Source organism: Streptomyces sp. NPDC023723, from assembly GCF_040639815.1.
In the GTDB taxonomy this organism is placed as follows: domain Bacteria; phylum Actinomycetota; class Actinomycetes; order Streptomycetales; family Streptomycetaceae; genus Streptomyces.
The window spans coordinates 1-57,671 of the sequence record NZ_JBFAAP010000017.1; the positions used below are offsets into that span (position 1 = coordinate 1).

Sequence of the window (57,671 nt, forward strand, 5' to 3'; positions counted from 1 at the left end):
CCGGTGAACGCGCCGAAGACACCGTCCTGCACGATCTGCGACCAGTCGAAGCCGTCCGGCCGGCGCCCCTTGGGCGCCCCCAGCATCATCGCCAGACGCACCGCGAACGTCATGAACGCCTCTTCGATCGCCTCCGTGAGCGTCGGCAGCAGATGCGTGCGCTTCATCAGCCAGTCCAGCAGCGTCAGGATCGCCACCCGGCTGCGCGCCTTGGCCACCGCCGCCTGGCTGGCCGCCGACCCGCCGGTGAAGATGGACAGCGCCATGATGATGGCCAGCTCGACCAGCAGCCGGATCAGCTCGGCGATGATCTGCCACTTCGCCTCCATGATGTCCATGGAGGACTGCGTGCGGGCCTTCTCCAGGTCATCGAGCTGGTCGGAGAAGTCCTTCAGGTAGTTCGAGCCGCCGTTGTCCAGGAACAGGTGCATGGCCCGCACATACTGGTTGCCGACCTGCGGCGGCAGCGAGCGCCCGACCCCGCCCGCGGTCTGCTCGATCAGGTCCGACAGGTCCCGCACCCGCCGCGACAGCCGCCCGTAGGGCTTGCCGTTGGCGAACGCCTTGTCCTCGTCGGCCTGCAGCATCTTCTCGCCGATCAGCACGAACAACAGATTGTTCAGCTGCGGCGAGACCTGAATGCTCATCGGGCGCTGTCCGGTCCGTCAGTGCCTGCCGCCGCCGGTGCCACCGGTGGTGTTGCTGGTGTCGATGTGGGAGTCGTTGATGGCTTCGAGGTTGCCGTTCTGGGTGCCCACGATGTTCTTCAGGTTGGCGAGGGTGCCGTCGCCCACGCCGACGATGGCCTCCGTCAGCGCCTTGCCGGTCGACGTCGCGCCCTCCCGCTGCTTCTTCTCCTGCGGGATCATCTGCTTGGCGTAACTGTCGTCGTCGCCGCACCAGTCGGCGGTGGCCGACACGTCCGAGACGAACTCGTTGATCATCTCGACGGCGAAGTTGCTGATGGCCTGGATCTGCCGGGTACCGGACGCCAGGGCGGCGGGGTTGGCGAAGTACGCGTTGTCCGTCATCGTCCCTCAGTCCTCCGGGTCTTCGCTGATCTCGTCACGGAGCCGGCCGGCACCGCGGCGCCGGTCACCCTTCGGGCCGTCCAGCACACCGGCTCCGAAGATCTTGTGCCAGTCCACGTCGAAGCCGTTCAGCTCGGGCGCCTGTGGGTTCGCCTTCGTGAAAGGCTCGAAGGTCGACATGACTCTCCGGGCCATCCGGGCCCGCGCCTCCTGCACCGCGTCCAGCACGCTGGCGGCCAGCTGACCTGCGGGCATCGTACGGTACTTGTCGTCCAGAAAGGTCAGAGCGGTCAGATCACCCTGTGCGGAGACGGTCACCTCGACCGCCCGGTCCGCCGAGCGGACCGTTGCCTCCGCGTGCGCCAGTTCGCCCTCGGCACGCGCCACCGCGGCCTCGGTCGCCTCCAGTTCGGCCATCGCCTTGGCCAGCCGCTCCTCGATCGACTCGCTGTTCACCGCGTCATCAACCCCTTCTCCCGCTCCCGCTCGTTCACCGGCTCAGCGCCCGATGACCGCGGGCGCGCCGCCGTCGTCGGTGCCCCAGACGTCGTCGTCCTCGGCGAGCCACGCCTCCCGGGCCCGGTCGCCGCTCTCCGTCGAGGTGCCGCCCTGGCCGGAACCACCGGGACCGCCCACCGGGTAGGGCGAGCTGGAGGTGGTGGGCCGGGTGTACACGATGTCCTCGTCCTCGTCGACGGATGCCGCCCGTGCCCCGCGGCCGCCCCGGGCGCTGCCGCCGGCCGGGTCGGTGAGGACGGCGCGGGTGCGCTCGCTGTTGCCGCCCTGGCCACCGCCGCCACCGCCCATGCCGGGCATGCCGCCGCCCATCCCGCCCATGCCGCCCATGCCCATCGGGTTGAGCGGCGTACCGCTCGCCGCCTGCTGGGTGGTGCCGGCCAGCGAGGCGAGGGTGCCGCTGCTGCCCGAGCGCAGCGAGCCGCCGTCGTACGGGGTGCTGTCGTAGTCCTCGTAGTAGTCGTCGAGGGAGGAGTCCACGCCGCCCGACGAGGTCAGCGCGCTCAGCCCGCCGCTGTTGAGGCCGGCCGTACTGGCCGACGTCGACGGCGAGTCGAGGCTCGTTCCGGTCAGGTCGCTGCTGGTGCTGTCACCGGTGTCCAGGCCGCTGGTGTCGAGACCGTCGATGTCCAGACCGCTGGTGTCGATCGAGGACGCCGACAGGCCGTCGCCGTTGAGGTCGGTCGTGGTGGTGTGCCCGGCGGCGTCGGTGGTGGTGAGCTGGCCGGTGTCGGGGTTGAGGGTCTGGGTGGAGCCGTCGGGGAAATCGGTGGTGAGGGTGCCGTCGTCGTTGAGGGTGGTGGTCGAGCCGTCCGGGTTGGTGAACGATTCGCCCGGGTTGAGTTGTTCGGTGGTGATGTTGCCGGACGGGTCGGTGACGGTGATCTGGCCGGTGTCCGGGTTCAGTGAGGTCTCGGAGCCGTCCGCGAAGAGGGTGTGCACGGTGCCGTCGGAGTCGAGCTGCGCCGTGCTGCCGTCCGGCGTGGTGAACGTGCCCGAGTCCGGGTTGAGGTCGCTGGTGGTGACGTTTCCGGCGGCGTCGGTGGTGGTGAGCTGGCCGGTGTCGGGGTTGAGGGTCTGGGTGGAGCCGTCGGGGAAATCGGTGGTGAGGGTGCCGTCGTCGTTGAGGGTGGTGGTCGAGCCGTCCGGGTTGGTGAACGATTCGCCGGGGTTGAGCTGTTCGGTGGTGATGTTGCCGGACGGGTCGGTGACGGTGATCTGGCCGGTGTCCGGGTTCAGGACCTCCGTCGAACCGTCCGGGAAGGTGGTGGAGACGGTGCCGTCGGAGTTGAGCTGCGAGGTGCCGCCGTCCGGTGTGGTGAAGGTGTCCGCGGCCGGGTTGAGGTCGCTGGTGGTGACGTTTCCGGCGGCGTCGGTGGTGGTGAGCTGGCCGGTGTCGGGGTTGAGGGTCTGGGTGGAGCCGTCGGGGAATTCGGTGGTGAGGGTGCCGTCGTCGTTGAGGGTGGTGGTCGAGCCGTCGGGGTTGGTGAACGATTCGCCGGGGTTGAGCTGTTCGGTGGTGATGTTGCCGGACGGGTCGGTGACGGTGATCTGGCCGGTGTCCGGGTTCAGGACCTCCGTCGATCCGTCCGGGAAGGTGGTCGTCACTGTCCCGTCGCCGTTGAGCTGCGCGGTGGAGCCGTCCGGCGTGGTGAAGGAGCCGTCGGACGGGTTCAGCGTCGACTCCGTCAGGGTGCCGTCCGGGTTCAGGGTGCTGACCTGGCCCGTCGCCGGGTCGAGCGTCTGCTCCGTGCCGTCCGGGAAGGTGGTGGTCAGCGTGCCGTCGTCGTTGAGGGTGGTGGTCGAGCCGTCCGGGTTGAGCAGGCTGGTCCCCGGGTTGAGCGACGAGGTGGAGGTGACGCCGTCCGGCGAGGTGGTGGTGACCAGGCCGGTGTTCGGGTCGATGGTCTGGGTGGAGCCGTCGGAGAACGTGGTGGTGAGGGTGCCGTCGTCGTTGAGCTGAGTACTGCCGCCGGTGGGGGAGTTCAGCAGCGACGAGCCGGTCTTCGTGTCGTCGTCCGAAGTCGTCGTCGGCAGCCCGGTGCCCGTGGTCGGCGCGTTCAGCGCGGACAAGAGGCTCGCCGTCTCGGGACCGGTGCTCCCGTTCAGCGTCTCGTCGGTGATCGGGTTGCCGTTGCTGTCGAGCCCGAGGTTGTTGAGGTTGTCGGTGCCGCTGCCCAGGTCGCCCAGGCCGTCACCGAGGTCGCTCAGGCTGTCGTTCAGACCGTCGTTGAGGTTGGTGAACCCGTCCCCGAGGTCGTTGAGGCTGTCGTTCAGCCCGTCGTTGAGATCGGTGAGGTTGTCGTTCAGCCCGTCGTTGAGATCCTCGAACCCGTCCCCGAGGTCGTTCAGACTGTCGTTCAGTCCGTCGTTGAGATCCTCGAACCCGTCCCCGAGGTCGTTCAGACTGTCGTTCAGTCCGTCGTTGAGGTCGTTGAAGTCGTCGCCGAGGGTGTTGATGTTGTCGTTGAGATCGTCGAGGTAGTCGTTGAGCTCGTCGCTGTTCGCGTTCGCCTCGTCCTCGGCGAGGTCGGCCTCCTCCTCCGCGAGGACCTCGGCGAGCGTCTCGGAGTTCTTGTTGGTGACTTCCTTGTCGAAGGCGTCCTGCACGTCGGCCCAGGCGTTCTTCACGTTGCTGAGCGCGTCGATGGCGGGCTGCTTCAGCATGTCGTCCGCGTGGGTCGACCAGCTCTCGACGGCGGCGTCGGCGATCTTCGTCCAGGTGGTCTGCTGGGTGAGGTCGCCGTACTCGGAGGTCTGCTTGAACTCCGCGGTGGTCGAGTAACTCTTGTACGTGCCCCCGCCGCTCGGGCTCGAGTAGCTGTTCGTCTCGACCTGGACGTGGGGGACGTTGTTGTCGACCACCCACTCGGCGACCTTGTCGAGGATCTGCTTGACGTGGTAATGCGGGTCGTGCTTGCCGTCCTTGGCCCAGTTGGTCCACGCGGTCTGGAGGTCGCCGATCGCCTCCTTCAACGCGTTCTGCGCGGCCGCCAGCGCGTCGCTCAGCTCCGACTTCGGCACATAGCCGCCCAGCGTGCTGTTCTTGGCGGCGTAGTCCCGGCCGCCCAACTGGGAGACGTAGCCGTCGTAGTTGGTCTTCAGCTCGTCCAGCAGATGCCAGAAGAGGCTGGCCGCCTTGCCCTTCCACGCGGCCTGGTCCTCGCCCAGCGAGGTCATCCACTGGTTGACGACGTCCGAGCGGGCCTGGAAGAAGCTCATCACCCGGTCGAAGGACTGCCCGGTGTCCTCGAAGGACTTCAGCTCCACGGCGTTGTCGTCGATGACCGACAGGCCGCTGTAGCTCCAGCCCTTCGTCGAGTAGTCCGGGCCCGTCAGCAGATGGTCCAGGGCCAGCTTGCTGCCGGAGATGTACTGCGCCATCGGCCCGGAGTCCCACTGCACATGCGAGTACGAGCCCTCGAACGCGCCACCGCTGGTGATCTGCCCGTCCCCCCACAGGGTGGCCCGGCCGTCGGAGTCGACGGACACGCCGATCATCACGATCCGGGCCTTCTTCAGGCTCACGCTGTTGTGCGCGCCGTCCCCGCCGGCGTCGTAGAAGGCGAGGTCGTAGTCCTCACCGTTGTTGAGCTGGTAGCCGCCGATGGCGGAGTAGTCCTCCGGCTGGACCGCCCGCATGGTCTCGCCCTTGATGTCCATCCGGAACAGCTTCAGGTCGGAGAAGTCGTCCCCGCTGTCACTGCTCAGGCTGTCGAACAGGGAGGACCGGGGCGGAATCGTGTAACCGGTGAAGTTGGTGACGGCCTGGGCGAAGTAGTCGTCGGGGTCGTACGTAGGGGTACCGGAGGTGCTGGTGCCGTCGGCCATGGGGCTGAGCTCCGCTGCTGAGGGGGGAGGGAAGGGACGGGGGGAGGGCCGGGCGCGGGCCGGGCGGCCGGCGGGAGCCGCCGCGGCCCCGCGTCAGTCTTCGCTGCCGGTGCCGCTCATGTCGTCGTCGACGGTGTCGAAGATGTCCATCAGCTTCTCGCCGTCGATCGAGGTGAGACTGTCACCCTGCGTCTTGAGCAGCGTGGTGATCGTCTCCCCCAGCGCGTCGTCGATGTCGTCGAACAGGGTCTTCTGGCTGGTGAAGATGTCGTCCAGGCTGGTGGCCTGCGTCTTCAAGGCCGTGACCAGCGCGCCGCCGCCGGTCGGGTCCTCGGTGTCGCCGCCGCCCATCAGTCCGATCCGCAGGATCTTGGCGGCGCCCGACGCCGAGCCCGTGCCGGTCTCCGCGACCAGGTTCTTCAGCGACCGGACGCCGGCCTTGTCCTTGCGGATCTCCAGCAGGGCGTCGATGAAGTCCGCGACATCGTTGTTCCTGAAATTCTTGAGCGCCTCTGAGTCCAGATGGGTCAGGTCTGCCATGAAGTGCCTCCGCTGGCGGAATGCGCCGGACCGGGCGTTGCGGCCCGGCGCCAGTACGGGGAGATACCGGTACCGCGCCGACCGGAGAGGAGCCGGTCGGCGCGGTGGGGACGCGGGCCGGCTCAGCGGCCGATGGTCACCTCGGACCACATCTGGCTGAGCGAGTTCTCGCTGTACTTGTAGTTGCCGGAGATGTCGTTCAGCAGCGCCGCGTGCGACGTGAGCAGCGTCTCCATGTTCTGCACCGCGGCGTCCCACGCGGCCTGCTTCTGGCGGTAGGTGTCGGCGTCGTTTCCGTACCAGGTCTTGGACAGCTCGCTCAGCTCTGCCTCAAGATTGGACAGGGTCTGGGCGATCGCCTTGGTCTGCATCACCATGTCGTCCGCCGCGTTCGACATGTGGTTGTAGCTGACGTAGATGTAACCGTCGCTCAGGTTGTCTGCCACGGTCTGCCTCTTTCACACGATGCGGAGGGTGGGGGGAGGCCGGTCCGGCGGTCAGCCGGCCAGCTGGTCGAAGGCCGACTGCGAGGCGTTGTACGCCTGGTTGATCGCGTCGTTCGACGAACCCTGGGTCTTGTTGTGCTCGACGAGGCTCTGGTTCAGCCGGTCGATGACGTCCTCGAGGTTCTTGAGGATGACGTTGCACTGGCCGTCCCACTGCGCGAGGAGCTGGCCGTACTGGCCGCCGTCGCTGCCCTGGTAGCCGGAGCCCAGGGCGGACTTGGTGCCGTCGACATCCTGGCGGATCTTCATGATGCCGCTGAAGGCCGACTCAAGGGCCTGGATGCCGTTCCGGGTTGATGATTCGCTTGACTGCTGGCCGTCTCCCGCCATCGTCCCACCTTTCATAAGCCGGATCTTGTTCGAGCAACGTGAGCCTAAAGTGGTGCTTGTTGCAAACACAACAAGCTGAGGAAGATCTGAGGTCGAAGAATCAGAGCTTCGTGGACGCTTAACCGGCGGGAAACCTGGCCGGAACCCGACCAGGTCACCCCCGCCGGCAAGTCAGTTGCCCGTCACGGCCCTTGACGTCCCGGCCGCCGCCGGACCCGCGGGCCCGGCCCCCTTCGCGGCCCCCGCCGCGGCGCCCTTCCCGGCGTCGCCCCCAGGACCCTCCTCGGCACCGGCGTCGGCGCACTGGCCGGCCGCCGCCGCGCCGACCGCCGCACCCGCCCCCGCCGCACCCGCCGCCTCGGACTGTGCCGCCGCGGCCGTGTCCAGGTCGGGGCCGGTGGGCAGCAGCGACAGCAGGGTGGACGGCACCCGCACCGCCGACGCGTCGTCGTAGCCGAGCGCGGCCAGCGCCTCCGCGTCCGTGATGCGGTACTTCACCCCGTCGTCGCCCACCAGGAACGTGGTGTCGCCGACCGCCGCGCCGGCCGCGCCGAGCACCCGCACCAGCGTGCCGTGCCCGGGGCGCGTCACCACCTGGTCCACCGCCACGCAGGCCGGCGTCACCGCCGCCGGATCGGCCTGGGCGACCGGCGCCAGCGCCGTCTGCTCGACCCGCACCGACGTCACCCGCACCGTGTCGCCGTCGGGGTCCACCTGCGTGCACGCCGCCTGCTCGGCGGGCAGCCGCACCGCGCTCGGCGGCGCGTCCGGCAGCCCGGCCACCGCCGGGTCGGTGCCCGCCGTGCCCGGCGCCTGATGCGCCCGCAGATCGGAGACGCCGATCGGGACGGCCGTCGGCGACACCCCGCCGTAGGCGTCCTCGCGGGTGTCCGGGTCGCCCAGCAGCAGCACCGACTGGGTGGCCGTCACGGCGTGCAGCCCGTCCTTCTGGAGCACGTAGTCCTGGCTGCCGGAGCCCGCCGCCACCCGGAACACCTGCCCGACCTTCGTCTCGCGCCCGGCCAGCTCCGGCCCCGCCGCACCCCGGCCGGCGACCTCGACGGTGGCCAGTTCCGGACCACTCACCAGGGCGTCCAGGAACGCCGCCGACACCGGGCGCGGGGTCACCGCGCCGTAGCCCAGCGACTCCGCCGCGCCCGAGTCCTCGTCCAGTTCCAGCCGGCTGCCCTGCCACACCAGATACGTCCGCTCGTCCGGACCCCGCACCACCAGCCCCGAACCCGCGCCGATCGTGCGGGTCGCCACCGGCGCCCCCGGCACCACCGTGGTCGCCTCGCCGGTGCCGGTCGAGCACACCTGCCAGGCCGAGGTCTCCAGGTCGCCGCTGCCCGGCACCGCGTCCGGGGCGCCGTCGATGCCCACCGGCGTGCCCACCGGGACGCCCTCCAGGGACGCGGTGCGCACCGAGGTGGTCTCCAGGGCGGCGCCGCCGATCAGCATCGCCGACGCGTAGTTGCGCACCGGCCGCAGCCGGCCGTCGGTGTACAGGTAGCGGGCGCCGGTGTCCTCGTTGACGATCAGCGTGTCGCCGCTGCGCCACGCGTCGTTGCCGCCCGGCCGCAGCAGCCCGTAGACGAAGGCGCCGGCCGCGACCAGGATGGCGACGATGATGCCGATCAGGGCGCCGCGGGTGGTGCGGCCCAGCGGGCTCTCCGGGGCGTCGGGGTCGGCCAGCAGCATCCCCGAGGTCAGCCGCCCCATCATGAACGTGTGCGCTTGCACCTGGTCGCGCTTGGACCGCACGGTTGCCTCCTGGCGGGTGAGTGGTTCGTGGTCGTCGCGGGGCCGGTCAGCCGTTCCAGCCGCGCAGGGCGCCGAACACGCCCAGCAGCCAGAGCGTCAGCGGCAGCAGGGCGATCGCGAGCAGCGAGTGCAGCAGCTCCGCCGCGCGGCCCCAGTACGGCACCAGGCGCCGCCCGGGCACCGTCCACACCGCCACCGTCAGCACCGTCGCCACCACCAGCAGGCCCGCCACCAGCAGCGCCCGGTCCACCCCCCGCAGGTCCAGGCCCCAGCCGCCCGCCAGCAGCAGCAGACCCCAGGCGCCGGGCAGCACCAGTACCAGCCGCTGCGCGATGTTGACCAGCCCCCGGCCGTGCAGGAGCAGCAGCAGCGAGAGCGTCAGCGCGCACAGCAGCGCCGGCAGGTCCGGCCGGTAGGCCAGCGCCACCAGACAGGCCGACGCCAGCACGCCCGTCGCGCCGTACAGCGCGGTCATCCACTGGCCGGCCAGCTCGGTACGGACCGCCACGTCGGCGCCCCGGTAGGGGTCGATGCCCTCCTGCAACTGGCCGGCGTTGGTCGGCAGGGCCGGCATCCGCATGCCCGCGAACCGGAACGACAGCGCCGGCACCAGCCCGCCGAGCAGCACCGTCAGCATCGCCACCACGCCCGCCGCGCCGGCCGGCCGCACATCGAAGACGGTCATCACGCCGCCGCCCACCGCCACCGCGCACGCCGTCAGCGCCGACGCCAGGAACAGCGGCGCCCGCACCGCGGTGGCCGCCAGCGCCAGCACCGCGCCGCCCGCCCAGGGCGCCGCCGCGGCCAACAGCCGGGCACCCAGCACCTGGTGGGCCTGCGGCCCGCTCAGCTCACCGCCCGGCACCAGCCAGCCCGCCAGCGCCAGCGCCGGGGAGGCCAGCAGCCCGAGCACCGCGCCGGTGGCGCCGTCGCCCACCGCCCGGCTCGCCGAGGCCGCGCCGGCCAGCAGCAGCGCCCCGGTGACACAGGCCGCGCCCGCGCGCAGCGCCACCGGGCCGCCCGGCCAGGCCAGCAGGGCCAGACCGGCCAGCACGGCCACGGTGATCAGGACCCGCAGCAGATGCCGCGCCGCCGCCTCGCTCCAGTCGTGCAGCCGGTCCCGGGTGACCGACGCGATGCCGTCCACCAGGTCGTCCAGACGAACTTCCGGCAACGCCTCGGTGTGCGGCCGCAGATGCAGGGTCTCGCCGTCGGTCAGACCGAGCGAGGCGAGCGTGGCCTCCTCGTCGAGCGGCGGTCCGCCCAGCCGCTGGAGTATCCAGCCGTCGTGTTCGAGGCCGTGCTCCTCGACGTCCTCGCCGGCGTACCGCAGCACCGTCGGCAACAGGTCGGCGACCGGCACGTCGGAGGGCACGGCGAGGTCGATGGTGTGGCGCGGGGCGCGCACGGTCAGGTGGCACAGATCGGCCACGGAGGTGTCGGTCATACCGGGGCTCACGTCTCCTGGGCGTCGGGACGGGGGGTGGCGTGTGCTGGGTGACATACCACTGAGGGGGCGGGCGCGGCGAGATGGTCGTGCGGTGAAGCTGTGACAAGAGGTGGGGGAGGGGGTGACGTGGACTTACGGAGTTGACGGGGTGCACACTACTGTCACTCCCCAAGGTCGTCGTCAAGGGGAGTCCCGGCAGCGTTCGGGGCGTATCACCGGCCGAACCCGCGCCTCGCGCGGGGCCGGCCGCCGGTCCCGGAGCCCTCCCCGCGTGCTCGATGACCCGTTAGGAGCCCCAGCGTTGAGCGTGGTCCTGTTCCGCCGTCCGGCCCGTCGCCGCGGACCCGACATGCCGAGCGGCGAGTTGACCCTTCAGGAACCGCCGACCCTGATGGAGACCGTGCCGGACACGTCCGCGGTGTGGACGTACCTGCCGATGGCCATGATGTCGGTCTCCATGATGCTGATGTTCCTGCGCATGGGCGGAACGGCGTACGGCGCCTTCATGTACATCGCGCTCGGCATCATGGGCCTGGCCGTCGTCGCGATGCTGGTCGGCCAGTACATGCGCAAGGCCGGCGACCGCAAGCAGCGGCTGCGCGGCGAGCGCCGCGACTACCTGCGCTACCTCGCGCAGAGCCGGCGCACCGTCCAGCGCACCGTGGTCGAGCAGCAACTCGCCCTCGCCTGGCGCCATCCCGAACCGCAGGTGCTGCGCTCCATGGTGCGCACCACCCGGCTGTGGGAGCGCCGCCCCAAGGACGTCGACTACGGCGAGGTCCGCGTCGCCGTCGGCGACCAGCAGCTCGCCCTGCGCCTCAACCCCGTCTCCAGCAAGCCGGTCGAGGACCTGGAACCACTGTGCGCGCACGCCCTGCGCCGCTTCATCCGCGCCTACAGCACCGTGCCCGGCCAGCCCATCGCCCTCTACCTGCGCTCCTGGTCCCGGCTGCTGCTGCGCGGCGACCTCGACGCGGGCCGCGACATGCTCCGCGCCGCCCTGTGCCAACTGGCGGTCTTCCACCCGCCGGAGGAGGTGTGGATCGCGGTCTGCGCGGACGACGAGCACCGCGCCGAGTGGGAGTGGGTGAAGTGGCTGCCGCACAACCAGCACCCGCAGGAGACCGACGGCGCCGGCCCGCTGCGGATGGTCGCCTCCGCCTTCACCGACCTGGAGAACCAGCTCGGCAGCGAGTTCGCCGAGCGGCCCGCCTTCGACCCGGACGCCGTACCCGGCCGGGACGAGCCGCTGGTCATCGTCGTGGTGGACGGCGCCACCGTCCCCACCGGCCACCGCTTCGACGGTCCCGGCTTCCGCAACGCCGTCGTCGTCGACCTGTCCGCCACCCTCACCTGGCGCCCCGGCCGCACCACCCTGCGCCTCGACGTCGCCCCCGACGCCGTCGCCCTGGTACGCACCGACCGCAGCCGCAAGGAGCAGACCACCCCCCTCGGCCGCCCCGACCGGGTCGGCCCGCGCGCCGCCGAGTCACTGGCCCGGCTGATCTCCCCGTACCGGATGAGCCTCACCGCCGACGCGGTCGAGCCGCTCTCGGCCGACGTGGAGCTGACCACCCTGCTCGGCATCCCCGACCTGCACCGCCTGGAACCGGACACGCTGTGGCGACGGCACACCGGGTCCGCCCGGCTGCGGGTGCCGGTCGCGGTCGGCGCCGACGGCCGCCCGGTCGAACTGGACATCAAGGAGTCCGCGCAGGGCGGCATGGGCCCGCACGGCATGCTCATCGGCGCCACCGGCTCCGGCAAGTCCGAGCTGCTGCGCACCCTGGTACTCGGCCTCGCCCTCACCAACTCCTCCGAGACCCTCAACTTCGTCCTGGTCGACTTCAAGGGCGGCGCCACCTTCCTCGGCCTGGACGAACTCCCGCACACCAGCGCCGTCATCACCAACCTCGCCGACGAGGCCGCCCTCGTGGAGCGCATGCAGGACGCCCTGCACGGCGAACTGCTGCGCCGCCAGGAACTGCTGCGCGCGGCCGGCAACTACACCTCCGCCCTGGACTACGAACGGGCCCGGGCCGGCGGCGCCGACCTCACCCCGCTGCCCAGCCTCTTCGTCGTGGTCGACGAGTTCAGCGAACTGCTCGCCGCGCACCGCGAGTTCATGGAGCTGTTCGTGATGATCGGCCGGCTCGGCCGCTCCCTCGGCGTACACCTGCTGCTCGCCTCGCAGCGCCTGGACGAGGGCCGCATGCACCAGCTGGAGTCGCACCTGTCCTACCGGGTCGGCCTGCGCACCTTCTCCGCCATGGAGTCCCGCGGCGTCCTCGGCGTCCCCGACGCCTACGAACTGCCCTCCCAGCCCGGCAGCGGCTACCTCAAGAGCGGCGTCGAGGCCCTCACCCGGTTCCGCGCCGCCTACGTCTCCGGCCCCTACCGGCGCCGCGGCGGCGCCGTCGCCCAGGCCCGGGTGGCCAGCCAGGTCGTGCCCTGGTCCGCCGGGTACGTGGTGCCCCGCGCCCCCGCCCCGGCCGTCCTGGAACCGGAGCCGGAGGAGTCGGAGGACAGCGCCAGCCTGCTGTCGGTGGCACTGGACCGGCTGCGCGACGCCGGACCCCCCGCCCACCGGGTGTGGCTGCCGCCGCTGGAGGACGCCGCCCCGCTGGACGTCCTGCTCGGCGGCCTGGAGACGGTCCCCGAGCGCGGCCTGACCGCACCCCGCTGGAAGGGCACCGGCAAGCTGCGGGTCCCGGTCGGCCTGGTCGACAAGCCCTTCGACCAGCGCCGCGACCCGCTGCTCGTCGACCTCGGCGCGGCCGGCGGCCACGTCGCCGTCGCGGGCGGCTCGCAGAGCGGCAAGTCCACCGTGCTGCGCAGCCTCATCCTCGGCCTCGCCCTCACCCACACCCCGCGCGAAGTGCAGTTCTACTGCCTCGACTTCGGCGGCGGCACGCTCTCCCAGCTCACCGGACTGCCGCACGTCGCGGGCGTCGCGGCCCGGCTGGACACCGAGCGGATCAGCCGCACCGTCGCCGAGGTCACCGCCGTACTCACCCAGCGCGAGCAGTTCTTCCTGGACCACGGCATCGACTCGATGGCCACCTACCGGCGCCGCCGGGCCGCCGGGGAGTTCCCCGACGAGCCGCACGGCGACATCTTCCTGGTGATCGACGGCTGGTCCGCGGTCCGGCAGAACTTCGACCAGTTCATCCCGACGTTCAACCAGATCGCCACCGGCGGCCTCAACTACGGCATCCACCTCATCGTCGCCACCGCCCGCTGGCTGGAGCTGACCGCGCCGGTGCGGGACCAGGCCGCCACCCGGCTGGAGCTGCGGCTCGGCGACACGATGGACTCCGTGGTGGACATCCGCAAGGCCGCCGCCGTGCCCCGCACCCCCGGCCGCGGCCTCACCGTCGACGCCAAGCTGCACTTCCTGTCCGCGCTGCCCCGCGCGGACGGCTCGGCCGACCCCGAGACGCTCAGCGAGGGCGTCGCCGACCTGGTCGAGCGGATCGCCGGGGCCTGGAGCGGGCCGCGCGCCCCGCAGGTACGGATGCTGCCGCACCGGCTGCCCGTGGCCGAACTGCCCGCGCCGGAACTCGGCCAGGGCAACGCGCTCAAGCTGGCACTCGGCCAGGACGAGGAGACCCTCGGCACCGTCTGGCACGACTTCTCCCGCACCCCGCACCTGATCGCCGTGGGCGACACCGAGAGCGGCAAGACCAACCTGCTGCGGATGGTCGCCGACGCCATCGTCGCCCGCTACGCGCCCACCGAGGCCCGCATCCTGGTCGTCGACTACCGCCGCGACCTGGTCGAGGCGGTGCCGGAGGAGTACCGGCTGGGGCACGCGGTCTCCATCGACGGCCTCAAGCAACTGGTCGGCGGTTCCGCCAAGGCACTGCAGACCCGGCTGCCCGGCCCGGAGATCACCCCGGCCCGGATGCGCGGCGCCGACTGGTGGAACGGGCCCCGCCTGTTCGTCCTCGTCGACGACTACGACATGGTCGGCGGCGGCACGGTGATAGACCACCCCTTCGCCCCGCTCTTCGACCACCTCGCCCTCGGCCACGAACTGGGCCTGCACCTGGTCGTGGTGCGCTCCGCCACCGGCGCCGGACGCGGCCTCGGCGACCAGCTCCTGCGGCGGCTGGACGAGGTCAACACCCCGGGTCTGCTGATGTCCGCCCCGCCGTCCGAGGGCTACCTCTTCGGCAACGTCAAGCCACGCGTCCTGCCGCCGGGCCGCGCCCTGCACATCGTCCGCCGCAAGCCGGTCCTCATCCAGACCCCGCTGGCAGCGGGCACGGATTCCGCCTCGTCCGGCGACTGAGGCGGGGTCGTTCGGGCCGAGGGGCAGGGAAGAGGGAAGGGCTGGTGCGCCGGTCGGGGGCGCCGGCCCGTCCCGGCGGGTGGGGACGCGGCTGTTCGGGGCTGAGGGGGGCCTGGGGGCCGGGGCGTGGTCCCTGGGAACGGCTGGGGCAGCAGGCAGGGTTCGGGGTCCGGGAGCTGCGGCCGCCGTAGACGGTTTGGGGCACTGGTCAGGGGCTCGGGGCCCGGGGACGCGGCTTCGAGGGACGGCCGGGGTACTGGTCAGGGGGCCGGGTCTCAGGGATGGGCAGGGGAGCTGGTCGGGGCTCGGGGCCCAGCGTCGCGGCTCCCAGGGATGGTCAGGGCACTGGTCAAGGGTCAGGGGCCCGGGGACGCGGCTCCCAGGGTCGGTCAGAGGCAATGGTCAGGGCCCGGGGCCCAAGGCCGCGGCACCCAGGGACGGCCAGAGGCACCGGTCAGGGGCACCGGTCAGGAGCCCGGCGTCCCCCGGGTCCCCGGGGCCGTCGGGCGCCAGCCGTTGCGTCGTCCGCGGGGGATGATGATCGCCAGCCAGACCACCGCGACCACCACGGCGAGACCCCCCACCGCCGGCCACAGGGCCCGGCGCAACGGCCCGGCCGCCTCGTCCACCGGCATGCTCACCGGCGCGGCCCCGCCCCGCGGGACGTCGGGCGCGGCGGAGGCCGAGGCCAGCACCGAGGTGACCGCGGCGTACGGGTCGACGCGGGGCACCTCGGCCGGGTAGGCGGTGGACCGCAGCAGGCTCGCGGTCTGCGCGGCCGTCAGCTCCGGGTGGACGGAGCGCACCAGCGCCGCCGCGCCCGCCACGAATCCGGCCGCCAGCGAGGCGCCCGAGCCGATGTAGTGGCCGTCCCGCGCCGGGCCGATGCCGACCACCCCGTCGCCGGGGGCGGCGAGCAGCGCGCTGCCGGTGGTGTACGCGCCGGTCGGCCGGTCGCCGTTCTTGTCCACGTCCAGGACGGACAGCACACCGTCCGAGGCGGCCGGGTAGAAGTCCTGGGCCGGCGGGTCCTCGCCCACGCCACCGGTCGGCACGTCCGGCACGGCGGCGGCCACCAGCAGTACGTCCTTCTTCGCGGCGGCCTTGACCGCCGACCGCAGCGCGGCCGTGTCGGTGCTGAACGCCGCCGACACGGTCACCACCTTCGCACCGCCCTCGACGGCGGCCTCGATGCCCTCGGCCACCCGGCCGGGCGTGACCGCGCCGCGCTCGTCGGTGCCGCGCACCGCGAGGATCCGCGACTGCCGGGCCACGCCCGCGAACTCCACGCCCTTCTCCACCTGGGCGGCGATCAGACCCGCGACGAAGGTGCCGTGTCCGACGCAGTCGGTGCCGGCCGCGCCGACCGCCGTGACCCGGCCCTTCAGCGCGGGCGCCGAGGTGGAGACGCCGGTGTCGACCACGCCGACGGTCACCCCGGCGCCCGAGGCGAACTGCCAGGCCCGGCCGAGCTGGAGGCCGACCTGCTCCCACGGTACGGCGGTGGCCCGCCGGCTCGAGCCCTCGGTGCAGGAGTCGGTGGCGGTCAGCTCCGCCTTCAGCACCGGCAGCTCCACCGTGTCGCCGTCGGCCGCCGCCGCGCCGTGGGCACCGGCGCCGCACACACCGGCGGCCAGCAGCAGCGCCAGCGCGCCGGCGACGGGCCGCAACGCCCGTGCCGTACGCGCCGTGTGTGCCGTACGTGCCATACGCGTCGTACGTGCCATACGCGTCGTGCTCATCGTCTTCCTCACCGTCACGCCCCGGCCCGCTGTTCGGCGACGGGCGCCGACGCCGGGTCGGTCAGGTCCTCCGGGAGCAGCAGCCGCAGGTCGTCGAGGCTGGGCGCGGCCACCCGGCTGAGCCGGCCCGCCTGCCGGGTCATCATCCGCTCCAGCACCTGGCGGGCCGTGCGCGCGTTGCCGAACGACCGGTCGCGCGGCAGCGTGTCGAAGTGCTGCCGCAGTACCGAGCCGAGCCCCGTGCCGCACTCGTAGCCCGCCTGGAGCGCGTGCTGGCGCACGATCGTGACCAGTTCGTCGGAGGAGTAGTCGGCGAACTCGATCTTCCGGGAGAACCGCGAGGTCAGACCCGGGTTGGAGGCCAGGAACCGCTGCATCTCGGCGGTGTAGCCGGCCACGATGACCACCACCTCGCCGCGGTGGTCCTCCATCAGTTTCAGCAGTGTGTCCACGGCCTCCCGGCCGAAGTCCGCGCCGGACCCCTCGCGCGGGGTGAGGGTGTACGCCTCGTCGATGAACAGCACACCGCCCAGCGCCCGCTGGAACACCTCCGTGGTGAGCTGCGCGGTGTGGCCCACGTAGCGGCCGACCATGTCGGCGCGGGAGACCTCGACGAGCTGCCCGCGGGGCAGTACGCCCAGGGAGACCAGGAGTTCGCCGTAGAGCCGGGCCACGGTGGTCTTGCCGGTGCCGGGCGGGCCGGTGAAGACCAGGTGGTGGCTGAGCCGCGGCACCGGCAGCCCGGCGGCCTCCCGCTGCCGGGCGGTGGAGACCAGGTTGACCAGGTCGGTGACGTCCCGCTTGACCGCCGAGAGCCCGACCAGGGCGTCCAGCCGGCTCAGCGCGTCGTCGCCGGCGTCGAGGCCGTCCGGACCGGCCTCGGCCTCGCGGGCGGCCTCCTCGCTGATGTCCTGCGGCAGCAGCAGCGTCAGGTCCTCCTCGGTGACCTGGCTCAGCGCGGCCAGCCGCATCGCCTGCCGGTCCACCATCTCCTCGAACACCTGCCGCGCCGCACGGCCGTTGCCGAACCCGGCGTCCTTGGGTATCCGGTCGAAGTGCGTGGACAGCGCCCGGCGCGTCTCGTCGTTCAGCACGTACTGGTGCCGCCCGCACATGCTCTCCACGATCTCCACCAGCTCGGGCACCGAGTAGTTCTCGAACTCGACGGTGCGGGAGAAACGGGAGGCCAGGCCCGGGTTGGAGGCCAGGAAGCTGCGCATCTCACTGGAGTAGCCGGCCGCCACGACCACCACGTCCTCGCGGTGGTCCTCCATCAGCTTCAGCAGGGTGTCCACGGCCTCCCGGCCGAAGTCGACGCCCGAGCCGCGGGAGTCGGCGGTCAGCGTGTACGCCTCGTCGATGAAGAGCACACCGCCCAGCGCCCGTTCGAAGGTCTCGGTGGTCTTGATGGCGGTACCGCCGATGACCTGGGCGACCAGGTCGGCACGGGACACCTCGACCAGGTGCCCGGAGCGCAGCGCCCCCAGCTCGGCGAGGATCGTGCCGTAGAGCCGGGCCACGGTGGTCTTGCCGGTGCCGGGCGGGCCGGCGAAGACCAGGTGCCGGCTCATCGGCGGCGCCGACATGCCGAGCTGGGCCCGGCGCCGGGCGAGCTGGGTCAGGTTGACCAGGGTACGGACCTGTTCCTTGACGTGGCCCAGGCCGATCAGGCCCTCCAGCGCGGACATCGGCCCGTCCGGCCGCCCGGGTCCGTCCGACTCCGGGACGGTGCCCGCCGGGTCGGTGCCCTCGGCCTCGCCGTAGCCCCAGGCGTCGCGGGCCTCGTTGCCGGTGCTGGTGAGATTCTCCACCGCCAGCCGGCCGTCCGCCTTGGACTGGACGAGCCCGCCGCCCTTGTTCTCCCGCACCGTGCAGCCGACCACCGACACCGGCGCGTCGGTCTCCACCCGGATGCCGTCCCGGCCGTTGCCGGTGGCCTCGCAGCCGTTCAGGTTGGCCCGGCCGCCGTCGCGGACCAGGAAGCCGTGGTCGGTGGCGGCGGCGGCCCGCACCCGGGTCGCGGTCAGCTCGCCGCCGCTGTCCACGACCACGCCGCAGCCGCCCGCCGAGACCAGCTCGCCGTCGCGCAGCGCCGCCGTGCCCTCGCCGCCGATCTCCAGGCCGGCTCCGCCGGGGGCGCTCACCTTCAGGCCCGCCAGGTAGACGTTGCCGCCGGTGCTGACCACCGCGCCGGCGCCGCCCGGTGTCTCCACCGCGCAGTCCTCGACCCGGCCGCGGCCACCGTCGGTCACCGCGACGCCGGCGCCGCCCGCGCCGGTGATCCGGGCCCGCCGCACCAGCGGGTTGGCGCCGCCCTTGACGACCACGCCGCTGCCCTTGACGTCGACGATCTCCACCCGGTCCAGTTCGGCCGCCGAGTCCTCCTCCAGCAGCACGCCCTCCGCGTCGCCGTCCCGGACGGTCAGCGAGGTCAGGGTCGGCGAGGAGGCGCCGGCCACCCGCAGCGCCGGGGCCTGCGCGCCGGTCAGCCAGCAGTCCTCGTACGTGCCGCGCGAGCGGTCGGTGACGAAGAGGCCGTGGCCGGCCGTGCGGGAGGTACGGCAGCGGCGCAGCACCGGGTCGGCGCCGTGCGAGACGATGATGCCCTGGCCGGTGGTGCCGTTGATCCGCACGTCGTCCATCTCGACCCGGGCGGCGCTGGTCAGATGGGCGCCGACCGCGGTGTCGTGCACGACGGTCCGCAGCACCCGCGCCACGCTGCGCTCCTCCATGGCGAGCGAGGGCTTGTCGGTGGAGGACAGGTCGCAGTCCTCGACGGACACCTGGGCGTCGCCGTTGGCGAGGATGCCGTTGCCGCGCGCGTCGCGCACCGTGCAGCCGCGCACCGTCGCCCGGCCGCGCTCGCCGACCACCACGCCGCTGGTGCCGAGGTGTTCGAAGGTGCAGGACTCCAGTGAACTCTCGGTGGCGGAGGTGACGACCACCCCGGCGCCGGTCCGGCTGGAGACCCGGCACTCGCGCATGGCGAGCGACCCCGAGTTGCGCGCGAGCACGGTCGCCCAGGAGGCGCCGGACAGATCACAGCCCTGCATGGCGACCTGCCCGTGCGAGGCGTCCACCGCGGGCACCTCCGGGTCCTGCCCCTGCACGACCAGGTCGGTCAGCATCACCGCGTCGACGCGCAGCGATATCGCCGTGCCCGTGCGCGGCGCCAGCCGGACGCTGCCGCGCGACTGTTCGGCGACGATGGTCACCCGGGTGGTGACGACGAGATTCTCCTCGTACGTGCCCGGGCGGACGCTCAGCACCGCCCCACCGCGCGCCCTGGCCAGGGCCTCTGCGACCGTCCGGGCGTCCCCGGTGCCCTCCGGACAGACCGTCAGTACCTGGCGCACTCCGCTGACCTCCTCGTTTTGGCACCCGTGGGTGGCGGCCGGACCCATCATGCCTTCCTCTTACCTGCGATCCCACCCCGGACCGGTGAGAGGCATGAGGCGACAGGGGCGCCGTACCCCCGGATTATGGGACGTTCCGCAACGTCCGTACCAGCATGGTCGCTTGTCCGGGCCGAATAGTTAACGCGGGTGGAATGACGTGTCCCACATGAGTGTGCGTCAATGAGGCCGAGCACTGGGACGAGCGATGACCGCGGGACGGATGGGACGTATGGCGGACCGGACCGAATCAGCGACGAGCGCGGCGGCGGCGGCCGCCGAGGAGAAGACGGCCACGGCGGCAACCCCTGCGGAGCCGGCCACGGGATCGGCCGCGAGCGCCCCCGGCACGGAACCGGCCACGGGATCGGCCGCGAGCACCCCCGGCACGGAACCGTCGCCCGCCAAGACCACCGAGACACCCCCACCCACCGAGACACCCCCACCCGCCGAGGCATCCCCACCCACCGCGGCCGACCCGGCCACCGCGGCCGACCCGGCCACCAAGACGGAATCGCCCGGCGAGACGAAACCGGCCACCAAGGCGAAACCGGCCACCAAGGCGAAACCGGCCACCAAGGCGGAACCCACCGCGGAAGCCGCCTTGGCGACCGCGACCGCGACCGCGACCGTGACCGCGGCGGCCCCGGGGGACCCCGCCCCCGGCGCCCAGGCCGTGGCGCACCCGGGCCGCCCGGGCCGTCCCCTGCTGGCGGGCGCCGCCCTGCTGGGCGCCGCGCTGGTGGCCGTACCGGTCCTGCTGATGAACCGCGACGCCACACCGGAGCGGCACGGCACGACCGTCGCCGAGGAGGCGGGCACGGTGCTGGGCGGCGGCGCGTCGACCCAGGAGGACCCGGAGGCGTACGCGTCGTCGAGCGCGTCCCCGTCGAAGACGGCCGCATCCAAGAAGCCCGCCACGCCGAAGGCGGCGGCGAAGGAACAGGCCCCGGTGGCGGCGGCCCCGCCCGCCGCCCCCGCCGAGTCGGCGACGAAGAAACCGGTGGCGACGAAGACCACCCCCAAGGCGACGAAGAAGGCGACCACGAAGGCCAAGCCGAAGGAACCGTCCCTCCCGGCCGACATAACCGTCACGGCGACCCGGGTGCTGCGGGCCGGCGAGTCCATCGAGGCGGACAAGACCCGGCTGCGCATGCAGAACGACGGCAACCTCGTGGTCTACGACGAGAACAACAAGGCCCGCTGGGCCACGATGACCTTCGGCGACAACTACCAGGCGGTCTTCCAGGCGGACGGCAACCTGGTCGTCTACACCGCCGACAGCCGCCCGGTCTGGGCGAGCAAGACCCAGGGCCACGACGGCGCGATCCTGCGCCTCCAGGAGGACGGCAACCTGGTGATCTACTCGGGCGGAGCACCGATCTGGGCATCGAAGACCCAGCACTGAGCCCGCGGCTCACTCTCCGAGGGGGAGCAAATGGCAGTCCTGCCAGAATCGGGGTAAGTTCTGTCAGGGCTGCCACTTTTTCGGACGGCCCGGCCCTGTTCCCCGCGCCTGGAGACAACGTGTCCGATTCCTCCGCTTCCGCTCGCGTACCCGCGCCGCCCCCCGACACCAGCCGTCGTTCGGTGCTGCACCGTACGGGCGCCTTCTGCGCGCGCCATCCGGTGTGGGTGATCGCCGCATGGCTCCTGGTGATGGCCGCCGCCATGCTCGGCAGAAACGTGATCGGCGCGACGTACAGCGACGAGGTCAGCCTGCCCGGCAGCCAGACCCAGACCGGGGCCGACCTGCTGGAGGAGTCCGAACCGAAACTGGCCGACCCCAGCGGGAAAGTCGTCTTCCACGTCGGCTCGGGCACGGTGGCGAGCCACGGTGACGCCCTTGACGACACGCTGGCCCGGCTCGGCGACCTGCCGCACGTTTCCGCCGTGTCCGGGCCGACGACCAGTACGGACGGAGCCACCACCTATGTCACGCTCTCCTTCGACGAGGACATCAAGTCGCTCGGTCACAGCTACGTCGACCAACTCGACGAGGCGACGGAACCGGCCGAGGCCGCGGGCGTCCACGTCGGTTACGGCGGAGACCTCGACAACATCGCCCGCGAGCCCGCGAACGACGTGGCCAGCGAGGCCGTGGGCATCGCCACCGCGCTGGTAGTCCTGCTGATCGCCTTCGGCAGCGTCGCCGCCGCCCTCCTGCCGCTCGGCTCGGCACTGGTGAGCGTGCTGGCCGGACTGGGCGTCGTCGGCATCGTGGCCGGCAGTCTCACCTTCGCCACCTCGGCGCCGACCCTGGCCGCGATGATCGGCCTCGGTGTCGGCATCGACTACGCCCTCTTCCTCATCACGCGTTTCCGGCAGGACATCATGGACGGGTACGGCGCGGAGGCGGCCGTCGCCCGGACCACGGCCGGCAGCGGCAAGGCCGTCCTGGTGGCCGCCGTCACCGTCGCGGTGGCCCTGCTCAGCCTCTACGCCTGCGGCCTCAGCATGATCGGGCGACTCGGCCTGGCCGCCACCATCGCCGTCGTGGTCACCGCGCTGGCGGCCCTGACCCTTGTGCCGGCGGCGCTCGGTCTCGTGGGACGCCGGGTGGACAAGCTCAGGATCCGTCGCCGTCCCGTCGCCGAGAGTGCCGGTGACAACGACGGCTGGCACCGGTACGCGGCCATGGTCGCCCGCCACCCCTGGCGGTTCCTGACCGCGGGGGCCGCGGTCCTGGCTGTCTGCGCGGTGCCGCTGTTCGCCATGCGCCTCGGCCACATCGACGACGGCGCCGACCCGGTCGGCAGCACCACCCGCAACGCCTACGACTGGATCGCCGCCGCCGACGGACCCGGCTTCGGCCCGGGTGCCAACGGACCGTTCACCGTGGTCGTCGACCTGAAGGGCGCGACCGAGCCGTCCGACCGGATCGCCGACGAGCTGTCAGACGCCCTGGGGAAGACCGCCGGCGTCTCTCGTGCCACCACACCGCAGCCCACCCCGGACGGCCGGCTCCTCGTCACGACCGTCACCCCGACGACGGGCCCCCAGACAGCCGGTACGGGGGGCCTGTACGAGACCCTCACCGATCACACGCTGCCCGAGACGCTCGCGGGTTCCGGTACGACGGCCTACCTGACCGGCACCACCGCGGGCCAGCTGGAGTTCCGCGACACGGTCACCGAGCGCCTGCCCGTCATCATCGGCATCGTCCTGGTGTGCGCGTTCCTCCTGCTCACGGTCGTCTTCCGAAGCCTGGTCGTGCCGCTCAAGGCGGTCGCCCTCAACCTCCTGACCACGGGCGCCTCGTACGGCGTCCTCGTCGCCGTCTTCCAGTGGGGCTGGGGCGACAACCTGCTCGGCATGAGCGGACCCGTGCCGATCGAGTCCTACGTCCCGATGATGATGTTCGCCATCGTCTTCGGACTGAGCATGGACTACGAGATCTTCCTGCTCTCCCGTATCGCCGACGAGTGGCACACCAGCCACGACAACCAGCGGGCCGTCGGCAAGGGCCTCGCCCTGACCGGCCGGGTCATCACCTGCGCGGCGCTGATCATGACGGCCGTGTTCCTCTCCTTCGCGGGATCCCCGACCGTCGTGGTCAAGATGCTGGCCCTGGGGCTGGCCATCAGCGTCATTCTCGACGCCACCATCGTCCGTCTCGTCCTCGTACCGTCGCTGATGTTCCTGCTCGGCAGCGGAAACTGGTGGCTGCCGCGGTGGCTGGACCGTCGGCTGCCGCGAGTGACGGTGTGAACGGCGCGGACGACGACGCCGGGCCCGGCTGTGGACCTGCGGCCCGCGGGACGAACGGATTGAATGGCACGTCCGGCATGAAGCGAGGAGCACCAGCCATGACCACCTCCCGACAGCTCTCGCCCCGGTCAGGAGAGCCGGAGCGGGGCAGTCTCCTGTTGCGTTCCGCGACGGTCGTGAACACCCGGGACGGCGGCTTGGCACCGGACACCGATGTCCTGGTGCGGAACGGGAAGATCACCGAGGTCCGTCCCGGCATCGACGCTCCGGAGCGGCTGCGGGCGCGGATCGTGGACGCGAAGGGCATGTACGTCGTCCCCGGCTACAACGACATGCACGCTCACCCCCTCGACCAGCTGCCCGCCACCAGCCGTGACCGGGACCTTCGTCTGCTGCTGGCCCACGGGGTCACGGGGTTCCGCCAGATGTCCGGCTCGGCCGGCCTGCTGCGGGCCCGCGCCGAGGGCACACTCGGCCTGCCCCTGGACGGCGCGCGGCCGCTCTCCATGCCGGGAGCGGTGCTGGTCACGCCGCTGAACGCCGGCTCCCGGGAGCAGGTGGTGGCCACGGTGCGGCAGCAGCACGCCGCAGGAGCGGACTTCATCAAGGTGGCCATGGCCTCGCCGGACGTGTTCTTCGCGGCGCAGCGGGAGGCGCTGCGGCTCGGGCTGCCCATCGTCGGTCACCTCCCGCAGGGCATCGACGTCGTCGAGGCGTCGCGCATCGGCATGAAATCCGTGGAGCACCTCGGGCCCGGCGTAGGTCTGTTCGCCTGCTGCTCGACCGATCCGGCCGGTGTCCAGCCCGACAGCGACGGAGACATGAAGCTCAAGGCGCCGCCCGTCAAGCTGCCGTTCATGGACCGCCTGATCGACCGCATGGTCAAGAAGCTGGTCATCAACCCCGTCAACCGGACCACACCGGGGGCCGTGGCACGTATGCGCCGAGCCGTGGAGACCTACGACAGCAAGATGGCCCACTCGCTCGCGGTGCGGTTCGTCGACGACAACACCTGGCAGGTCCCCACCCTGATCCGGGTGAAGACCCAGCAACTCGCCGACGATCCCGCCTTCGACCAGGCCCCGGAGCTGCGGCACATGGACGCCCCGACGCTGAAGCGCTGGCGGAAGGCCACTGCCAGGTTCTCGCGGTTCCCCGCGGCCACCCGCGCCACATTCCGTGAGTTGTACGACCGTCAGCTCCAGCTGACCAGCGCCTTCGACGACGCCGGCGTCCCCATGCTGGCGGGAAGCGACACCTCCGGGGCCGGCTGGGTGGTCCCCGGAGCCTCGCTGCACCGCGAGTTCGACGAGCTGGGCCGGGCCGGCCTGGCGCCGCTGCGTATCCTCCAGATGACCACGTTGAGGGCCGCGGAGTTCCTCGGGACCACTGACACGATGGGCACGGTCGAGCCCGGCAGGCTGGCGGACCTGGTCCTGCTGCGCGCCAACCCGGTTGAGAACGTGGAGAACCTGCACGGGGTGGCCGCGGTGGTCCGAGACGGCCGGTACTACGCGGAGGCGGAGCTGGCCGGGATCAAGGAGCGGGCGCCCGAAGACCGCTGACGCGCCGCGACGGCTCCCCGTTCCCGCCCGCCGCCCGCGTCACCGTTGGCCCCGCTGGATCATTCCTGCTCACTCCCGTAGTCGGACAAGCGGTCCAGGAGCTGGGGCAGGGCGCTGAGCTGGGCCTGTTCGTCCGCGGTCAGGAGCGCGTCCATCGCCTGGGCGACCCAGTCGCGTCTGGCCGCCCGGTCCCGTTCCAGGGCGGCGCGCCCCCGCTCGGTGAGAGTGACCAGGAAACCGCGGCGATCCTGCGGGTCCTCCCGGCGGGCGAGGTACTCCAGCGTCTCCAGTTCCTTCACGGTGCGGCTCTGACTCTGATGACGCACCCCGCGCTGCTGCGCCAGGGAGGCGATCGAGGCGTCGCCGACCCGGTCGAGCAGGCCCATGGTCGCGGCCAGTGGCGGCGCCACGGTGTCGGCCTGCGAGCGCGTCGCGCGCACGAACCTGCCGATGGACGTCCGCAACTGCTCCGCCAGCTGAACTCGATCAACCATGAACCGACTATACAGCCGTGCTGTAGATGTGGCGATGGATGCAGGGAAGCTATGCAGCACAGCTGTACAGCTTTGCTGTATAGTTGCGAGTACAGCAAGCCCACCCACGAACGAACGGAAGCACCATGAAGCTCACCAAGTACGCCCACGCCTGCGTCGCGCTGGAGAAGGACGGGACCAGGATCGTCCTGGACCCCGGTACGTTCACTCCCGACGCGAAGGACGCCGTCACCGGTGCCGCGGCCGTGCTGATCACCCATGAGCACTTCGACCACTTCGACGACACCCTGCTGGCGGCGGCTCTGGAAGCCGATCCCGAGCTGCGGGTCTTCGGACCCCGCGCGGTGCTCGACAAGCTCGGCGACCACGGCGGCCGGGTACGGGCCCTCGCCACGGGCGACACCCTCGACGTGGCCGGCTTCACCGTCGCGGTCCACGGTGAACGCCATGCCACCATCCACGCGGACATCCCGCGCGTCGACAACCTCGGCTACCTGGTCGACGAGACCGTCTTCCACCCCGGCGACGCCTACTTCGCTCCCGAGGTATCCGTCGACACCCTGCTGCTGCCCACCAGCGGTCCCTGGACCAAGCTGGGCGAGGCGGCCGACTACCTGCGCGCCGTCAAGCCCCGCCAGGTGATCCAGATCCACGAACTCATGCTCAGCGAGCTGGGCCGGCAGTCGACGCGCACCTTCCTGGCCGGACTGACCGGCATCGAAGTCGCCCTCCTGCCCTCGGGCGAGAGCGTCGGGCTGTGAGCCTTCGGCGCCGGAAAGTGAGCTGAGCATGCGCTTCGCCACGATCAGAGACGGTGGCACGCTGACCGGGGCACGTGTCGAAGGCGACCGGGTCGTCCTGGTCGACGCCGACAACGCGGTCGACGCCTGCCTGCGGCAGGCCCGGCTGCGCGACATCGGCGAGGTCGACGCGGCCACCGCCCATTACGCCCGTGTCTCGCCGGCTCCCGCGCACATTCTGTGCATCGGGCTCAACTACCGCAGTCACCTCGAACAACTGGGCCGGCCCACACCGCGGTACCCGACGTTCTTCGCCAAGTTCCCCTCGACCCTGACCGGTCCCCGCGACTCCATCGCGCTGCCCGCCGTCAGCGACCGCGTCGAACCCGAGGCGGAACTCGCCGTGATCATCGGCGCGTCCCTGCACCGGGCCACCCCCGACGAGGCCGCGGCTGCCATCACCGGCTACACCGCGGCCAACGATCTTTCCCTGCGTGACTGGCAGCACCGTACGACCGAAGCCCTGCAAGGCAAGGTCTTCGACCGCTCCACCCCTCTGGGACCGGTGCTCGTAACCCCCGACGAAGTGGACGACGCGCGAGACCTGGAGATCTCGTGCACCGTCGACGGGGTTCCCTGGCAGCGCGGATCGACCGCCGATCTGCTGTTCTCCCCGGCCGAACTGGTCTCCTACTGCAGCACCTTCCTGACCCTCCGGCCCGGCGACGTGATCCTCACCGGAACGCCCGGCACCACCCCCGACGCCTCGCACCTGGTTCCGGGGCAGACCGTGGTCACCTCGGTCCAGGGCATCGGCAGCGCGGTCAATCCCACCGTCCGTGATCCGTCGCCCGACACCCGGCCCGCCTGGGAAGAACGCGGGCCGCGGTGAACCCGGACAGCCCTGCCCGGCAGCGGGGGGCGGCCCGCCGTAACCACAGAACCACGTCACGCCGATGATCCGTCGGGCGTCAGCGTGCCCCCCGGTGTTCCTGCGCCCCGTCCCTGGCTGATCCTTCTTGCGCTCCCGCGACGGCGGGATCTGACGCACAATGGCACTCATGACATTTGGCAGCCGTGCGGCGGAAGCGAGGGTGGCGTCATGGTGACGAATGCGGCCGGACCCGGGCTGCGGGAACGCAAGAAGGACCAGACCCGCCGTGCCCTGCGGGACGCCGCGGCGGGACTCTTCGCCGACCACGGGTTCCTGGAGACCACGGTGGCCGACATCGCCGCCGCCGCGAACGTGTCCGAGCGGACGTTCTTCCGGTACTTCGACAGCAAGGAGGCGCTGCTTCTGCCGGACAGCGCCGACCTGTTCGCCCGCATCGAAGAGGCGTTCCGGCAGCGTCCGGCGGACGAGAGCGCACTCGACGCGGCGTGCGGCGCGCTGTCCGACGCGGCGTCGCATTTCGCGACGAGCAGTCTGACCGCGCTGGCACACCCTCTCGGCGAGGTGCGCGAACACGCTCGCGCGGGCCTGTCCCGGCAGGTCGCCGAGTTCGAGGAGCGGCTGACCGAACTCGTCCGCGAACGACTGCCGGACGGCAGGACCGACGCGGACCTGGAGGCCGCGGTGATCGCCAACTGCGCCGTCTCGGCGGCTCGGGCCGTGCTGCGTACGCTGCGCAACCGTCGCGAGGCGGGCCTGCCGGTGGAGCCCGAGCACCTGCTGCCACGGGCCTTCGCCATGCTGTCCGGGATGGGAGCCGGCCCACGCCGACCCCTGCGCCCGCAGCGGTGACACAGCACGCGATCAGGGCGTCGTAGCCGTCGCGCACGGCGAGCAGCGCATGCTGCTGGGTGACATGGCACAGGTCTTCCATGTACGGCATGGCCGCGGCCCGCGGCCCGCGGTCCGTGTTCGCGCGGCGCCGGCGAGGCGACCGCCAGCAGCCTGAGGACGATGACGAAGTCACCGTCGTCCAGCCGCTCGAAGGCCCGGTCGACGACCGCCTCACCTGTCGGCGGCTCGCGCCCCCGTGCTGCTGATCATCCAGGGGTGGAGCGCGGGGCCGATCACCGCGACGAGGACGGTCATGCCCGCCGCCGTCCAGTAGTCGATCTGGTCCACCGTGCCCCGCAGCGCCGCCGTGGCCACCAGGGCCGCTCCGACGACACCCAGTTTCAGCAGGATGAGCCGCACCAAGGACACTTGGGGTTCGCCCTCACGTCCGAGGCGGCGGCGCCTGCGCGTGCGCGCCCGCTCCAGCAGTGGAGGGACGATCAGGACGACCAGGAGGAGCCGTTCGGTGTGCTCCCACAGGGACTCCCCGTGGTTGTAGGCCCACAGCCCGCCCATGAGCAGACCGAGGATCGAGTAGTGCAGGAACACCGATCTCGGGCGGCGGCCGGCGGCGAGCGGGACCGCGGTGGTCGGCGGCAGCGCACGTACGGTTGACCGCTGCTCGTTCATGCTGCTCATGAGGGTCCGATCGTCAGGGGGCGGCGAGCCCGAGTGGCCGTACAGCTCGGCATCTCCTCTCCCATCATAATGGCAGTCATGCCAATTGACAGTCATGCCGCAAAAGGGTGAGGCTGGTGCCATGTGGACGGCGCACGCCGGTCCGGACACCCGGCCCGCGGGCCGGCCTCGCCCGCGCCCGTGCCGGGACGGCCGGTCGCCGATCGCATCGGAGTGTCTGCCGTCGCGGGCCTTCGTCGTCCTGCTTCCGGATCGGAGCCGACTTCCATGACCAGACGCCGTCATGTCCTCGTCGCCGCGGCAACCGCGGCCTCGCTCACGCTCGCCCTGACGGTGGCCGATCTCGTCGTCGAGCGGAAGGCCGAGGAGAAGATCGTCGAGGTCGCCGAATGCCGCCTCGGTGACGCCTCCGACGTCACCGCGGACCTCGGTGACACGCTGGCCGGGCTCCGGACCGTCACGGGACGTGTCGGCACCGTCCACATCCATGCCGGACGCGTGCACCGGGCCGGCGTCGACATGGCGCTCCAGGCGTCGCTGTACGGGGTGTCCACCGACGGCGGCGCGACGAGCGGTTCGGCTTCGGCGACCGTGTCCTACGCGCAGCTCGGCGAACGACTGGACGGCGGGGCGGGTGGAATGCGACCGGGTTCCGACGGGACGCATCTCACCCTCACCGGGACCGCCGGTGACCTGGGGGTGCCCGTCACCGTGCTGACGGACCTGTCGACCACCGCGCACTCGGTGACCATCACCCCGGCCGCCGTGAGCCTGATGGGACGTGAGGTGCCCGTCAGCGCCCTGTCGTCGCTGCCGGGTGCCGCCCAGCTGGCCGGCAAGCTCAAGCCGCGGAAGATTGACATGGGCAAGCTGCCCGAAGGCGCGCGACTGACCGGCGCCCGCCCCGGCCCCGAGGGACTCACCCTGGACTTCGGCCTGTCGGCCAAGGACGTGGCCGGGGCGAACCGAGAAACGGCCGCCACCGCGTGCGCACCGACCAGCGAAAAGGCCTGAGCGCCGGCACGGCGACGACCGCGGCGGGCACCCACGGTGGCCACCCGCGCCCGGCCGGACCGTCCCAGGGGGGCGGGCCGGCCGGGCGGTCACCGCGCGGGCTGCCTCACACCGCGGGGCTGACGTCGTTCCAGAGCGCGCAGTTGTGCTCGTCGTCGATCTGCGCGTACGTCACCCGGTGGGCGGAGGGCGCCTGGAACTGGAGCAGGTCGCCCTGCGGGGCGTACCGGGGCCAGGCGGGTGCGAGCCGCACGTTCGGGTTCCCGTCCTCGGTGAAGCTGCCCCAGTAACTGATCATCTGGTCGGAGAGCCGCACCTGTTCGGTGCTGAACGGCAGGGCGGTGCCGAGGTAGTCCCACAGGTAGCCGAGGTCGTTGACATGGGTGGCGCCGAAGGGGTAGTCGGTGCCGAGCCGCCAGATCGAGGTGAAGGCGGGACCGTCCTTCTCGGCGAACTCGTAGGCGTACGTCCGGGTGTCGGCCGCCAGTCGGTCCCGCAGGGTCTGGTCGCGGCAGGCCCGCTGATCGCTCTGGATCGTGCCCCAGGCCACCGTCGGCGACCAGTACTCGTCCACCGGATATGCGGCCTCGACCCGGTCCGCGCCCGCCGGGTACGTCTGCTCGATCAGGTCGCCGACCTGGGCGGCGGTGAGCGGGTTGCCCCGGTAGTCGTACTGGCCGAAGACGCTCTGCTGGGACTCGTCGGAGTTGCCGCCGACCACGACCGGCAGATTGGTCAGCTTCCCCGCCTTGAGCAGGGCCAGCGGGTCCGCGGGCAGTACGGACGTGCCGTAGACCGAGGAGTTCTGGGAGACCTTCTGCTGGGCCGCGAGGATGTCCGCGGGGCTCTTGGCGCGCAGGCAGGCGAGCTGGCCGGTGCCGGTGGGGCAGTTCAGCTCGGCGGCGAACCGGTCACCGCTGTCGGTGGCCTCGGTCCGGGTGCGGGCGGGGGCGTTGCAGCCGCCGCTCTGCAGGACCACCTGGTCGAAGAGTCCCCTGGCACCCGGTGCGGCGAGCTGGGTGCAGGTGTTGCGGGCGCCCGCGGACTGGCCGGCGAGGGTGACGTTCTGGGGGTCGCCGCCGAAGGCGCGGATGTTCCGCTGCACCCAGCGCAGCGCGGCCTGCTGGTCGAGGAGGCCGTAGTTGCCGGCCGCGCCGTCCTCGTTGTCCTGGTTCAGCTGGTCGGTGTAGAGCCAGCCCATGGCGCCGAGGCGGTAGTTGAGGGTGACGAAGACGGCGTCCTGGCGGGTGACGAACTTGGCGGGGTCGGTGTCCCGGCCGGCGCCGCCGGTGTTGCCGCCGCCGTGGTTCCACACGAAGACCGGCAGGTTCTTCTTCGTGCTGTTCGACGGCCGGTAGACGTTGAGGTAAAGGCAGTCCTCGGTCAGCGTGGGCTTGTCGTACCCGGGGTCCCAGCCGGTGCCCTGGACGCAGGAACCGCCGAACTCGGTGGCGTCCCGCACGCCGTTCCACTTCGCGGCCGGCTGCGGCGCCTTCCAGCGCAGGGTGCCGACCGGTGGCTTGGCGTAGGGGATGCCCTTGAACGAGGTGACCATCGACGCGGCCTCGCCACGCACCTTGCCCTGCGCCGTGCTGACGACAGGGTTGCGGCCCGGGTAGGACGCCGCCTCGTCGCCGCCGGACTCGGCGCCCGCCTGGGCCATCGCGGTGAGTGTCGTGGCCGCGGCGACCGCGGCCGACACTCCCGCCACCAGGAACGTCCTCAGTCTGGTTCGCATGCGCTGCCTGCCTCCTTCTCGCCGGGGCGGGGCCGGGCACGGACTGCCGCGGCCTGACCGCCCCGGGCGGCTCTGGTGGTACGCGGTGGTACGCGGTGGTAGGGGAGGGCCGGGCAGTGGTCAGTACTCCTTCGTCCGTGACTCCAGGTAGTCACGCAGGAAGGCGTACTTGGCCTCGCTGCCGGCGGCCGGGACGGGCCCGAAGCGGTCGCCGAGTTCCATGGTCTGCGGCTTGCCGGGGCGCAGGGCCGGCCAGGCGGGCGGGGCACCGCGGCCGTGTCCGTTGGGGTTGCCGGTGGCGGCGAAGCCGGCCAGGTAGGTGGTGGTGAGGTCCGCGAGCGTGTGGTCCTCCGCCGTCCAGGGGCGGCCCGCGCCCTTGAGGTTGCCGAAGAGGTAGTACATCTCGGCGCCGTGGTACGCGCCGAGCGTGGCCGCGTCTCCGCGGGTCATGATCGGGTTGCCGGTGTCGGCTCCCGGCGGCACGCGGGACCACCAGTAGTTCCAGACCGGGCCGCGGTTGCCGGCCGTCGTCTTGAACAGCGTGCCCCACAGGAAGGTGGAGACCCGTTCCTCGTCCCGCGCGTAGCTGTTGTACGACGCGACGGCCTCGGCGTCGGTGGCCGCCGGGTAGAGCGCCAGGAACTCCTCGGCCCGGTCGCCGAAGGTCGCCACGGCGAACTCCCGGTACTGCGCGACCGTCATGGCCAGTGCGGGCGAGGCTCCGTTCTCGTCCTTGTTGTTGCCGGTGAGGACCGGTACGTCGATCTCGGCGCCCGATGTCATCGCGGCCCCGTACGTGCTGGGCAGCACATACCCGTCGAGGGTGTTGCCGCCGGTGGCGGGAGCACCGGCCGCGTTGGACCCGGCGACGATCTGGTCCGCGCTCAGGGCCCGCAGCCCGGCCAGCGAACCGGCGCCCGTGAACTCCTGGAAGGCCACGCCGTTGGCCTCCGCGACATCCAGGGTCTTGTAGCCGCCGGCCACCCGCCCCAGGGCCGGGTCCTTCGGGTACTGCACGCCGGCGCAGAGCACGGCCCGCTGGTACAGGCCCCGCGCGAGGCGGGAGATCATCAGGATGTTGACCAGCGAGGAACCGTGGGACCAGCCGGCCAGCGTCACCCGGTCGGGGTCCCCGCCGAAGGCGCCGATGTTCCGCCGGACCCACTCCAGCGCCGCCACGGTGTCCATGGCGCCCCAGTTGCCGGACGCGCCGTGCCCGGACTCCGCGCTCAGCTCTGGATGGGCCAGGTTGCCGAAGGCGCCGACCCGGTGGTTGAAGGTGACGAAGACCAGCCCCTTGCTCGCCAGGTACGACCCGTCGTACACCGGCTGCTGGGTCCACATCGCCGTCCTGGCCCCGCCGTAGACCCAGACGACCACCGGACGGCGTTCGCGCGAGGAGGAGGCTCCGGTCCAGACGTTGAGGTTCAGGCAGTCCTCACTGAACTCCGGCAGCTCGGCCCACGCGGGGGTGTCCGTGGTGGGCTGCGGACAGGCGGGCCCCCACGTGTCGGCCCTGCGGACACCCTTCCAGGACGGTGCGGGCCGCGGCGGGCGCCACCGGTTCGCCCCGGCGGTGGAAGCCGCGAAGGGGATGCCCTTGTACACGGTGACACCGGGCAGGGCGGCCCGGACACCCGTCACCAGGCCGGACCGGGTGCGCACGGGCGTCCCCGGGCGGCTGTGTGCAGGCGTGGCGGCCGTGGCGGAGGCCGCGAACGCGGGCTGTACGCCGCCGAGAAGCGCCGCGCCGACGGTGACGGCGACCGTGCGGCCGAGGAAGCAGCGCCGGTCGGACGCCGCTGCGGGGAGTCCGGGGAGAGCGGGTTCGTTCGAGGTCACAGGAGGTCTCCAGCGGTGGAGGGGCGGATGTGCCGCGTCGGTCGCCCCGTCCGGCCCCGGATCGGGTCGCTTCATGCTGTTGGGCCGTGCCACAGCCATCAATAGATCGGACCGTATCTACGGTTTCCCCTCGTGAAATCACAGTGTGCGGAGACGGGGGTTTGAGAAGTCGGCCGTCCGGCTCGGCCCTGTTCTCCCGAAGCCGCCACCCCTCGTGAACTCGTGCTGGCGGCCGCCGACGGCCTGTTCGCCGGGACCGACGCTCCCAAAGCGGTGTCCATGGACGACATCGCCGCCGCGGCGGAGAATCCTCGCGGCGCTCGATGAGCTGGTCTCGTTCAAGCTCAACAACCGCCATCTCATCGCCGCCCGGGAACTGGCCGGCTCCGGGCTGCCGCAGTCGCCCCACTACGTGTGGATGCACGGCACGCTCCGCACGTTGACGAACAGGCCGAGGGGGCCGAGTGCCCCGGGGCGGGCTGTACCGCGGCGCACATCCTGCTCGGCGGACTGCGCGTCGACCTGCTCGACGAACTGTTCGCGTCGGGCGGGTCGGCCGATGACATCCGCCACGACCTGGCCGCGCTCGCCCGCCGGATCCTCCGCACCGCGGGCTCGGACGGCTGACGGGCCGCAGCCGCCGTCCGTCAACGGACGGAACCGGACGGGAGGTTGCGGGTCCCCGGGGGGACGCTTGGTGAGGACGTGCGTGCAAGGAAGCGGGATGCCGAGGCCGACGGCGTCGACGGCCGCGCGCAGGACGGCGAGGGCGCCGACGCGGTCGGCGGGCGGACCCATGCCGCCGGGACCGGCGAGCTGCCTGGCGCCGTAGCCGACGCGGGTGACGGTCAGCTCACCCGGGCTCCAGCGGCCTCCCTTGTACTCGGGGTGGTCCGGATGACGGCAACCGGACGGCACGTCACGACAGGGCGAGGGTTGCTCGATGCGGCACTATCGTTTGTCGGTGGCGAGGCGGCCGTTGAGGATCACCACGCTGAGGTCCCGCAGGTTGCGGATGTCCGCGGTGGGGTCAGCGTTCAGCACAAGCAGGTCGGCGCGCTTGCCGGGGGCCACCGTGCCGAGGTCGGGTCGGACGCACTGCCGGGCCGCGCCGCTGGTGGCCGCCGTCAGTACCTGGCTGGGCGTCATCCCGGCCGCCACCATGAGTTCGGCCTCTTCGAGGGTGTTGGCTCCGAAGCGGCCCCGGCCGCTGAAGGTGTCGCTGCCCAGCGCGATGCGCACGCCGGCCTCGGCGGCCTTCTTGAGGTTGCCACGGGCGTCAGGGTGGGCATCGTCGATCCAGAGCGTGGGTGTGTAGGTGGTGCCGTGTTCGAGCATCAGCTCGATGAGCGAGTGGTCGGTGAGGGGCTCGACGGTGACACCGTGCTCCAGGCCGTCCGCCCCCGCCTCGATCGCCTCGCGCGCTGCGGCTTGCTGGGTGGTGTGGACGGTGACCCGAAGGCCCCGCTCGTGTCCGGTCTCGATTCCCGCCCGAAGAAGATCGAGGGGAAGCCGTTCCAGCTCGACACCATCCGGAAAGGCGGGGTTCCGCCAGAGGTAGGCCGGCCCGCCGGAGTGTGCGCACGCGCCTTCCGACAGGAGTTTGATCGCGTCCACCTCGCGGTCGGCGAGATGGTGCACCAGGTCGCGCATCTGCTGCACGCTGTCGACTTCTCCTGTGAATCGCTCGCGCGCCCAGGGGTTGCCGCTGAAGACAGTGGCGGCGGGATGCCCGCCGCGTCCGGTGATACCGCAACCGGTCGCCAACAGCCGCGGGCCCCGCAGCGTGCCCGCCGCGATCGCGGCCCGCGTGTTCAGGATGCCGTCCGTCGGATCGCCCACCGACTTGATGGTGGTGATCCCGTGGTCGAGAAACAGCCCGAGCTTTCCGGGAAGCTCGTTCTGCTCGAAGACCCGCATCGAATGCGGATCGGAGACAGCGCGCACGTCGTAGAAGTGGATATGCGTGTCGATCAGGCCCGGCACCACCCACCCTCCGGCCGCATCCACCTCCTGTCTGCCCCTGAGGGGATCGGCCGAGACGGCAGCGATCTCCCCGCCGTCGATGGCGATGTCGTACAGGCCGGCGAGCGACCGGCGGCCGTCGAAGACATGTGCGCGGCTGATCACGAGGTCGAAGATCGAAGGTCCGCGGGCCTCGGTGCTCGCGACTGCTTCGGGTTCGTGGGGCGTCGCTCTCACTCCTGGTGCGTCTTGAGCGGGCGTCCGGGCCGCGGTGCTCCCGGACGGATCGTGCGGCCGCCGGTACTGGAAGGGCCCGGCACGCCCACTCCTGAAATAAACCGCAACCCATACGGTTACAGTTAGGTCGTGCGGCATGACACGGAGACCGCGTGCGTCACCGCTTGGTCAGTGATCCCTCGGCCTGTTGCCGGAGGCCAGAATCTGCTGCAGCAGGCCGGCGATCGTCGTCCCGCCGAGCCGTTCCTCCAGGGCCCGTTCGGCGCGCTGGAACTCGGCGTCGAGCAGGTCGCCGATGGAGCGCCCGACTTCGCACGACGTGCTGGGCGGACGGGTGTGCCGCGAGAAGATCTGCCCCTCCTCGACGGCGGCATAGGCGTCGTAGAGCGTGATGTCCCGTGGGGCGCGGGCGAGTGACCAGCCGCCCCCGCGGCCCTCGGCGGACCGCACCAGGCCGGCGTCTCGCAAGCGGCCGAGGATGCGCCGCACGAGGACCGGATTGGTTTCGAGGCTGTCCGCGATCTCCGCGGACGTCAACGAGCCCCCGCGCCGGTGTGCCAGCATCGCGAGCGCGTGAATCGCGACCGCGCTCCTGCTGCTGAGCCCCGCCATCTCCCGCTCTCCCGTCGCCGCCAATAAACTGACACCAGTCTAGTTGCAGTTTCGGCGATGGGCGACCAACCTGCCAGTGTGGTGACAAGGCGGCGTGCGTAGAGGGTGCCGAGTTCCTGCGGGCGGAAGAGGACGCGGTACATGAGGGGGGCGACGACGCGGTCGATGACGGTCTCGACGCCGGGCGTTTCCTCTCCGCGTTCACGGGCGCGGGTGAGGACGAGATCGATCTGCTGGGCGGCGTAGGCGGAGCACTGGCCGGCGTTGCTGCCGTCCGGGTCGCCGAGGAGGGCGTCGCGGATGTAGGCGCGTCCGGCGGGGGAGGACATTCCGTCGAGGAACTGTTCGGTCCAGGCGGCCAGGTCGGCCGGCACGCCGTGGTCCGCGGGCGCGGATTCGGGACGCAGGTGCTCGACCGCTACGTCGGAGAAACAGTTCCCGCAGGTCTCCCCAGTGGCGGTAGACGGTCGACGGTGTGACGCCCGCGCGCTGGGCGATCATCGGCACGGTCAGGGCGTCGCGGCCCACTTCCGTGGCGAGTTCGCGTACGGCGGCGTGCGCTGACGCCTGGACGCGGGCGCTGCGTCCACCGGGGCGTACCATCTGCCTGCTCATGGGGATCCATCGCAAAGCGAACGCGTTGCGTCTGGCGGGTTGTGGTCGGCCACGTCCACCTGGCCTGCGGAGTCGCCGGGCGGGTCAACGTCCGCCGGCGCGTCGCTGCCTCTCACTCCCCGGCACTCCCGGCTCCGCGCTGCGCAGCCCGTGACCGTGCCGGCCGCGGGCCGCGGGCGTCGGTTCACACGGTGTGTGCGAGTGCGGAGGCGGGCCGGGTCTGTTCGTAGGCGTGGCCGACCTGCAGGAGCAGCTCCTCTTCGAGTGGCCGCCCGAGCAGTTGCATGCCGATCGGCAGCCCCGTGCTGTCGTGCCCCACGGGCAGGGACAAGGACGGTGTTCCGGTGATGTTGGCGGGGGCCGAGAGGCGTACGTCGGCGTCGGAGACGCTTTCGACACCGCCGTCGGCCCAGGTGATGGTCTCCTGGCCGGCTCTGACGGCGGTGGCCGGGACGGAGGGAGCGGCGACGAGGTCGACCTGCCCACAGCCGGCCATATCGCCCTCCACAAGGGCGGTTACCACCTCTCCGGCGTCCACCCCGACGCATAGTGACCGGACACCGGCAGACGAGCCCGGCCGCCGCGCTGCCGGCGGAAGATGGCGTCCCACTGTTCCGGCCCCGCCGTCATCCGTCGTTCCCGTCGACGCACAGGCAGCCGCCGGAAGGTCTCGTGGGTCCGTAGCGCCGCGACGACGTCTGCCTCGTCAGCCCTGCTCCCTCTCTACTGACAGAGCCCGGTCGAGCAGGACCTCCGCCGCCGCCCGCGCGTGGCGACCGTAGTCCGCCTCGTTCAGCACCATGGCGCGGCTGGCCGCTCCGTCCGCGAGGGTGGCCAGTTGCTCGGCGAGTGCTAGGGGTTCGCGACAGCCCAGCTCCGTCACCACCGCGGCGATCAGCTGCACCATACGCAGCTTCTGCTCTCGGGCGTAGGAATGCACCGCGCTCTCCGGGTCGGGGAACTCCGCGGCGGCATCGATGAACGGACACCCGCGCACCAAAGTCGCGTCGGCCGCCGGCTGGTCGAACAGCCGGCGGATCCGTTCCCGGGGAGCGACGTCCGCACAAGTCAGTACGGCTTCCAGGGTGGCCCCCGACCGGACGAGATCCCGCAAGTGGGCGATGACGAGGTCGTTCTTGGTGCGGAAGTGCGCGTAGAGCGTTCGCTTGGACACCGGCGCCGCCTCGGCGACCTGCTCCATGCCGGTCGCGCCGATGCCCTGAACCGCGAACAGCCGGGCGGCGGCCAGGACGCGCTCCCGCCCGCCACGCGACCCGCGCGTTCCGTCCGGAACCCGTACTCGAGGGCACGATGCGCGGCATCTTCTCGCTGGTCGGCGCCGCGCCGTCCAATTCCAACGCCCAGCCGTGGCAGGTGGAGGTGGTGAGCGGCGCCGCACGTCAGCGCCTGGCCGATGCTCTGCGGACGGCTCACGCCGAGCGACGCACTTCGGTGGACTACCCGTACTCCGAAGGGATGTACGCGCCGGTTCACCAGGAACGCCGGGCGGCCTTCGGCGCCGAACTGTACGGTGCGCTGGGCATCGGATCCGGCGATCACACGGCACGTGCGGTCTACGACTCGGAAAGTCTGCGACGACGTGGCTGCCGTCAAGTGCGGCGACGTCGGCGGTGTCCACCGGGTGCAGCGAGTTCCCGACCGCGAAGACGGGGCGGCTGGTGCGCGGGGCGGTGTCGGTGAGCGGGGCGAGGGTGCCCTCGTCGAGGCCTCTCAGCCACTGTCACCATCGGGCCATATCATGGCCCGATGGGCAACAATCGCCGTGCTGACGGCAGCTCCGGTGATCCGCGCGGCCGTATCCTCGCCGCCGCGCTGACCGTCTTCTCCTCCCGGGGATTCCGTGGTGGCAGCCTGAACGACATCGCCACCGCCGCCGGGCTCACCCGAGCCGGTCTGCTGCACCATTTCCCGAGCAAGCAGGCCGTCCTGCTGGCCTTGCTGGAGAAGCGGGACGCCGAACTGGACATCGCCAGCCCCCCGGAGGGTACGCCCCTGCTCCAACTGATAGACCGGATCGGCCCACTCACCGAAGAGGTGGTCGCGAACCGGGAGATGGTCCAGCTCTCCCACATCCTCACCGCCGAGGCGTCCGGCGAGGCCCACCCGGCCCGCGAGTGGGTGGCCCGACGCTACTCACAGTTCCGCGCCCATCTGGCGAGCGCGGTACGGCGCTCGATCGAGACCGGCGAACTGCGCGCCGACCTCGACCCGGAGGCGTTCGGCGCGCTGATCCTGGCGGTCGTCGAGGGCTCCGAGAACCAGTGGCTGGTCAACCCGGAAAGGGTGGACCCGGCGAAGGTGGTACACCAACTGCGCACCCTGTGCGCCGTCGCCGGGCCCTAGTCGTTCTGTCCGTGGAGGCTGCGTCCGGCCCGGTGTGTCGCGGACGACGGCCGGCCGGTACGCCGGGCCGCGCAACGCTTCGGGGCCAGCCACACCGCCGCCGCCCGCTGGGCCGAGCGCTACCGGCAGTCGGGTCTCGCGGGACTGCGCGACCGTTCCAGCCGCCCCCGCCACCAGCCCGCCGGTCTCCCGCCACGATCGGTGAACACGTCGTACTCCTGCGGCCAGAGCCACGCATCGGCTCCGGCCGGCCAGCCGCCCGGTGCGGCATCCCACCGCGCCGGACCCGGCCGTGGCGACCGCAGACCAACGGCAACGGCAGGTCCAACCCTGCCCCGCACCCTGCTCGACGAGCGGGCCTGCATCCGCCTCCACACCTCGGACCACGGATGCCAGGCAGCGCTTCCCGACTGGCTGGATTGGTACAACCGCCACCGAACCCACACCGGTATCGATGGCCGCGCACCCGCCGGCCCCGCCACCCACCTGTCCGGACCGCACCGCGCGGCCGGGGGAGGGAATGTGACGACAGGGCCCGGACGGAGCCCGGTCGCCGCCCGGACGGACAGCACCCGTCAGCCGAGCGGCACCCGGGCGCGACCCGCATCACATGGCTGTTCCCGTCCGTCCGGCAGTACCAGTGTGTACGGCAGAGGGCTGTCCACCTCGACGGCCACCGCGTCGAAGGACACCGACAGGAGCCCGGCCGGGGTCGGCACCGCACCCTCGGCACGCTCCAGCACCCCGTACGCCGGGGCGACCCTGGCCCGTGCGAAGCCTGCTTCGGCAGGGGTCACGCCGAGCACTCTGGTCACCAGGTCGCGGGTGGGTGTGGCGCTCCAGCCGTGCACCGGGGAACCCCAGCCCCAGCACTCGCCGAAGGTGTCGTAGCCGTCCTTGAGGAAGACGCTCCACCCGCGCAGCGCCCGGACCAGGTCGGCGGTGCGGCCGGCCAGCGCCGCCGCGTCGTGCACGACATAGCCGAAGAAGGGCTCCGCCCGCACGACCTCCTCCTCGGCGTCCCAGTCCACGCGCTGGACGCCGCGAACCTGATCCGCCATCTTCCGCTCGTCGTAGCCGCCGTCGGCACCACCGATCCAGGAGCGGGTGACCAGACGCGCCGGATCCATGATCCGGTCGATGATCCGGTCCCAGCGGTCGGCCGGAGCCAGCCCCGAGACGATCGCCGCCGCGCCGGCCGCCTGTGAGGTCTCGGGCCGGAGCACGCCGTCCACGGCATGGTCGGCGTAGGTGCCGCGCCGCTCGTCCCAGAACGTCTCGTAGCCCGCCCGTGCCCGTTCCCACAGCTCCTTGGCCCAGGCCGCGTCACCGTGGTTGTCCAGTGCCGTGCTGATCTCCGCGTACTCGCGCAGACCGCGCGCCCACAGCGCGGTGAGCAGTGAACTCGCACCGTCGACCAGCACGCTGGACCAGTCGACCAGATTCCACTCGGGGACGTCGGCGAGCACCCCGTCGCCGTTGAGGTACGGCACGTACCAGGCGAGGATCCGCCGTGCCGTGGGAGCCAGTTCGGCGACGAACGCGCGGTCGGTGCCGTAGCGGTGGAAGTTGTGCAGCCCGTGCAGCCAGTGCAGGGCCCAGTCCGGGATGGACACCCCGCCGCTCGCCTCGATCTCGCCGACCACGCTCATCGGCAACATGCCGTCCGAGCGGGGCGAGTTGCCCAGTTCCAGGTAGCGGCGGGCCAGCCGCCAGTCGGTGGAGGTGGTCAGGTGCACCATCTGGTGCACCACCCCGTCACCGACCCAGGCGCGCTGCTCCCGGGTCGGACAGTCGGTGAACGCGTCGTGGGAGTTGAGCGCCACGGTGCGCACTCCGGCGGTGTACAGCGCGTCGAGTTCCGGGTCGCTGCTGCGGAAGTACGCGGCGCCGGCGCGCGGGTAGAGGTGCTCGCGCACCTCGACGTACTCCACCCGGACCGGACCGTCGGCGTCGATCAGCGCGTGGACGTAGCGGAACCCGTTGACCTCGAACGCCTCGAAGCGGTCGTCGACACCGCGGGCGAGGTAGCGAGCGCCCGTGTTGGGGGCGGTCGACTGCTCCGGTACGCCGGGTGTGTGGGGCAGTTCGCGGTACATCAGGTCGAGCTGTGTCCCCGGGGCCGCGGTCAACTCCAGGCGGACCAGTCCGCACACCACCCGCCCCATGTCGAGCACGACGTGCCGGACACGTCCCGGGCCGCTGGAGTCGAGCACCAGGGGGAAGGCGGCGTCCCGCACATCCGGTTCGGTGAGCCCGGCGAGATGGGCGCGGACCCGGGCGACCGGATGCGGATGACCGGCGGCCTCGACGGGCGGCGCGACCGCGACCTCGACCGGGGTGACGACGTTCCCGCCCAGCGGGCCGATCGAGCGGGGCAGCAGCGGCCCGTACGGGTCGGTGGGCGGCTGCGAGCGGGCCAGCGCGCCGACGTGGCTGGTCGGCACGGTACGGGCCGGTCCCCAGTCGGCGTCCGGTGCGCCGGTCCGCCAGTCGGCGGGCAGCCGGCGGGCGTCCAGGCATTCGACGGGCACCCCGTCCAGGCCGCTCATGGTGCCCGGGAGCTGCCAGGCACCGGTGTCGAGCACCTGCCAGGTGTCGTCGCTGACCAGCATCCGGTCGCCCAGGTCGGCCTCGAAGACCAGCACCGCGTCGCCGCCCAGGGTGGGGTTGGCGGCGGCGGGCATCCAGAAGGAGTTGGCATGGCCGTAGTACGTGACAGCGACCACCAGGGTGTTCTCGCCGGGCACCGCGAGTGGCGCGAGCTGAAGGTCGTCGTAGGTCAGCCGCCGGGGCTGGCTCCGGATCGGTCCGCGCCCGGCCTCCTGGCCGTTGAGGTAGACGACGTAACGGGAGTCGGCGGTGATCCGGGCCGGAAGGGACGCGGGGACGGTGTCGAGCTCGAAGGCGGTGCGGAACAGGAAGCGGCCGAATCCGGCCCGTTCACCGGTCGTGCCCAGCGCTATCCGATCCTGCTGGGGGCGGGTGTCGCGGGGACCGATCCAGTGGCCCTGCCAGCGGGTGTCGCGCAGGACTGCGGGGGCGGACGCGGGGATGTGCTCGGACATGCTCGGTTCTCCGGGTGGTGGGTCAGACCGCGTGCTGTGCGGCGTCGGACGGGGAGGCCGAAGGGAGCGCCTGGGCCCAGGGTTCGGTGCCCCGCGAGCGTTCCAGGGCCGGGATCACCAGGCCGCCGATCAGCCCGCTGCCGAGTACGAAGCAGGCGAGCAGACCGACCAGCAGCTTCGGTTCGGAGGCGATGATGGACGGCGTGACGACCGCGAAGCCGGCGGTGAGTGCCCGGGTGACGCCGTAGGTGATGCCCTGGGCGGTGGAGCGCAGCAGCGTCGGGAAGAACTCCTGCGACCAGACCTTGTAGATGGCCTCACCGGCGAACGCCTGGCCGATGCCGCCGGCCAGCGACAGCAGGAACAGCGAGGTGGTGGAGATCCCGAGCACCACCGGCATGCCGTATCCGACGACCTGGAGCACCGCGCCGATGACGAAGAAGACCCTGCGCAGCCGGGAGTCGGCGATCCGCATGAACACGTAGGCGGCGACCAGACCGAGCGGTATGCCGACCAGGCCCAGCGTCGAGGCGGTCGAGACCGCGGTGTGCGCGACATTGACGTACAGGTAGGTGGAGAACTGGCCGAGGGTGTTCGCGCTCAGGTTCCACAGCGTGTAGAAGAGACCGGTCATGATCAGGGGCAGCAGCAGTACGGGATTGAGCAGCAGCCGGGCCGATGCCCGGGGGGTGTCGCCGACGGCTTCCCGCGGGCCGCGGTCGTTGGCCTGCCGCCACTCGGCGGACTCGCGCATCGAGCGGCGCAGGAACCAGGTGACGACGGCGACGACCAGCAGGTGGGCGTAGAGGATCCGGGCGCCGGTCATCCCGAGGTCGGCGAAGAGCGAGGCCAGCACGGTGACGACCACGATGCCGACCAGCCAGAGGATCGAGGAGACGCTGACCATGCGCCCCTTGCGGCCCTCCGGCGAGGTCTCGGCGATCAGTGCCAGTGAGGTGGGGATGTCGGCCCCCATGGCGAAACCGGCCACGATGACACCGACGTAGACCATGGGCGTGTTGACCGCGCACAGCAGGACGACTATCCCGGCCGTGTACACCAGCAGGTCCACCGCGTAGACCCGTTTGCGGCCGACCAGGTCGCCCAGTCGGCCGCCGATGAAGGCGCCGAGGGCGATGGTGACGGTCAGCAGCGACGACAGGACGCCGATCGACAGGTCGGTGAGGCCGAACGCGGCCTGGAAGATCACCAGGGCGATCGAGGTAGTGACGATGGTGGCCGCGTCCAGGTAGGAGGCCAGCCCGGCGAGGGTCGCGTTTTTCCACGGTGCCCGGGGCTGGTCCGTGGCGGCAGGAATGGCCGGTACCAGGGGGTCGTGCGTCATGAACACACCTCTCAAAGCGTCATTGCCCAGGGGATGCGGAACAGGGGATTGGCCGGATTCGACCGTCGGCGGAGGACAGTAGAGCACGAACTCCCAACCAGTTGGTAGGTATCGGGGGCCATGAATCCTGTAACGTTTCAATCCGGCCGGTTCGAACGCACGGGCCGGGCAGGCGGTGACGGTCTGATCCCGTCCCGTGCCTCCGTACCGGCGACCGCGGGCGGCATCCGTGTGAGGACTACTCGAAGGTTTCGTTGTCGCTGGGGTGCGGCCCGGGCCCCGGCCGGTGACGGTCACCACTGCGATCGAGCGGTCGGTCACCGTCCACGGTGACGATGACGATGACGACGGCGGTGGCGACACGTCGCCGCACTCCGTCATCCTGGTCATCCGGGCGGCGTCCGATGGCCGCGTCAGCGGGAGTGCGGTTCAACGCCTCGCCGCAGGACTCGGCGGCGCTGTGCCTGCGCGTCTCCGCCCGCCCGCCTGAGGACGCCCGGCCATGCGCCGCCGAGTCCGGGCTGCCGAGTCTGACGTGGGCCGCCGAGTCCGACGCGGGCTGCCTGATCCGGGCGGGCGGCCAGATCGCGTCGCGGCCATTGGCCGGGGCGGTGACCGCGGGTGCCCGTCCTCCGTGCGGTGAGCCAACAGCGGAGGTCACGCCCGAGGCTCGGGTCGCGGTGGGCGGGGGCAGCGGCCCGGAACCCGTGGGCAACCGCGACGACACAGGATGCCGGGTGTCAATCCCGGGGGCGTGCGCCGGCGCACAGGATACGCAGCTGGTCCACCACGTTCGCGGGGTGGACCTCGTCCGGACTGATCAGCCACTGGTTCTCGGTGCCTTCGACGACCGCGAGAACCAGGGCACCGAAAGCCTCCGGATCAAGGTCTGCGCGCAGTTCCCCCGCCTCGATCGAACGCCGCACCGCCCCCGCCAGGTCAGTGCGCAATCGCGCGTAACGCCGTGCCACCCACTCACGGGCCGGATGATCCTCACCGGACGCCTCAGCGGTCAGGATGTGCGCGAGCTGGACCATCTCCCGGTTCCCGGCCACCTCCTCGGTGAACGGACCGAGGACGGCCATCAGCTCAAGCAGCGTCGCACGGCTGTCCGGCCTGGTCAGGTGCAGCTCCGCGTCCCGCCGTTCCAGCAGCGCGAACAGGACGGCCTGCTTGCTCGGGAAGTGGTGCAGCAGCCCGGCTCGGGTCAGTCCCGCGGCAGCCGCGATGTCATTGAGACTGCCGGCACGAAACCCCCGGGCCGAGAACACTGCCGACGCGGCAGCGAGGATCCGCTCACGCGGCTCACCCGAGACACCGCCACCACTGTCGTTGCTGTCCACCCGCCAATGATAGGGCTGCACACAGCCGAACCTTCTCCGTACCCCGGAATACCCGTACCTCTCACGTGCCGGACCGCATGTGACCTCATGGAAGACCTTTCGGCTGTTTCACGCTCGCGTGCCGCGTTCGGATCACCGACCCTGATGACGACGAGGTTCCGGAGTGGCGGCGCGTCGTCAACCACGCGAAACGGCACGGCCTGGAACCCAGCGGGCACGCCCGAGCCGCACTGGATCGGGGTGCCGGCCCTCGTTTTCCGGAAGACGAGGGGCGGTCCGCGGGACTCACCGCGCGGCAGCGCCGGATGGGTCTCGCTTCTCGCTGGCGTGCAGGGTGCCGAGGAGGGTCAGGGCGTGGGCGGAGGGGCTGGCCGGTTCGGCGTGGTAGATGACGAGTTGCTGGCCCGGCGCATCGCGGACGTCGAAGGACTGGTACGTGAGGGAGAGAGGGCCGACGTCCGGGTGGAGGAGTTGCTTGGCGTCCTGGGTTTTGCCGCGCACGGTGTGCTGGGCCCACAGCCGCCGGAATGCGGCGCTGTGCTCGGTCAGCGTGTCCACGAGATGGCGCAGGCGCGGGTGTTCGGGGTCGAAGCCGCTCGCCTGGCGCAGGTTGGCGACAGTCGCCTGGGCGGCTCGGTCCCAGTCTCGGTAGAACTGCCGTCCGGCCGGGTCGAGGAAGGTCATCCGGGCCAGGTTGTCCGCAGGGGCGAAAGGGGCGTAGAGCGCGTCCGCAAGGGCGTTGGCGGCCAGGAGGTCGAGGGTGCGGCTCATGACGAACGCCGGGGTGTGCGGGTAGCCGTCCATCAGCTGCCGCAGCGCGGGACTGACCCGCTCGGTGGCGTGGAGGGAGTCGTGGCCGGCCGGTGACACTCCGGCCAGGCGGTGCAGGTGGGCGCGGGCATCCGGGTCGAGCAGGAGGGCACGGCTGAGCGCGTCCAGCACCTGTGGCGAGGGATGGCGCTCGCGGCCCTGTTCCAGCCGGGTGTAGTAGTCGGCGTTGACGCCGGCCAGGACGGCGACCTCCTCGCGGCGCAGTCCGGCGACCCTGCGCACACCGTGGCTCGCCATGCTGACGTCCCCTGGCCGCAGGCGGGCGCGGCGCGCGCGCAGAAACTCTCCGAGGTGGTTGTCGTCCATGGCCGCCAGGCTAGGCGCTGGCTGCTCCCGCTTCCTGGGTGTGCCGCACCCAGGCGGAGAGCACCCTGGTACCCCTGCGCTGACCTGCGCAGACTCGGTCGGGCACGGCACCGGTGCCCCACCGAGGAAGGGAATTTCGATGACAGGCGATGCGCGGAGCGAGCGCGGTCCCGGGAACGCCGACGTGGTCGGCATGTGGGTGACCGCGGACGGTCACATCCGTCAGGAGCTGCTGCCGGACGGGCGCTACGACGAGGCCCGGGGGAACCGGCGCAGCGCGTACACCGGCCGGTACACGGTGACCGGCGACCACCTCGAGTACGTCGACGACACCGGTTTCACCGCCACGGGCGACATCCGGGACGGCGTGCTCCACCACGAACACCTCGTGCTCTACCGCGAGGACCGGGCGCGGAAGCCCTCATGAGCAAGCGCGGCAACGTCGTTTCCCGCGCCCCGGACACGGAGTCCGGCGCGGTGCGGGCCCGGTTCCGCTCAACCGCCACCGGAGGTAGGCAGAGCAATGAATAGGCAGAGCAATGAAACAGACTGACGGATCCGCCACCGCCACCGCCGCCGGCGAAACCGGGGCCGTCGCGAAGACGCAGCCGTCACCCGGCGTCCTGGCCCTGCTGGTGCTGTGCGCGGCTCATTTCATGGACGCCATCGACCTGTCCGACGTTGGCGTGGCCCTGCCCGCCATTCAGCGGGACCTTGGTATGTCCTCGGGTTCTTTGCAGTGGGTCGTGTCCGCCTACGCTCTTGGCTACGGCGGGTTCCTCCTCCTGGGCGGCCGCGTCGCTGATCTATTCGGCCGACGCCGCGCCTTTTTGACCGCAGTCGCCGTCTTCGGCGTGGTGAGTGTGCTGGGAGCGCTCGCTCCGACCGGTGGCCTGCTGGTCGCGGCGCGGCTGGTCAAGGGCATCGCAGCGGGCTTCCTGGCCCCGGCGGCCCTTTCCCTGATCACCACCAACTGGCCGGAGGGCCCGCGGCGAGGCCGTGCTCTGGGGTGGTACGCCACCGCCGGTGCCTGCGGCTTCATCGGCGGACTCGTTCTCGGCGGGGTACTGACCGAAGTGTCGTGGCGGCTCGTCTTCGTGCTTCCGGTGCCCATCGCCGTGGCGGCACTGCTCGGAGGACTGCACCTGCTGCCGGCGGACCGCCGGGGCGGCGCCCGCGAGAAGCTCGACGTTCCCGGCGCGCTGACGGCCACCGGAGCTCTGATGCTCCTGGTCTACGCCCTCACGCAGGCTCCGGCGCACGGCTGGCTGTCCGCCCGCACGCTCGTCCTCTTCGCTGCCGCGGCCTGCTTGCTCGCCCTGTTCCTCCGCGTCGAGTCCCGTTCACGCAAGCCGTTGGTCCCGCTGTCCTTCCTCACCCGGCGCGCGACCGCGCGCACCAACCTGACGATCTTCGCCATGTGGGGCGCCTACACGTCGTTCGCGTTCCTCGCCACGCTCTATCTGCAGAACGTGCTGGGCTGGACGCCGTTGCAGACCGCCGGTGCCTTCGTGCCGCTCGGCCTTGCCAACGGTGCGCTGGCACCGTTCGCGGGCCGGCTCGCCGCCCGGTTCGGCGTGCACCGGACGATCGCCGCCGGGATGCTGCTCCTCGCGCTGTCCTACGCGCTGTTCTTCCGGATCGGCCCCGGCAGCCCATTTCTCACGGTGATCCTGCCCGTCATGGTCGTCAACGGGATCGGCACGGCTGCGACCTTTCCCGCGCTGACCATGAGCGCGGTGGCCGGGGTGCCCGACCGGGACCAAGGGCTGGCGGGCGCCCTGCTCAACACCTTCATGCAGATCGGCGGTGCTGTCGTCCTCGCCCTCGTCACCGCGGTCGTCGAAGCCGGACAGCGGACGGGCCGGGGTGACCCCCTGGCGGGCTACGCCCTCGGTACCGGCGTCATCGTCGCCACCGTACTGGCCGGCCTGGGCGCCGCCCTCCTCATCCGGCACCGGAGCGACAGCCGGGACCGCTGACGACGGCCCCTCTCCCGGCCCCGAAGCCGTCCGTCACCGCGCACGGACACCCGACCCGACCCCACCAGGAGCACCCGAATGACATCCACGACGCCGTTCGCCGAAGCCGCCGAGTTCGCCGGGGAGACGGCGCTCGTCACCGGCGCCGCACACGGCATCGGCAAGCAAAGTCATCTGGTCCGAGTCCCGCTCGGAGCACGGCCCTTCGGGCCGGTGACGCGCTCGGGAGACCGCCCCTTGCCCCAGCGGTGGCCGGCCGCTCGCACTACGGCGTGGGCAGCACCATCGTCAGCAGTGGGCCGTGCTGCTGGGCGCCGTAGACGTCGGTGTCGCCGACGCTGCCGGAGGCCAGCGGGCGCCGGAGGTTGACCTTCACGGCCTTGGCCGGGTCGTAGAAGATCGGCTCGCCGACGTCGTCCGGCGGGAGGTGGTAGAGGTCGGCGATCAGGGCACGGTTGATGGCCCGTTCGCGCTTCACCAGGTCGTACTGTTCCCGCTCGGTGAAGATGATGTCGAGGGTGAGTTCGTAGGGGCCGGTGTTCTTGCTGCGGATGACGTCGGCGAGTTCGGTCAGCGGGGCGGTCATGCGGCCTCTCCCGAGTAGTCGAGGTAGGTGACGGGGAACAGGGCGAGCGGGTCCTCGGTCCGCAGCAGGTGGTAGACGCTCCACTCGTAGACCGCGCCGGCGTGGAAGTCGGACGGGGAGTAGGGGAAGGCCAGGTTGCCGGCGGTGGACACCCGGCCGGGGTAGCCGAAGTGCAGCATGGTGGAGCGGGCGAAACCGCACAGGGTGTCGGCGAGGGACTGGGTTGGGGCCACGGCCTCGATGACGATGCCCACTTCGGGTCCGCTCGTTCCGGGATCGGGTTCGAGCGCTCCCATGCAGCCGTTCGCTCCGTAGACCCTGATGAGCAGGTCGTAGCTGTCGGCGGGGATGTCCGGGAAGTTGTCCGCGACGCGTTCGCGCACCCCCTGGGTGATCTTGTCGATCTCGCGGATGAAGTGCGGATCGCGTGCTCCGGCCACCGCCACGGTGCGGTAGCCGCGCAGCCGGGCTCCTTCCAGTTTGACGCTGAAGGGCTGTCTGACGTGGCGGGAGCCGGAGACCCGGACGCCGCGCTCGCCTTCAGGGGTGAAGACGCAGTCGCTCAGGTCGAGATAGCCGCCGGGACCGGGCAGGTGGCAGGGGTCGTCCTTCTCGTACAGGGTGTGCGCGGCGACCGAGGTGGGTGTGCAGTGCCGCTCGGGGGCGAGCGGTTCCAGGACGAAGTGGTCGCGCCGCAGGGTGCCGAGCATGCAGTCGCTGCCGCTGCCCGGCAGCGCGGCGATCGCGGCGCATTCGAGGATCTTGCTCATGTGCAGGGCCAGGCCCTCGTCGAAGCCGTGGAGCAGGGGCAGCGCGGCGAAGACGGCCGGGTCGTAGGCACGGCCCGCCAGGACGACGTCCGCGCCCGCTGCCAGCGCCCGTACCAGAGGTTCGGCACCCATCTGGGCGACCAGGTGGGTGGTGGCGTGGATGTCCTCGTCCGTCAGCCGGGGCCCGTAGCGGACCGGCGTGATCCGCCCTTCGCGCAGCGCGGCGAGCACCGTCCCGGGATCGACGTCGGCGGAGATCACAGCGACCCGCAGGCGCAGGGTGTGGTCGCGGACGATCTCGTCGACGATCTCACGTACCCATGCCAGGTGCGGGGCGGCGCCGCTGCCGCCGGCCGAGCCGATGACGACGGGGATCCTCAGCCGGCGTCCCGCCAGGATCATGCGTTCCAGGTCACGCCGTACGGCGGTCCGGTCGATGAACGACTTCCCCGCCCCCAGGTAGTACGGTCCCGGATCGCTCGATCCGGCGTCCGCCGCGATGACGTGCGGCCGACGCTCCAGCCCGGCTTCGAAGGACGCGTCGGGAAAGCCGTATCCCAGGATCGCCGTAGCCGACAGCACACGGATCTCGTCCATGACACCTTCCTCGGAGAAAACGTGGATGAGCCGCCAGGACCGCTGTGGCGACGGAGGTCACTGGCCGGGCGGGACCCGCACCGTCCGCCGGCCGCGGCCTGGCGGCGTGGGCAAGGCCGCGCCCGGAGCCGGCCGTCGTCACCGTCCGCGGGACCGGCGACTTCGTCCCGGTCCGGCGCGACGCGGAGTCAGTCGGCTACGAGGGTACGTTCACCGTTGATGACTTCCGGCGTGCGCACGAACAGCCGGGCGATGAAACCGAGGGCGGCGATGGCGGCCATGCCGATCACTACGGCCCAGGTGACGTACCAGGGTTCACCGGTGGCCCGGGGCCAGCAGAGGTTGACGACCTGGAACGCCGACCAGATCCCGGCGGCGACGGCGACCAGGGGCGTGACACGTCCCAGGCGCACCGGTCCGTAGCGCCACTCCCGCCTGGCCAAGCCGGCGATCAGGCCGGCGAGCACGAGGCTCATCGTGAGGAAGAAGCCCGTCGTCGCGCCGGAGACGAGAGTGGTGTAGACGCGGTCCGAGAACGCCGAGACGGTCACCACCGCGGCGAGGACGCCCACGGCGACGACAGCGCGAACCGGGTTGTTGTGGCGGCCCGACAGCTTCACCAGGAACCGTGACGCCGGCATCGACTCGTCCCGCGCGAAGGACCACAGCACGCGCGACACCGATGTCTGCGCCGCCAGCATCGCGGAGACGAACCCGAATCCGGCCTCGGGGTCACCGTCGTCGGCAACGCGGCCGAAGCGGTCGTACGACGCCTGACGGCCCAGGCTTCCCGATTCACGCACATCGCTTTCAGCGTCACCCCGTACGAAGGCTACGTAGAAGTAGCCGAGGCGCTGGCGGAACTCACCCCGGGCGACCACGCCAAGAAGTCGGTCCTGTTCAACAGCGGAGCCGAGGCCGTCGAGAACGCGGTCAAAATCGCCCGTGTCGCCACCGGACGGCAGGCGGTGGTCGTCTTCGACCACGCCTATCACGGCCGCACCAACCTCACCATGGCGCTCACCGCGAAGAACATACCCTTCAAGCACGGCTTCGGCCCCTTCGCACCCGAGGTCTACCGCGTTCCGGTCGCCTACCCCTACCGCTGGCCCACCGGTCCCGACAACTGCGCCCGAGAAGCAGCTGATCAGGCCATCGACCAGATCACCAAGCAGATCGGCGCGGACAACGTGGCCGCGATCATCATCGAGCCGCTGCTCGGCGAGGGCGGCTTCATCGAGCCGGCCAAGGGCTTCCTGCCCGCGATCCGGAAGTTCGCCGCCGACAACGGCATCCTGTTCGTCGCGGACGAGATCCAGTCCGGCTTCTGCCGCACCGGCCAGTGGTTCGCCTGCGAGGACGAAGGCATCGTGCCCGATCTGATCGTCACCGCGAAGGGCATCGCGGGTGGCCTCCCGCTCGCGGCGGTCACCGGCCGCGCCGAGCTCATGGACACCGTGCACCCGGGCGGCCTGGGCGGCACCTACGGCGGCAACCCCGTCGCCTGCGCCGCCGCGCTCGGCGCCATCCAGACGATGAAGGAACTCGACCTCAGGTCCCGGGCACAGCACATCGAGACCGTCCTGAAGCCCCGTCTCACGGCGCTGGCCGAGAAGTTCGAGATCATCGGCGATGTCCGCGGGCGCGGAGCGATGATCGCGATCGAGCTGGTCAAGGACCGCACGACGAAGGAACCGAACCCCGAGGCAACCGCCGCCGTGGCCAAGGCGTGTCACCAGGCCGGCGTCCTGGTGCTGACCACCGGCACCTACGCCAACGTGATCCGCTTCCTGCCGCCTCTCGTCATCGGCAATGACCTCCTCAACGACGGACTCGACGTCCTGGAAGCCGCCTTCGCTCACTCCGCCTGACCTGACCTGTCGGGCAACAGCGCTCGCCCACGCGCCCGTTCAACAGCATCGCTCGTAGCCGCCACAGGGACTGCCGGCGACCCGACCCGACCCCCAGCAGGAAGCGTGCGAATTCGCAGAATCTGGGACGCCGGGGGCCGCGAACCGGATCGCAGTCGTCGTTTCGGCGCGGCGTACGCGTGCGGGTTCCCGGCTTGGCCATGGAGCAGGGTGGAAGGTGTGCCACCGAAACGCTGAGCGGCGGCACCCGCGGTACCGCCGCTCGAACGCAGTTGACTTCGAGCATGCCGATCGCGATCAGGACCAGGGGGAGCAGGATGGGTCAAGGAGGAGCTGCCCCCGCGAGCGCGGGGACGACCTGCGCCTGGCGTTTGGCGTCGGAGAGGGACCGGAGCTACCCCCGAGCCCGCGGGGCTAGTACTGCAACGGTGCATGCCGTGACGGGTAGTCAGTTGTCGTGGGCTGTGTCCGCGCCGTTTGTAGTGGCTGGTACGGGCCTGGTGCTGTCGTCTACGGCGCCATGTCGACCAGTGGAGTGTGTGGTCGACGGGGACGGGGCAGCGGTCGGTGAGACGGGCGATCAGGCGTCTGATCTCGGCGAGGCTGAGGCGGATGAGCTGGGAGGATCCGTTTCTGCTTTGTCCGCGTCCAGTTGGCGGGCGCGCAGGACGGTCAGGCAGGCGTGGGCGGCCATGCCCAGGGTCATGTGGCGGTGCCAGCCTGGATAGCGGCGGACCTGGTAGTCGTCCAGGCCGCACTCCTGCTCCGCACTCTGGCAGCGTTCCTCCACCGCCCATCGGTCGCCGGCGACCCGGAGCAGCTGGTCCAGAGTGGTGCCGGGGTCGCACCTCGACGCGGGTCCGGTCGGAGACCCGCTGGCCGTGGGCTCCTTCGCCGCAGGAACGGCGTTTCCACTTCTGCCTCGGCGAGCTGGGAAACAGGTCGGCCACGGGGTGGTCGATCGCCCAGCGGGTGACGACGGTGTCGTGACGGGTGGTGGCCATCACGGGGAAGACGTCGGCCTGCTCGAGTTCGAACCGCCAGCCCCTTGCTGAAGCCGTAGGCGGCATCGGCCGTTACCCACCTGAACGGGATGCGGTCGGCGATGGCCACCTTCGTCTCGAAGGCGATGTCGTCGCCGATGCCGGCCCGTCGGCAGCGTTCCCGGTCGTTCGTCCAGGAGGCGGGCAGGTGCAGCCGGCGGTCGAGCAGTGTGCGTCGGCGGTCGGTGGCATAGGCGAGAAATGCGCCGATCTGGGAGTTCTCGATTCGTCCCGCGATGCCGGAGTACCGCCGCTGGCCGCTGGACCCCGGCCGAGCGGATGCTCTTCTTCAGGAAGTCGGTGTCGTCGACGATCATGACGGTGTCCTCGCTGCCGAGGTGTTCGACGACGTAGTCGCGTACGTCGTCCAGGACCTCGTCGGCGTCCCACTCGATGCGGTTCAGCAGCCGATGAAGGCGGTCGGGACCGCTGTGCCCGGCCACGCAAGTGCGTAACCGCAGGTCAGAAAGTGTTCAGGGGTGTCGTGCCCGTTGTCCCCCAGAGGCACGACACCCCACCCCTCAGATGTCCCGGAAAATCTCGATCTGCGCCCCGATCGAGTTCAGCCGCTCCGCCAGATCCTCATAACCCCGGTTGATGACATACACGTTCCGCAGTACCGACGTCCCCTCCGCCGCCATCATCGCCAGCAGGACGACCACGGCGGGGCGCAGGGCCGGTGGGCACATCATCTCGGCGGCGCGCCAGCGGGTCGGGCCCTCGACCAGGACGCGGTGCGGGTCCAGGAGCTGGAGCCGGCCGCCGAGGCGGTTGAGGTCGGTGAGGTAGATCGCGCGGTTGTCGTAGACCCAGTCGTGGATCAGGGTCTTGCCCTGGGCCGAGGCGGCGATCGCGGCGAAGAACGGGACGTTGTCGATGTTCAGGCCGGGGAACGGCATGGGGTGGATCTTGTCGATGGGCGCCTCCAGTTTGGAGGGGCGCACGGTGAGGTCGACCAGGCGGGTGCGGCCGTTGTCGGCGAAGTACTCGGGGGTGCGGTCGTGGTCGAGGCCCATCTCCTCCAGGACCGCCAGCTCGATCTCCAGGAACTCGATGGGGACCCGGCGGACCGTCAGTTCGGACTCCGTGACCACCGCGGCGGCCAGCAGGCTCATCGCCTCTACCGGGTCCTCGGAGGGGGAGTAGTCCACGTCCACGTCGATGACCGGGACGCCGTGCACGGTGAGGGTGGTGGTGCCGATGCCCTCGACCCGTACGCCCAGCGCCTCCAGGAAGAAGCAGAGGTCCTGGACCATGTAGTTGGAGGAGGCGTTGCGGATGACGGTGACGCCGTCGTGGCGGGCGGCGGCCAGCAGGGCGTTCTCGGTCACCGTGTCGCCGCGCTCGGTCAGGACGATCGGGCGGCCGGGGCGGACCGAGCGGTCGACCACCGCGTGGTACTGGCCCTCCGTCGCCGCCACGTCCAGGCCGAAGCGGCGCAGCGCGATCATGTGCGGCTCGATGGTGCGGGTGCCCAGGTCGCAGCCGCCGGCGTAGGGCAGCTTGAAGCGGTCCATGCGGTGCAGCAGCGGGCCGAGGAACATGATGATGGAGCGGGTGCGCACCGCCGCCTCGGCGTCGATCGCGGCCATGTCGAACTCGGCCGGCGGCACGATCTCCAGGTCCACGCCGTCGTTGATCCAGCGGGTGCGCACGCCGATGGAGTTCAGCACCTCCAGGAGGCGGTAGACCTCCTCGATGCGGGCCACCCGGCGCAGTACCGTGCGCCCCTTGTTGAGCAGCGAGCCGCACAGCAGCGCCACGCACGCGTTCTTGCTCGTCTTGACGTCGATGGCGCCGGAGAGGCGCCGGCCGCCGACCACCCGCAGATGCATCGGACCCGCGTAGCCCAGGGAGACGATCTCGCTGTCCAGTGCCTCGCCGATCCGGGCGATCATCTCAAGGCTGATGTTCTGGTTGCCGCGCTCGATGCGGTTGACCGCGCTCTGACTGGTGCCGAGTGCCTCCGCGAGCTGTGACTGCGTCCAGCCCCGGTGCTGCCGGGCGTCACGGATGAGCTTGCCGATGCGTACGAGGTAGTCGTCTGCCATGAGGTTGAGGCTATCTCAGATATGAGATCGCGCCTCTCCGGGGGTCCGTTCGAGTGACGAACGGGAGGCCGCCGAGGTGGCGGGCGGTCAGCGGCGCTTGGTGGTCCGGCGCCAGCCGAACGGGCCGGGCAGATCCATCGACGTCGTACGGCGTCCGGTGCTGCTGTGGGTGTGGCGGGGGCCGTTCTTGCCGCCGGTGGTGACGGACCAGGACTTCTTGTTGATGTTCAGGCGCACTCCGGGAAGTATCCGGAAACTCTTGCGGAACGTGAGCGGCATCGTGTCTCCATCCGGGTCGTGCCGGGCCACCCCGGCACAAGTCGGTTACCCCCGCTCGGCGTACTGATGGCCCCCTGGGTCATCCGGGCGGGGACGGATGCGGGGCGCACGCCACACCGGTGTCCGCTGTCAAAGCTGCTTCACAGGCCACGGCTTGGGCGGAAGCGCGTTCGGTCAGCGCCCCTCGGCCCTGGGGGCGGCAGCCGCCCGTCCGGCGGGCGCGGGCGCGGTCATGTCGAGCAGCGTCAGGGCGTCATGGTCGGTGCTGCCTGGCTCCGCGGTGTAGACGCCGATGCGCTGGCCCGGGGTGCCCTCCACGTGCAGCGACTGCGATGTGAGGGTGAGTGTGCCGACCCGAGGGTGCTGGAAGGTCTTGCGGGCGGGCTTGCGGCCAGTCACCTCATAGCGTTCCCACAGGCCCGCGAAGTCCGGGCTCTTCAGCAGGAGTTCGCCGACGAGGAGGGTGAGGTCGGGCGCGTCGGGCGCGGTGCCGGCGGTGGCGCGCAGGCGGGCGACGCACGCGGTGATCTGCCGGTCCCAGTCGGGGAACAGGTCGCGGGCCGCGGGGTGGAGGAACAGGTAGCGGGCGAGGTTGCGCTGCTTGACGGGCCAGTCCTCCAGACCCGCGTAGAGGGCGAGACCGCCGGGGTTCCAGGCGAGCATGTCCATGCTGCGGCTGATGACGTAGGCCGGGTTCGGGCGCAGGGACTCCAGCAGCAGTTTCAGGTGCGGGCGCACGGTGCGGCTGGGCGCGGGGGGTGGCCCGCCGACGTAGCGGGCCGCGCGGGCGGCGAGCTCGCGCAAGTGCTGGTGCTCCTGGTCGTCCATGCGCAGGGCGCGGGCGAGGGCGTCGAGGACGGCCGGGCTGGGGCGGGTCTCCTTGCCGCGTTCCAGGCGTACGTAGTAGTCGATGCTGATGCCGGCGAGGGTGGCGAGCTCCTCGCGGCGCAGGCCGGGGGTGCGGCGCACACCGGCACCGGGGGTGAGTCCGGCGTGTTCGGGGCTGGTCTGGGTGCGGCGGGCGCGCAGGTAGCGGCCCAGCTCGGCGCCCTCGCCGGGCGCGCTCGTCGGTGCCATGGTGCCAGTCTCGCTCTCCGGGACGCCGTCGCGCGCGGGCGAGGGGGGCCCTGCCATGCCCCCCGAAGGATCCGCCCTGCCACATCGCCGCAATCCGGACGAGGCTGAAGAGGCAGGAAGCCGACACCCGGGTGACGCTCAGGGTGTCGGGCCACGTCACGATGCGAAGAGGGCGAGATGCGGTACATCAAGCTGCGGGACCTGAAGGTTTCCCGGATCGGTCTGGGCGCCATGGGCATGTCCCACGGCTACACGGGGTCCGGAACGGACGACGCCGAGTCGATCCGGACGGTGCACCGGGCGCTGGAGCTGGGCGTCACGCTGATCGACACGGCCGAGATCTACGGCCCGTACACGAACGAGGAACTGCTCGGGCGGGCGCTGAAGGGCCGCCGGGACCAGGTGGTGCTGGCCACCAAGTTCGGTCTGGTCTCGCACGGCGGCGCGGGCGCCTGGAACCTCGACTCCTCCCCGGCGAACATCCGTACCGCGGTGGAGGGCTCCCTCAAGCGGCTCGGCACCGATCACATCGACCTGTACTACCAGCACCGGGTCGACCCGAACACCCCGATCGAGGAGACCGCCGGCGCCGTGCGGGAGCTGATCGAGGCGGGCAAGGTGCGTGCCTTCGGGCTCTCGGAGGCGGGTCCGGACACGATCCGCCGCGCCCACGCCGTGCAGCCGGTCACCGCGGTCCAGTCCGAGTACTCCCTGTTCACGCGTGGCATCGAGGAGCGCGTCCTGCCCGTGCTGCGGGAGCTGAACATCGGTCTGGTGCCGTTCTCGCCGTTGGGCCGCGGCTTCCTCACCGGCACGGTCCGCTCCACCGACCAGTTCGACGAGACCGACTTCCGGCGCGACAACCCGCGCTTCACCGGCGAGAACTTCCGGCGCAACCTGGCGCTCGCCGACGAGGTGAAGGAGCTGGCCGACGAGGCCGGCGCCACACCGGGCCAGGTGGCGCTGGCCTGGCTGCTCGCGCAGGGCGACGACATCGCGCCGATCCCCGGCACCAAGCGCGTCAGCCGGGTCGAGGAGAACTCCGCCGCGGACGCCGTCACCCTGTCCGCCGAGCAGCTGGCGCGGCTCGCCGCCCTGCCGCCCGCCGCGGGCGACACCCACACCGAGGCACAGGCCCGGATGCTCGAACGCTGACACCGCCGCCCGCGCCCCCGCCCGTCCCCCCCGTTTGGAGTAACACCCTCATGCGTGCCGCAGTGATGTACGGAGCCAACGACGTCCGGGTCGAGGACCGGCCCGACCCGAAGATCGTCCAGCCGACCGACGCGCTGGTCCGCGTGGTCGCCGCCTGTGTGTGCGGCAGCGACCTGTGGCCCTACGCCTCCATGCCCGCCACCGGCACCGGACGCCCGATGGGCCACGAGTTCCTCGGTGTCGTCGAGGAGACCGGCCCGGACGTCACCGGCCTGACGACCGGGGACCTGGTCGTCGCCCCGTTCACCTACAGCGACAACACCTGCGACTACTGCGCCAAGGGCCTGCACATCTCGTGCCGCGACGGCGGCCGGTACGGCTTCGACGGCGTCGACGGCGGCCAGGGCGAAGCCGTCCGCGTCCCGCAGGCGGACGGCACCCTGGTCAAGCTGCCGGTGGCCGCCGACTCCGTGCTGCTGCCCTCGCTCCTGGCGCTGTCGGACGTGATGACCACCGGCCACCACGGCGCCGTCACCGCCGGCATCGGCCGCGGTGACACGGTGCTCGTGGTCGGGGACGGTGCGGTCGGTCTGTGCGCGGTCATCGCCGCCCGGCGGCTCGGGGCCGAGCGGATCGTGCTCGC

At 71.4% G+C, this 57,671-nt stretch carries 42 protein-coding genes and 7 pseudogenes (1 of these 49 running past the window's edge); 16 read left to right on the forward strand and 33 right to left on the reverse strand.

From position 1 onward, the window contains the following. From AB0G32_RS19485 to eccD, 9 genes and pseudogenes are all read right to left on the reverse strand, one after another. Positions 1-647, reverse strand: a pseudogene (locus AB0G32_RS19485) (sugar-binding protein); the annotation flags it as partial. Between the two features lie 18 nt (positions 648-665). Then, entirely contained in the window at positions 666-1,031 is a 366-nt protein-coding gene (locus tag AB0G32_RS19490) for a hypothetical protein (protein ID WP_361164256.1), read from the reverse strand. Positions 1,032-1,037: 6 nt separating this feature from the next. Continuing rightward, positions 1,038-1,487: a YbaB/EbfC family nucleoid-associated protein gene (locus AB0G32_RS19495; protein WP_361164258.1), complete on the reverse strand. Its 450-nt coding sequence runs from the start codon at positions 1,485-1,487 to the stop codon at positions 1,038-1,040. A 42-nt stretch (positions 1,488-1,529) separates the two neighbouring features. Then, positions 1,530-5,378 (reverse strand): AAWKG family protein, encoded by a 3,849-nt coding sequence (locus tag AB0G32_RS19500; protein WP_361164260.1) that lies wholly within the window; start codon positions 5,376-5,378, stop codon positions 1,530-1,532. Between the two features lie 93 nt (positions 5,379-5,471). After that, on the reverse strand, positions 5,472-5,918 hold the full coding sequence (locus AB0G32_RS19505) for a type VII secretion system-associated protein (protein WP_361164262.1): 447 nt from the start codon (positions 5,916-5,918) through the stop codon (positions 5,472-5,474). 122 nt (positions 5,919-6,040) lie between these two features. Next, a complete protein-coding gene (locus AB0G32_RS19510; protein ID WP_361164265.1) occupies positions 6,041-6,364 on the reverse strand; it encodes a WXG100 family type VII secretion target in 324 nt (107 codons plus the stop codon). 51 nt (positions 6,365-6,415) lie between these two features. Continuing rightward, on the reverse strand, positions 6,416-6,754 hold the full coding sequence (locus tag AB0G32_RS19515) for a hypothetical protein (RefSeq protein WP_361164268.1): 339 nt from the start codon (positions 6,752-6,754) through the stop codon (positions 6,416-6,418). A 171-nt stretch (positions 6,755-6,925) separates the two neighbouring features. Beyond that, the gene (eccB, locus tag AB0G32_RS19520; RefSeq protein WP_361164271.1) at positions 6,926-8,518 is read right to left on the reverse strand and encodes a type VII secretion protein EccB; all 1,593 of its coding nucleotides are present in this window, start codon (positions 8,516-8,518) and stop codon (positions 6,926-6,928) included. Between the two features lie 46 nt (positions 8,519-8,564). Further along, positions 8,565-9,965 carry a type VII secretion integral membrane protein EccD gene (gene eccD, locus AB0G32_RS19525; protein ID WP_361164274.1) on the reverse strand — a complete coding sequence of 467 codons (1,401 nt, stop codon included), beginning with the start codon at positions 9,963-9,965 and terminating at the stop codon, positions 8,565-8,567. A 352-nt stretch (positions 9,966-10,317) separates the two neighbouring features. Between eccD and eccCa the strand changes: the two genes are divergently transcribed. Beyond that, the gene (eccCa, locus tag AB0G32_RS19530; protein ID WP_361164570.1) at positions 10,318-14,265 is read left to right on the forward strand and encodes a type VII secretion protein EccCa; all 3,948 of its coding nucleotides are present in this window, start codon (positions 10,318-10,320) and stop codon (positions 14,263-14,265) included. A 467-nt stretch (positions 14,266-14,732) separates the two neighbouring features. Here eccCa and AB0G32_RS19535 read toward each other — a convergent pair whose 3' ends face one another. Both AB0G32_RS19535 and AB0G32_RS19540 read right to left on the reverse strand, forming a co-directional pair. Continuing rightward, positions 14,733-15,974 (reverse strand): S8 family serine peptidase, encoded by a 1,242-nt coding sequence (locus AB0G32_RS19535; protein WP_361164573.1) that lies wholly within the window; start codon positions 15,972-15,974, stop codon positions 14,733-14,735. A gap of 47 nt (positions 15,975-16,021) precedes the next feature. Beyond that, complete coding sequence (locus tag AB0G32_RS19540) at positions 16,022-19,363, reverse strand: right-handed parallel beta-helix repeat-containing protein (protein WP_361164277.1); 3,342 nt, start codon at positions 19,361-19,363, stop codon at positions 16,022-16,024. Between the two features lie 271 nt (positions 19,364-19,634). Here AB0G32_RS19540 and AB0G32_RS19545 point away from each other — a divergent pair, with 271 nt between their 5' ends. From AB0G32_RS19545 to AB0G32_RS19555, 3 genes are all read left to right on the forward strand, one after another. After that, positions 19,635-20,810, forward strand: a complete 1,176-nt coding sequence (locus AB0G32_RS19545; protein WP_361164280.1) for a hypothetical protein — start codon at positions 19,635-19,637, stop codon at positions 20,808-20,810. 182 nt (positions 20,811-20,992) lie between these two features. Next, positions 20,993-23,113, forward strand: a complete 2,121-nt coding sequence (locus AB0G32_RS19550) for an MMPL family transporter (RefSeq protein WP_361164283.1) — start codon at positions 20,993-20,995, stop codon at positions 23,111-23,113. A 98-nt stretch (positions 23,114-23,211) separates the two neighbouring features. After that, positions 23,212-24,678: an amidohydrolase family protein gene (locus AB0G32_RS19555; protein ID WP_361164286.1), complete on the forward strand. Its 1,467-nt coding sequence runs from the start codon at positions 23,212-23,214 to the stop codon at positions 24,676-24,678. 59 nt (positions 24,679-24,737) lie between these two features. Here AB0G32_RS19555 and AB0G32_RS19560 read toward each other — a convergent pair whose 3' ends face one another. Next, positions 24,738-25,172, reverse strand: a complete 435-nt coding sequence (locus AB0G32_RS19560; RefSeq protein WP_361164289.1) for a MarR family transcriptional regulator — start codon at positions 25,170-25,172, stop codon at positions 24,738-24,740. Positions 25,173-25,297: 125 nt separating this feature from the next. Here AB0G32_RS19560 and AB0G32_RS19565 point away from each other — a divergent pair, with 125 nt between their 5' ends. The 3 genes from AB0G32_RS19565 to AB0G32_RS19575 all read left to right on the forward strand — a co-directional run bounded on the left by AB0G32_RS19565 (position 25,298) and on the right by AB0G32_RS19575 (position 27,656). Further along, positions 25,298-25,933 carry an MBL fold metallo-hydrolase gene (locus AB0G32_RS19565; RefSeq protein ID WP_361164292.1) on the forward strand — a complete coding sequence of 212 codons (636 nt, stop codon included), beginning with the start codon at positions 25,298-25,300 and terminating at the stop codon, positions 25,931-25,933. A gap of 28 nt (positions 25,934-25,961) precedes the next feature. Continuing rightward, a complete protein-coding gene (locus AB0G32_RS19570) occupies positions 25,962-26,804 on the forward strand; it encodes a fumarylacetoacetate hydrolase family protein (protein WP_361164295.1) in 843 nt (280 codons plus the stop codon). A gap of 210 nt (positions 26,805-27,014) precedes the next feature. Further along, positions 27,015-27,656 carry a TetR family transcriptional regulator gene (locus tag AB0G32_RS19575; RefSeq protein ID WP_361164298.1) on the forward strand — a complete coding sequence of 214 codons (642 nt, stop codon included), beginning with the start codon at positions 27,015-27,017 and terminating at the stop codon, positions 27,654-27,656. A 213-nt stretch (positions 27,657-27,869) separates the two neighbouring features. Here the strand turns inward: AB0G32_RS19575 and AB0G32_RS19580 are convergent, their stop codons facing one another. Then, positions 27,870-28,337 (reverse strand): hypothetical protein, encoded by a 468-nt coding sequence (locus AB0G32_RS19580; protein ID WP_361164301.1) that lies wholly within the window; start codon positions 28,335-28,337, stop codon positions 27,870-27,872. A 267-nt stretch (positions 28,338-28,604) separates the two neighbouring features. Between AB0G32_RS19580 and AB0G32_RS19585 the strand changes: the two genes are divergently transcribed. Next, positions 28,605-29,351, forward strand: a complete 747-nt coding sequence (locus AB0G32_RS19585; protein WP_361164304.1) for an LmeA family phospholipid-binding protein — start codon at positions 28,605-28,607, stop codon at positions 29,349-29,351. Between the two features lie 106 nt (positions 29,352-29,457). Here the strand turns inward: AB0G32_RS19585 and AB0G32_RS19590 are convergent, their stop codons facing one another. The 8 genes and pseudogenes from AB0G32_RS19590 to AB0G32_RS19625 all read right to left on the reverse strand — a co-directional run bounded on the left by AB0G32_RS19590 (position 29,458) and on the right by AB0G32_RS19625 (position 37,609). Then, a complete protein-coding gene (locus tag AB0G32_RS19590) occupies positions 29,458-31,089 on the reverse strand; it encodes a carboxylesterase family protein (RefSeq protein WP_361164307.1) in 1,632 nt (543 codons plus the stop codon). Positions 31,090-31,209: 120 nt separating this feature from the next. Then, the gene (locus AB0G32_RS19595) at positions 31,210-32,931 is read right to left on the reverse strand and encodes a carboxylesterase family protein (protein ID WP_361164310.1); all 1,722 of its coding nucleotides are present in this window, start codon (positions 32,929-32,931) and stop codon (positions 31,210-31,212) included. A gap of 723 nt (positions 32,932-33,654) precedes the next feature. Next, positions 33,655-33,838: pseudogene (locus tag AB0G32_RS19600) on the reverse strand (hypothetical protein); the annotation flags it as partial. A 44-nt stretch (positions 33,839-33,882) separates the two neighbouring features. Further along, on the reverse strand, positions 33,883-35,061 hold the full coding sequence (locus AB0G32_RS19605) for an amidohydrolase family protein (protein WP_361164313.1): 1,179 nt from the start codon (positions 35,059-35,061) through the stop codon (positions 33,883-33,885). Positions 35,062-35,301: 240 nt separating this feature from the next. Beyond that, positions 35,302-35,745, reverse strand: coding sequence for an Rrf2 family transcriptional regulator (locus tag AB0G32_RS19610; protein ID WP_361164316.1), 444 nt, complete (start codon positions 35,743-35,745; stop codon positions 35,302-35,304). Positions 35,746-35,828: 83 nt separating this feature from the next. Next, positions 35,829-36,360 (reverse strand): annotated as a pseudogene (locus tag AB0G32_RS19615) (TetR/AcrR family transcriptional regulator); the annotation flags it as partial. A 184-nt stretch (positions 36,361-36,544) separates the two neighbouring features. Continuing rightward, positions 36,545-36,841: pseudogene (locus AB0G32_RS19620) on the reverse strand (amidase family protein); the annotation flags it as partial. 225 nt (positions 36,842-37,066) lie between these two features. Next, positions 37,067-37,609: a TetR family transcriptional regulator gene (locus AB0G32_RS19625; RefSeq protein ID WP_361164576.1), complete on the reverse strand. Its 543-nt coding sequence runs from the start codon at positions 37,607-37,609 to the stop codon at positions 37,067-37,069. Between the two features lie 62 nt (positions 37,610-37,671). On the opposite strand from AB0G32_RS19625, the gene AB0G32_RS19630 reads away from it, so the two are divergent. The 3 genes from AB0G32_RS19630 (at position 37,672) to AB0G32_RS19640 (ending at position 39,615) form a co-directional block, all read left to right on the forward strand. Then, positions 37,672-38,061 (forward strand): hypothetical protein, encoded by a 390-nt coding sequence (locus AB0G32_RS19630; RefSeq protein WP_361164319.1) that lies wholly within the window; start codon positions 37,672-37,674, stop codon positions 38,059-38,061. 66 nt (positions 38,062-38,127) lie between these two features. Further along, the gene (locus AB0G32_RS19635) at positions 38,128-38,724 is read left to right on the forward strand and encodes a TetR/AcrR family transcriptional regulator (RefSeq protein WP_361164322.1); all 597 of its coding nucleotides are present in this window, start codon (positions 38,128-38,130) and stop codon (positions 38,722-38,724) included. 18 nt (positions 38,725-38,742) lie between these two features. Beyond that, positions 38,743-39,615: a leucine zipper domain-containing protein gene (locus tag AB0G32_RS19640; RefSeq protein WP_361164579.1), complete on the forward strand. Its 873-nt coding sequence runs from the start codon at positions 38,743-38,745 to the stop codon at positions 39,613-39,615. A 278-nt stretch (positions 39,616-39,893) separates the two neighbouring features. Here the strand turns inward: AB0G32_RS19640 and AB0G32_RS19645 are convergent. The 4 genes and pseudogenes from AB0G32_RS19645 to AB0G32_RS19660 form a co-directional block, all read right to left on the reverse strand. After that, positions 39,894-41,792, reverse strand: a pseudogene (locus AB0G32_RS19645) (family 78 glycoside hydrolase catalytic domain); the annotation flags it as partial. A 22-nt stretch (positions 41,793-41,814) separates the two neighbouring features. After that, positions 41,815-43,137, reverse strand: a complete 1,323-nt coding sequence (locus AB0G32_RS19650) for an MFS transporter (RefSeq protein ID WP_361164325.1) — start codon at positions 43,135-43,137, stop codon at positions 41,815-41,817. Positions 43,138-43,877: 740 nt separating this feature from the next. After that, complete coding sequence (locus AB0G32_RS19655; protein ID WP_361164328.1) at positions 43,878-44,480, reverse strand: TetR/AcrR family transcriptional regulator; 603 nt, start codon at positions 44,478-44,480, stop codon at positions 43,878-43,880. Between the two features lie 285 nt (positions 44,481-44,765). Beyond that, on the reverse strand, positions 44,766-45,617 hold the full coding sequence (locus AB0G32_RS19660) for a helix-turn-helix transcriptional regulator (protein ID WP_361164331.1): 852 nt from the start codon (positions 45,615-45,617) through the stop codon (positions 44,766-44,768). 139 nt (positions 45,618-45,756) lie between these two features. Between AB0G32_RS19660 and AB0G32_RS19665 the strand changes: the two genes are divergently transcribed. Next, complete coding sequence (locus AB0G32_RS19665) at positions 45,757-46,044, forward strand: Atu4866 domain-containing protein (RefSeq protein WP_361164334.1); 288 nt, start codon at positions 45,757-45,759, stop codon at positions 46,042-46,044. 112 nt (positions 46,045-46,156) lie between these two features. Beyond that, complete coding sequence (locus AB0G32_RS19670; protein WP_361164337.1) at positions 46,157-47,599, forward strand: MFS transporter; 1,443 nt, start codon at positions 46,157-46,159, stop codon at positions 47,597-47,599. A 265-nt stretch (positions 47,600-47,864) separates the two neighbouring features. On the opposite strand, the gene AB0G32_RS19675 is transcribed toward AB0G32_RS19670, so the two are convergent. The 3 genes from AB0G32_RS19675 to AB0G32_RS19685 all read right to left on the reverse strand — a co-directional run bounded on the left by AB0G32_RS19675 (position 47,865) and on the right by AB0G32_RS19685 (position 50,355). Further along, positions 47,865-48,185: a DUF4387 domain-containing protein gene (locus AB0G32_RS19675; protein WP_361164340.1), complete on the reverse strand. Its 321-nt coding sequence runs from the start codon at positions 48,183-48,185 to the stop codon at positions 47,865-47,867. Continuing rightward, positions 48,182-49,552: an acyclic terpene utilization AtuA family protein gene (locus AB0G32_RS19680; RefSeq protein ID WP_361164343.1), complete on the reverse strand. Its 1,371-nt coding sequence runs from the start codon at positions 49,550-49,552 to the stop codon at positions 48,182-48,184. Before AB0G32_RS19680 ends, AB0G32_RS19675 begins: the two co-directional genes overlap by 4 nt. Before the next feature lie 188 nt (positions 49,553-49,740). Then, positions 49,741-50,355: an amino acid permease gene (locus AB0G32_RS19685; RefSeq protein WP_361164582.1), complete on the reverse strand. Its 615-nt coding sequence runs from the start codon at positions 50,353-50,355 to the stop codon at positions 49,741-49,743. Between AB0G32_RS19685 and gabT the strand changes: the two are divergent. Further along, positions 50,272-51,423: pseudogene (gene gabT / locus AB0G32_RS19690) on the forward strand (4-aminobutyrate--2-oxoglutarate transaminase); the annotation flags it as partial. The gene AB0G32_RS19685 and the pseudogene gabT sit on opposite strands and share 84 nt — an antisense overlap. Before the next feature lie 702 nt (positions 51,424-52,125). On the opposite strand, the gene AB0G32_RS19695 reads toward gabT, so the two are convergent. From AB0G32_RS19695 to AB0G32_RS19715, 5 genes and pseudogenes are all read right to left on the reverse strand, one after another. Beyond that, entirely contained in the window at positions 52,126-52,704 is a 579-nt protein-coding gene (locus tag AB0G32_RS19695) for a transposase (protein ID WP_361164585.1), read from the reverse strand. 79 nt (positions 52,705-52,783) lie between these two features. Further along, positions 52,784-52,909 (reverse strand): annotated as a pseudogene (locus AB0G32_RS19700) (IS701 family transposase); the annotation flags it as partial. Between the two features lie 78 nt (positions 52,910-52,987). Further along, positions 52,988-54,517, reverse strand: a complete 1,530-nt coding sequence (locus tag AB0G32_RS19705; RefSeq protein WP_361164346.1) for a UDP-N-acetylglucosamine 1-carboxyvinyltransferase — start codon at positions 54,515-54,517, stop codon at positions 52,988-52,990. A gap of 87 nt (positions 54,518-54,604) precedes the next feature. Next, positions 54,605-54,796 (reverse strand): DUF4236 domain-containing protein, encoded by a 192-nt coding sequence (locus AB0G32_RS19710; RefSeq protein ID WP_361164349.1) that lies wholly within the window; start codon positions 54,794-54,796, stop codon positions 54,605-54,607. 174 nt (positions 54,797-54,970) lie between these two features. Continuing rightward, positions 54,971-55,873 carry a helix-turn-helix transcriptional regulator gene (locus tag AB0G32_RS19715; protein WP_361164351.1) on the reverse strand — a complete coding sequence of 301 codons (903 nt, stop codon included), beginning with the start codon at positions 55,871-55,873 and terminating at the stop codon, positions 54,971-54,973. Between the two features lie 177 nt (positions 55,874-56,050). Between AB0G32_RS19715 and AB0G32_RS19720 the strand changes: the two genes are divergently transcribed. Both AB0G32_RS19720 and AB0G32_RS19725 read left to right on the forward strand, forming a co-directional pair. Beyond that, entirely contained in the window at positions 56,051-57,028 is a 978-nt protein-coding gene (locus AB0G32_RS19720) for an aldo/keto reductase (RefSeq protein WP_361164354.1), read from the forward strand. A gap of 50 nt (positions 57,029-57,078) precedes the next feature. Continuing rightward, positions 57,079-57,671, forward strand: the 5' portion of a protein-coding gene (locus tag AB0G32_RS19725; protein ID WP_361164357.1) for an alcohol dehydrogenase catalytic domain-containing protein. Its footprint extends 436 nt past the window's final position; 593 of the gene's 1,029 nt are visible here — the first part of the coding sequence; the start codon lies at positions 57,079-57,081; its stop codon lies off the right edge, out of view.

Excerpts from the sequence above, each read along its gene's own strand:
- AB0G32_RS19490 (WP_361164256.1), bottom strand. The coding sequence starts at position 1,031 with ATGACGGACAACGCGTACTTCGCCAACCCCGCCGCCCTGGCGTCCGGT.
- AB0G32_RS19500 (WP_361164260.1), bottom strand. The coding sequence starts at position 5,378 with ATGGCCGACGGCACCAGCACCTCCGGTACCCCTACGTACGACCCCGAC.
- AB0G32_RS19505 (WP_361164262.1), bottom strand. The coding sequence starts at position 5,918 with ATGGCAGACCTGACCCATCTGGACTCAGAGGCGCTCAAGAATTTCAGG.
- AB0G32_RS19515 (WP_361164268.1), bottom strand. The coding sequence starts at position 6,754 with ATGGCGGGAGACGGCCAGCAGTCAAGCGAATCATCAACCCGGAACGGC.
- eccD (WP_361164274.1), bottom strand. The coding sequence starts at position 9,965 with ATGACCGACACCTCCGTGGCCGATCTGTGCCACCTGACCGTGCGCGCC.
- eccCa (WP_361164570.1), top strand. The coding sequence starts at position 10,318 with ATGCCGAGCGGCGAGTTGACCCTTCAGGAACCGCCGACCCTGATGGAG.
- AB0G32_RS19535 (WP_361164573.1), bottom strand. The coding sequence starts at position 15,974 with ATGGCACGTACGGCACACACGGCGCGTACGGCACGGGCGTTGCGGCCC.
- AB0G32_RS19545 (WP_361164280.1), top strand. The coding sequence starts at position 19,635 with ATGGCGGACCGGACCGAATCAGCGACGAGCGCGGCGGCGGCGGCCGCC.
- AB0G32_RS19555 (WP_361164286.1), top strand. The coding sequence starts at position 23,212 with ATGACCACCTCCCGACAGCTCTCGCCCCGGTCAGGAGAGCCGGAGCGG.
- AB0G32_RS19560 (WP_361164289.1), bottom strand. The coding sequence starts at position 25,172 with ATGGTTGATCGAGTTCAGCTGGCGGAGCAGTTGCGGACGTCCATCGGC.
- AB0G32_RS19565 (WP_361164292.1), top strand. The coding sequence starts at position 25,298 with ATGAAGCTCACCAAGTACGCCCACGCCTGCGTCGCGCTGGAGAAGGAC.
- AB0G32_RS19570 (WP_361164295.1), top strand. The coding sequence starts at position 25,962 with ATGCGCTTCGCCACGATCAGAGACGGTGGCACGCTGACCGGGGCACGT.
- AB0G32_RS19575 (WP_361164298.1), top strand. The coding sequence starts at position 27,015 with ATGGTGACGAATGCGGCCGGACCCGGGCTGCGGGAACGCAAGAAGGAC.
- AB0G32_RS19580 (WP_361164301.1), bottom strand. The coding sequence starts at position 28,337 with ATGAGCAGCATGAACGAGCAGCGGTCAACCGTACGTGCGCTGCCGCCG.
- AB0G32_RS19585 (WP_361164304.1), top strand. The coding sequence starts at position 28,605 with ATGACCAGACGCCGTCATGTCCTCGTCGCCGCGGCAACCGCGGCCTCG.
- AB0G32_RS19590 (WP_361164307.1), bottom strand. The coding sequence starts at position 31,089 with ATGCGAACCAGACTGAGGACGTTCCTGGTGGCGGGAGTGTCGGCCGCG.
- AB0G32_RS19610 (WP_361164316.1), bottom strand. The coding sequence starts at position 35,745 with ATGGCGGGGCTCAGCAGCAGGAGCGCGGTCGCGATTCACGCGCTCGCG.
- AB0G32_RS19630 (WP_361164319.1), top strand. The coding sequence starts at position 37,672 with ATGCGCGGCATCTTCTCGCTGGTCGGCGCCGCGCCGTCCAATTCCAAC.
- AB0G32_RS19635 (WP_361164322.1), top strand. The coding sequence starts at position 38,128 with ATGGGCAACAATCGCCGTGCTGACGGCAGCTCCGGTGATCCGCGCGGC.
- AB0G32_RS19650 (WP_361164325.1), bottom strand. The coding sequence starts at position 43,137 with ATGACGCACGACCCCCTGGTACCGGCCATTCCTGCCGCCACGGACCAG.
- AB0G32_RS19660 (WP_361164331.1), bottom strand. The coding sequence starts at position 45,617 with ATGGACGACAACCACCTCGGAGAGTTTCTGCGCGCGCGCCGCGCCCGC.
- AB0G32_RS19665 (WP_361164334.1), top strand. The coding sequence starts at position 45,757 with ATGACAGGCGATGCGCGGAGCGAGCGCGGTCCCGGGAACGCCGACGTG.
- AB0G32_RS19670 (WP_361164337.1), top strand. The coding sequence starts at position 46,157 with ATGAAACAGACTGACGGATCCGCCACCGCCACCGCCGCCGGCGAAACC.
- AB0G32_RS19675 (WP_361164340.1), bottom strand. The coding sequence starts at position 48,185 with ATGACCGCCCCGCTGACCGAACTCGCCGACGTCATCCGCAGCAAGAAC.
- AB0G32_RS19680 (WP_361164343.1), bottom strand. The coding sequence starts at position 49,552 with ATGGACGAGATCCGTGTGCTGTCGGCTACGGCGATCCTGGGATACGGC.
- AB0G32_RS19705 (WP_361164346.1), bottom strand. The coding sequence starts at position 54,517 with ATGGCAGACGACTACCTCGTACGCATCGGCAAGCTCATCCGTGACGCC.
- AB0G32_RS19710 (WP_361164349.1), bottom strand. The coding sequence starts at position 54,796 with ATGCCGCTCACGTTCCGCAAGAGTTTCCGGATACTTCCCGGAGTGCGC.
- AB0G32_RS19715 (WP_361164351.1), bottom strand. The coding sequence starts at position 55,873 with ATGGCACCGACGAGCGCGCCCGGCGAGGGCGCCGAGCTGGGCCGCTAC.
- AB0G32_RS19720 (WP_361164354.1), top strand. The coding sequence starts at position 56,051 with ATGCGGTACATCAAGCTGCGGGACCTGAAGGTTTCCCGGATCGGTCTG.